Here is a 57,671-nt window from a genome sequence, read left to right as displayed (position 1 = left end):
TATATCATACAGAACATAAAAACAAGCCAGATTTTGTTGAAGTAGTAAAAATTCAAGAATATAAAATGTATAAGTATATTGGATTACCTGCAATGTGGGCAACAATTATAAGCGGTATATTAATGATAATTATTTCACCAAGTATGCTTGATTTAAACGATCCTTGGCTTTATGCAAAACTATTTTTTGCTGCAATATTAGTTGTTTACTCTTTTTCTTTAGAGTATTATAGAAAAAAATTAGAAATGGATTTATATCCAAAAAGCGGGAATTTTTTTAGAGCATATAATGAAGTACCAACAGTATTGTCTTTACTAATTGTTGGGTATGTAATTACAAAGACATTTTCAATGGCATTTACTTTAATAACTTTAGCAGTAGGAGCTTTTATTATTTATAAAGTATTAAAACAAAAACCAAAAGATGCTGCATGAATTTTGAAAAAGTATATATATTAGATACAAATATTCTTCTTGGTGATGCACAGAATATTTTTAAATTAAGTGATAACAATAAAAACTTGGTCGTTTTACCAGAAACAGTTCTAGATGAAATTGATACAAAAAAAAGTGGCTTTGATGAGATAAATTTTCAAGCAAGAGAATTTGCTAGAATATTAGAAAATTCTGATATTCTTGAAGCTAAAAAAGTTAATGATTATAAAATTGTAAGACTAAAAATAGAAGATATTATGAGTGTTACAATTGATATTGTTTCTAAAGATGAATACAAAATTAACTCAAAAAATAGTGCAATAAATATAATAAATGATAGAAAAATATTAGAAATTGCAAAATTTTGTCAAGGCCATTATGATATAGAATGTAGTTTTTTATCATTGGATATAATGGCAAGAACAAGAGCAATCTCACTTGATATTAATACAAGTGCCCTACTTGGTTCAAATGAAGATGATTTTAATTATGAGTTTATTAAAACTATACAAATAGAGTTTGAGCAGTTAGAAAATATTAATAATTCTTCGATTTTAGAATACGATAGTGAGTATAAACCATATAATTTTGCTTATTGTTTTAAAGTAAAAGGTTCAGATCAAGTTTTATTAGCATGCGTGCAAAATGGCAAAATATCAGTTTTAGATGAAACAGAAATAAGAAATCAAACAATTACACCACTAAACAAAGAGCAACTATTCTTTTCAAATGCTATACTAAACCACTACTTTAATGTTTTAATTATTGAAGCAAAAGCAGGAAGTGGTAAAACTCTTTTAGCTTTAAGTGGAGCTTTAAAGTTAGTAAGACAAAAACATTTTCAAAGAATAATATATATTAGAAACTCAATTGAATCATTAGATAAAGGTGAAGATATAGGATATTTACCTGGTCTTGAAGAAAAATTTAGAATTTACAATCATCCATTAATGGATAGTTTAGACTATATTATAAGAAGTGAGCACAAAAGAAAAACATCTAAGAAAAATTATCAAGCAGAAGAGTTAGATGATTCAGAAGTTAGCTCAAGAATAGAACAATTAATACAAAATTATTCAATAGAGACTATGTGGGTAGGAGAGATGAGAGGAAGAACTCTTTCAAGTGCATTTGTAATAATTGATGAAGCCCAAAATATGTCAAATAAAACAATGCAAATGGTTCTTTCAAGAATTGATAATAGTTGTAAAGTTGTAATACTAGGAAGTAATAAACAAATAGATAATTTTTATGTAAATAAACATACAAATGCATTAACTACATTATTAAAATCTACACAAAGCAGAAGTGATTTAGTGAAACCTTTTGCTATTAAACTTGAAAAAGTATTAAGAGGTCCAATTACTGAATGGGCAGAACAAATTTTCAGTTCTGATAATAAATAAATCATTTTAAATTAATTTTAGCAATATTTTGATACCTTTACATATAATATTATGTAAAGGTATGCAAATGAAATTAGTATTTTTAGATAGAGCTACTCTTGGGTTTGATGTAAATTTAGATGAATTTAATCAATTTGGTGAAGTTATAGTATACGATACTACAAAACCAACTGAAACTCTAAACAGAGTAAAAGATGCAGATATTGTTATTACAAATAAAGTAGTAATTGATAAAGAAATTATGGATAATTCAAATCTTAAGTTAATTTGTATTGCAGCAACTGGAATGAATAATGTAGACCTAGAATACGCAAAAGAAAAAGAAATTGAAGTAAAAAATGTTGCTGGGTATTCTACTGATAGTGTAACACAATTAACATTCTCATATGTATTTCATTTTATTCAAAAACTTAATTATTATACTTCATATGTAAATAATGGGCACTGGGAAAAATCAGAAATATTTACACATATTGACAAACCATTCTTCGAATTAAAAAACAAAAATTGGGGTATAATTGGTTTAGGAAATATAGGAAGTAATGTTGCAAAAATTGCAAAATCATTTGGATGTAATGTTAGTTATTATTCAACAAGTGGTAAGAATAGTAATACAACTTATGAACAAAAAGATTTAGAAACATTATTAAAAGAATCAGATATTATATCAGTACATTGTCCACTTAATGATTCAACTGTTAATTTGCTTAATAAAACGAATTTAAATATGCTAAAAGATGGAGCAATCTTGATGAATCTTGGTCGTGGTGGAATAATAAATGAATATGATTTAGCAAATATAATTGATAACAAAGAACTATATTGTGGTATTGATGTAGTAGTAAAAGAACCAATAGAAAGTACTTCTCCTCTACTTAAAGTACAAAATAAAGAGCGACTAGCATTAACACCACATATTGGATGGGGTTCTATTGAAGCAAGAAATAAGTTAGTTAAATTAATAGTTGAAAACATAAAAGAATACGTAAATTAATACATATTCTAATTTGTAATGGAGTTAAAATGAACTATTTACAATATACATCTAAAGAGATGTACTCTTCTACTGAGTTAATAAGAAAAAGTAAAAGTATATTTGAGAAATTAAATAAAAAAGAAATAGAAAAAGCAGTTATATTAAGAGATGGAAAACCAAGTTTTATGCTACTTGATTTTGATACATATGAAAAAATAATGGAAGAGTATATGAGTTTAAAAAACTCATATACTAAAATTAAAAAAGATGAAGCTTCAGAAAGTATTTCTAAAGTAAATAAATTAGTAAAAAAAGAAAAAAATGAAGAAGTAAAAAAAGATGATTTAAGCGAAGCAGATGTTCAAAAAGCATTAGCAGAAATTGAAAAAATATCTTTTGATGATATTAGTACAATAGATGATGAAGAAAATATAAAAATTGATGATGAAAATAGTGATGAAATTTTTATTGAAGAAAGACCAATTGACAAAAATGATAAAGCGCTAAAAGAGTTCTGGGAATAATATGTATGATGTAATTGTAATTGGCTCTGGAGCAGCTGGACTTACAACTGCACTAGAATCAAAAAAACAAGGATATGAAGTATTAGTAATCTCAAAAGATTACCCTACTTTTTCACAAAGTTGCCAAGCTCAAGGTGGAATAAATGCACTTTTAGATGAGTTTAATGATAGTATAGATGAATTTGTTGAGGATACTTTTAAAGCTTCAAGGCAAATTGCTAATAAAAAGCAAATTAGAAAAATTGCAAAACTTTCAAAAGATTCAATAAATTGGTTAAGTAGTTTGGGTGTACCTTTTACCAAAGATTTAAATAATAATATTGCACAAAGAAGATTTGGTGGAACAACTAAAAGAAGAACCTGTTATAGCAGTGATTATACAGGATTGAAAATAATCAATACTTTATATGATAATTGTATAAAAGAAGATATAAAGTTTTTAAATGAAGAGTTTTTACTGGATATTGCTGTTGAAAATGGTGTAGCAAATGCAGTAATAACTCTAAATATAAATAAAATGAAAATCTCTAAATATGAATCTTCAAATATTGTCCTTGCAACAGGGGGATATAGTAATATATTTTGTGAAAATACAACAAACTCATTTTTAACAACAGCAGATGGATTAGCAATTGCATATAAAAATAATGCAAAGTTATCAAATATGGAGTTTGTACAATTTCATCCTACTGCATTAAAAGATACAAATATTTTAATAAGTGAGAGTGCAAGAGCAGAAGGTGGTTATCTTTTAGATAAAAACTATAATAGATTTATTGATGAATTAAAAACAAGAGATGAAATAGCAAGACAAGTATATAAAAAAGTTCTAAAAAAAGAAAATGTATATTTAGATTTGAGGCACTTAGGCAAAGAAAAAATATCTAAGCAATTGCCGCAAGAAAGAACTCTTGCCCTAAGTTTTGCTAATACTGATATTATAAAAGAACCACTTAGTATTACTGTTGCAGCTCATTATACAATGGGTGGAATATTAGTTGATGAAAATATGAAAACAAGTATTGAAAATCTTTATGCAATAGGAGAGTGTGCACAAGCAAGTCTGCATGGAGCAAATAGATTAGGTGGTAACTCTTTATTAGAAGTAATTGCTTTTTCAAGAGAAGTGGTAAACGTATTTAAAAAAGAGTTTATTAAAAGTAATGTAGACATTCAAAAATATAAAAAAAGTTTAGATTTATTATTACATAAAGAGGTAAAAATTGACTTTTATGAAGTAAAAGAAGAACTTAGCAAAATACTATTTGAAAAAGCAGGTGTAATAAAAACAAACAACTCTTTAAAACAGGCATTAGATTATATATTAGTGCAAAAGAATAATCTTCAATATATGGGTATAAAAGATAAAAGTACATATTATAATAGAAATTTAGTAGATTTTTTAGAGTTTAAAAATATACTATTGATTAGTGAATTATTTGTAAGAAGTGCCATAAGTAGAGATGAAAGTAGAGGTAGTCATTATAAAGAAGATTATGCTTTTGAAGATGAAAATTTTAAAAAAGAATCAATAATTCAAAAGGGGTATAATGGGCCTTTTATCTGTTTTAAGGCTTTTTTATGATTGTTAAAGTTAAACGATTTAATAAACATAAAAGTAGTGATCAATATATACAAGAGTTTGAAGTAGAAAATAGTAATGCTTTAAAAGTATTATTTGAAATAAAGCAAAAAATTGATTCTACTTTTGCTTTTAGATCTTCTTGCAAAAGTGCTATTTGTGGATCTTGTGCTATAAGAGTTAATTCTGTTGAAAAACTTGCATGCAAAACACAATTAAATGAAAATGATTTAATTGAACCTTTAAATAATTTCAAGATTATTAAAGATCTTATTATAAATCTTGAAAAAAATGAAACTTTAATTAAAAAATCAAATGCTTTTTTAGAAAAATATAGCAAGAAAATGGTAACAAATGAAGATATAAAACAAATTGATTTGCAAAGCAATTGTATTTCTTGTCAAAGTTGTTATAGTTCTTGTCCTGTAGCTACTGTAAATAAGGAGTTTAAAGGCCCTACTGTGTTAACAAAAGTTTATAGATATTTAGAAGACAAAAAAGAGAATTTAATTAAAAATAAGCTTGAATTAATACAATTAAATGGTATATGGGATTGTACCTTATGTGGTAACTGTACTATTGTTTGTCCTCAAGGGATTGATTCTAAAGATGACATTTTAAAATTAAGAATGAAATCTTTGCAAAATGGATATAGTGATTTAAGTAATAAAAATAGTTTTAATTTTGGTTTTGATGATAATTTTGGCTTTAATCCAAATGGCTTTTAAGAGTGTAAAAACTCTTAAAAGACCTACTCTAAACTACTTTTTATATATTGGTAATTAGATATTTTTGTCCAATCCCTTGCTATTTTCATATACTCTTCTTGAGATTTGAAAACCTCTTTTAAAATTGGTGATTTTGCAGCCATTTTAGCTCTTAACTCATTGTTGGCTTTTTTAAGTGCTTGCATTACATCTTTTGGGAAAGATTTTACTTTTATTTGTGGATACTGTTTTTTCATCTTTTCCCATGCTTTTGCATTTAAATCATAGTTTTTAATATACATATCATATGCTGCTAATTTAAATGCTAATACTAAAACTTTTTGTAATCTTTTTGGCAATTTATTATAAGTTCTTTTATTTACTATAAACTGCATCTCTGAAGCTGGCTCATGCCAACCAGTGTAATAATATTTTGCAACTCTATGAAATCCCATTTTTATATCCATTGATGGCCCTACCCATTCTAAAGCATCAATATTACCTCTTTCTAATGATGTATAAAGCTCACCAGGTGCTACATTTGTAACAAGTACACCTACTTTTGCCATAATCTCACCAGCAAAACCTGGAATTCTCATTTTTAGACCTTTTAAATCAGAGAGTGAATTTATCTGTTTTTTAAACCATCCTCCCATTTGAACACCTGTATTCCCTCCTGGAAAAGATAGAACTTTATGTCTTTTATATGCTTTTTGCATAAGTTCTAGCCCTCCTCCATAGTAAAACCATGCGTACTGCTCAGGTGCAGTCATTCCAAATGGCATAGAAGTAAAAGGTAAAGTATTTATATCCTTACCTTTCCAATAATATGAAGCACTATGACCTATATCATACTGCCCTGCTTTTACCATATCTAATACGTCAAATGGTGCTTTATGTTTATTTGCACTATCAACTCTAATTTTTAACTCTCCATTTGACATTGTTTGAGCAAGGCTAGCAGCCTCTTTTGCAATGTCTATTAAAGGTGAAGCTGTTTTTCCCCATGTAGTTGCCATTTTAAGTCTATATTCTCTTGCATTTGCAGTTGTGGCTATTAATATAAACATTGTTAAAAGTATAAATACTTTTATGATTGATTTTTTCATTTTTCTCCCTTTAATTCAAAATACAATCATGTAAATTTTTCTTTTTATCCCAGCCAACTTTTTTTAACTCAGGTTGATCTAAAAAATTTTTAGTATAACCAACACACAAATATCCAATAAGTTTGTACTCTTTTGATACCTTTAGAATTTTTCGAACTTTTTTTGGTTTTATGATAGATACCCAACCTATTCCAATGCCCATTACTCTAGCAGTTAGCCACATATTATGAATAGCACAAACAACAGAGTATTCGCCACTTCTTTTCATATATGTTTGTCCTAAAACCTCTTTATTACTTTTCTTATAAAATACAGCAATATTAATAGAAGATTCTTTTATTCCCTCAAGTTTCAGTTTTTTATAAAGAGGTCTATTTTCAAATTTTGGAAAACTTTTTAAGTAGTTTCTTTTGAAGTTTTTGTAGATTTTATTTTTTTCATCTTTACTTCTTACTATTTTAAAAGCCCAAGGTTGTGAATACCCCACTGAAGGTGCCTTAAGTGCAGATTCTAATATAATATTTAATTTTTTATTTGATACTTTTTTATCAATAAAATTATTACCTCTTACATCTCTTCTAGAACTAATAATTTTATCTAATATATTCAAATCTTCTTTTGTAAAACTTATCATATTAAGGTTTTAATTTTATAAGTTTATTTAGTAATAAAGCCTCAATAATTTCATCAATACTTTTTTGAGTAGTCGTTTTTAAAACTGAAAACTCTTTTTGTTTAAATTCCTCTTTATAATCATCTTTATTAATAATTATAATATGGTCAATCCAACAATTTGTATCTTCTTTGTATTTTAAAAACTCACAATTAACTATTTGCCCATCATCTAAATCGATATAGGCCCAATAATTTGATTCTTCAATTGATGATATAACTGCTTCAAATCTGCTATTTATATCTACTGGAATAAGTATATTCATGTTCCCCTCGCTTCTTTGTTAGCTTTTGGAATCATATCTAATCTTGTTTTAAAATGGTATATAAAAATTTTATAAATATTGTTTTTTATACCATAATGAAAAAATGTATAAAGACCAAAGGTGCTGTTTAAATTTTCTATTTTTTGCAAGTTCATAAATATTTTTTATATATTGCTCATTAAATAGATCCGTTTTTTTATTTACATATAAAATAGTATTTAAAATAGAATCTTTATATTCATTATGTATCCACTCATTAAAAGGTGAATTGAATCCCTTTTTTGTTCTATTAATAATCTTTTTTGGGATATATTTTGATGCTATTTTTTTTAGTAAATATTTGTTTGTATCTCCTACTTTGATTTTAGATTCAACACTAAAAAGATAATCAACTAATCTATAATCTAAAAATGGAGTTCTAACTTCAAGGGAGTTAGCCATTGAAATTTTATCAACTTTACTCAATAAACTTTGTCCTAACCATACTTTTAAATCTGTATAACTCATCCAATCAACTGGATCTTTTTTTACTCTCTCTTGCTTGAAAGTAGGTACTTTTTTAAATAATCTTTTCTTTTGAATTGAAGTAAAGACTTCTCCAAAGCCATTGTATAAGGTCTGTTTTTTTATAATTCTTCTTAAATATTCACTCTCTTTTGTATTATTTTGAAGTGCTGAAATGATTGTATCTAAAAACTCTGTTTGGTTAGGTTGTAATGTTTTTTCAAACTCATAATATTTTAAGAACTTAGCATAATTATCATATCCTAAAAATATTTCATCACTACCTTCTCCACTCAATACAGTCTTTATTCCTTGGTTTTTTATCTTATTTGTCAATAAATATAAAGGAAAGGCTGCACTATCTGCATGTGGTTCTTCAAGAGCATCTAATACATCTTCAAAAGAATCAATAAACTCTTTTTGACCTATAACTAAGGGGTGATGATTTGAACCTATGTGATCTGCTGTAATTTTTGCATAATCAAGTTCGCTATAGCTTTTATAATCTTCATATCCAACACTAAAAGTATTTATTTTTTTGCCACTAATTTTTGTATAAAGTGCAGATATTAAAGAACTATCAATTCCCCCACTAAGAAGTGAACCAACTTCTACATCTGAAGTTAATCTTTGTTCTATACTACTTATAATTAATTCTTCAATATCTTTTAAAGCTGTTTGCTCATCTTTTATTTTTTTGTAGGTATTTATTTTATAATATTTTTTTATTGTAAGATTTGAGTTTTGAAGTTCCAAATAGCTTGAGGCTTCAAGTTTTTTTATATCTTGATAGAAAGTATTATCTGCTAAACTAACAAAATATTGCATATATTGAGACAGTGCTACTTTATTTAGTTTAGGCGTTTCATCTAGTAGCGTAAGAATTGATTTTATTGAAGATGAGAAAATAAACTTATTATTTTTATAATAGTAAAAAAATGGCTTTTTACCATATCTATCTCTAGCACAAAAGAAACTATCTTTTTTTATATCATAAATACAAAAACTAAACATTCCATTTAAATAGTTTAAAAAATCTTTTTGATATTTTTCATAAAGTCTTATTATAACTTCTGTATCTGATTTTGTTTTACATTTTAGATTATGTTGTTTTATTAATTCTTTATAATTATAAATCTCACCATTAAACACAATTAATATTTCATCAAAAATCATTGGCTGATTTGCTTCATTATCAAGGTCAATTATAGATAATCTTGTATGTGCAAAGTTATTATTGTTTATAGTTTTTATAGCTTGAAAATCAGGGCCTCTATTTTCAATATATTTAATAGCCTGTTTGAAGTTTAAACTATTAAAATTGGTTCCTAAAATTCCACACATTTATAAAACTCCTAAAAAATATCTAATTAAATGAATGTAAAAATATAGTAACAATGAAAAACATATTGTAGAGATTAATACACTAGCAGTTACAGCATGTGGTTTACAGTTATATAAAGCTGCCAAATTAACATTATTTACTGCAAGTGGTACCATAAGTTGCATAAGTATTATTGCTCCAACATAAGCATCTATATTACTATATAATATAAATAAAATTCCAACTGCAGGAAGAATTATATGTTTTACTATACTAAGAGATAATGATAATTTCCAATTCATTGTTTTAATTTTTACTTCTGAAAGATAAATACCAAAAATCATTAATTGAATTACCATTGATGAGTATGCACCCATTTCTAAAACTTTTGAAATATCTTTATGAATAGGAATTGAGAAGTGATTAATTAAAATAGCAAATAGTGCAACCCAAATACCAGGAAGTTTTAAAATAGATTGAATCGATTTTTTTATAGTAAAACTATCTTTTGCAAAGAAATATACACTGAAAATATAAATATATAAAGTGCATGCAAGATTTATTATACTTGTATATGGAACTGATTGTTCTCCAAAAAGTGCAATTCCTAAGGGAACTCCAATATTTCCTGTATTTCCAACTAAAGAAACTGCAATAAAAATAGTTTTATCTTTTGAGTCTGTAAATATTTTTTTTGAAACAATTAAAACTAGTATAAATACAGTAAGAAGTATAACTAGATAAATCAATGGTGACATAATAAACGCATAATCAATAGGAGATCTAGTTAGTCCCCAAAATATAAGCATTGGCTGAAGAAAGTAAAAGGATAAAATTACATAACTTTTATCGTGAATTTTTTCTTGAAAACTTTTTTTTAATATAAAGCCTAATACAATAAAAAAATATACAGGAAGTACAGAAATAAGTGTTTCGATTTATATGCCTTTATGAAATAATAGATTTATTTTATCATAAAGTAGCAAATATATATTTTATGTTTTTATTAGTAATGATTATAAAGCAGGTATTTGTCGTAATATTACGACATAATACCTTTAATCATAAAGAAAATAGAAGCAGATAATAATGCAGCAGCAGGCACTGTAATAACCCATGCAGCAATGATTTTTTTAACGGCATCTCTTTTTACATATTTTACACTTTTTTTAGCTTTAAAGTCTCGTTTCTCAATTCTTACTTGTTCTACTTTTTCTTCAATTACTTTGTATAATTCAACAACTCTGATATAATCAGATTTGCTTTTTTTCTCTTTATTTTCAAGTTCAGTTAATTCTTCTTCATATTTTTCTAATATTTTTTTGTCTTTTTTAAATTTTCTTCTAATATCACTTAACATTTTAGATTCACTTGAATCAAGAAATTCTCTTAGAAACCCTACTCCAAATACTCCCCCAACTGCAATATGAGTTGAAGATACAGGAAGTCCTAATTGACTAGCAAGAATAACTGTAACTGCTGCTGCCATTGCAATAGCATATGCTCTTACTTGATCAAGTTCAGTTATCTCTGAACCCACTGTTTTAATTAATTTTGGTCCATAAAGTGCAAGTCCAATTGCAATACCAACTGCACCAACAAACATAACCCAAAATGGAATTCCAACTTTTGATGCAATTTCAGCATTCATTACTGCATCATTAATAGCCGCAAGTGGTCCAATTGCATTTGCAACATCATTGGCACCATGAGCAAAAGAAAGAAGTGCAGCTGCAAAAATTAAAGGAATAGTAAATAAAGAGTTTATTCCAACTCTTGTGTTTTCTATTTTTTTAGAGGCTTTATTAACAAGAGGTTTAATTAAGAAAAATACAATAATAGCAATAATAAGTCCAAGGCTTAAAGCAGTCATAAAATCAAGTTTTATTATTTTTTTCATGCCTTTTAAAATAATATATGTCCCAAAAGCCCAAGACATAAAAGCTACTAAGTAAGGTACAAATTTATTTGCTGCTGCAATCATATCCTTTTGATACATAATTTTCTTTTTAATAAAATATAGAAAAGCTGCTGCAATAATTCCACCCAAAATTGGAGAGATTATCCAAGAAGAAGCAATTTTAGCCATTGTTCCCCATGAAACAATACTAAATCCAGCTGCAGCAATTCCTGCTCCCATTACTCCCCCTACAATTGAGTGAGTTGTTGAAACAGGTGCTCCAACAGATGTTGCAAAGTTTAACCATAATGCAGCAGATAATAATGCTGCTGTCATCGCCCAAATAAATATATCAGGATTAGAAATTAGTGCTGGATCAATAATTCCTTTTTTTATTGTTTTTACAACTTCTCCACCTGCAATTAATGCTCCAAGTGCTTCAAAAGTTGCGGCAACTACAATTGCCCAAAACATTGTCATTGCTTTAGACCCAACTGCTGGACCTACATTATTTGCAACATCATTTGCCCCAATATTCATAGCCATATAGGCACCAAAAACTGCACCTATAATTAAAAATGAGTTGTTAGGAACATTACCATGTGAAGTGTAACTCCATAAGAAAACAACTACAATAAATAAAAGTCCCAATGATAATTTTGCAAAGCCTGGAAGTGTTTTTTCAGCAGCTTTGTCCATTTTCTTGATTGTTTGAAAATCCAATGTAACCCTTTGTGTAACCATTTTGAAATCTAATTTTTATAAGATTATATTGGATAACTCATTACAAAACCTTTAATTAAGCTTAATCTTTATATAACCAAAATATTTATTATATTTTAATTCTCTATATTATATTCCTAATTTTTTTGTAAATTTATTATTGTAATTTATTAAATGTAACATTATAAAATTTTCTTTTATTTATTTTTAAGAATTTATATATATAATAACTATATAATATAGATAAAAGGAGTAAAAATGTTAACTTTTAAAATATTAACATCAAATGATATTCCAAAAATAGAAAAAATTAGAAGAAAGTTTGATGTTTTTAGAGTAATTGAGACTGAACAAGGTAAGCTTGAAATGGTTGAACTTTTTAATAATGATGGTGTTTTTAGAGGGTTTGGTAGGGATACTAAAGCAGCTTTTAAAAAAGCAAAAAGTGCTTTAGTTAAATTTTATAGAAATAAATAAGTGAAAATTCACTTATTTATTTAGTTACTAGTGTTTTCTTCTGTTTGATGAAGATGATGAGTTAGATCTATTTCTAGAACCTCCTCCAGAATTTCTATTTCTTCCACCATTTCTGTTTGAACTATTTCTGTTTCCACCTCTTGGTCTTCTTCCACCTCTATCATTTCCTCCAGTTCTTGCAATATTAGCAATTAATCTCTCTATATCTTTTTGAGATTTACCAATATTATTATTACCTTTTACAAATGTAGAGTTTGTAAGCATTGATGCAAGTTTAAATGCAATTGTTGAGATATCATACTCTTCTTTTAATGATTCAACAACTTCAAGTGCAGAATCATATACTTTTTGCTCTTTAATTTTTGATACTAATTTATTTGTTTTAATATCTTTTACTGATTTGATATCAGGAATAATTTTTGCTTCTAATTTTCCACCAGTAGCTTTTTGAATTTTTTGAATCATTTTAAATTCATGAGGAGAAACAATTGAAATTGCAGCACCCTCTTTCCCTGCTCTACCAGTTCTTCCAATTCTGTGTACATAACTTTCAGAATCAAATGGCATATGGTAATTAAATACATGTGTTACATCATTTACATCAAGCCCACGTGCAGCAACATCAGTCGCAATTAGAATTTCTAGTTTGTCTTTTTTAAATGCATTAATTACTTCTTCTCTTTGTCTTTGCTCCATATCTCCATGAAGTCCTTTTGCGCTGTATCCTTGAGATACTAGGAAAGTTGATAATCTATCTACTTCCTTTTTTGTGCGACAGAAGATGATTGATTTTTCTGGATTTTTAAAATCATATAATCTTATTAATGCAGCATCTCTTTCATACTCATCAACTACATAATATGATTGTGTAATTTTAGAGTTTGTAACTTCACTTTTTGTAATTGTTACAAATTCTGGTTCTTTTAAAATTGTTCTTGCTAATTGTTTAATAGCATTTGGCATTGTTGCAGAAAATAGAAGTGTTTGTCTTTCTTCTGGCATGAATGTAAATATCTCTTTAATATCATCTAAAAATCCCATATCAAGCATTTCATCTGCTTCATCAAGAATTACATATTTTGGTTTGATATTGATTTTTTTATCTCTTAAAAGATCTAAAAATCTTCCAGGAGTTGCAATTAAAACTGAAGCATTTGCAATGTGTTTTAATTGTCTACTATATGATTGTCCACCATAAACTGTTGCTGTATTTATACCTAAGTTTTTACCAAATTTAAAGATTTCATCAGAAACTTGCATAGCAAGTTCTCTTGTAGGAACAACAACTACTGCTTCTACTTCATTGTTGCATGTCATCATATTTAAAATTGGTAAACCAAATGCTGCTGTTTTCCCTGTACCTGTGTGAGCTTGTCCCACAATATCTTTTCCACTTAAAATTACAGGAATTGCGTCTTGTTGAATTGGACTTGGCTCTGTAAAACCAGCATCATCGATTGATTTTTGTAAATTTTTTTTAAAATTGAACTCTTGAAAAGTCACTTTTTACCTTCGTATATTTGAATTTAAAATACACTGTTATATAACTTTTTGTTCTATTTAAAATTTAATGTTAAAAAATTGGAAGTCAATAATTTAAAATCCATGATACGTAGCTGTCACAGTAAATAGGTATATAAATGTGTATAATAATTGACGCGAGTATAGCTAAATTTATATAAATTTAAGCTTTATAGACTAGAACTTATTCTAGTCTATAAGAAAGGTTAAGTTTAACCTTTATAGTTTTCTAAGTATTTTGTGTCGTAGTTGTTGTTTTTAAAGTCTTCATTATTCATCATTTTCATATGAAATGGAATAGTTGTTTTTATTCCTTCAACTTCAAATTCATTTAAAGCTCTTTTCATAATATTAATAGCTTTTTCTCTATCTCTTCCCCAAACAATTAATTTACCAATCATTGAGTCATAATAAGGAGGAACAACATAATTAGTATAAACGTGAGAATCAACTCTTACATTTCTCCCACCTGGTACCATCCATTGTTTTACTTTTCCTGGACAAGGTAAGAATGATACTGGATCTTCAGCAGTAATTCTACACTCTATTGCATGTCCTTTAAAATTAATACTTTCTTGAGGAGGAACTTTTTCTCCCTCTGCTACTCTAATCATTAATTCAATTAAATCAATTCCAGATACCATTTCAGAAACTGGATGTTCAACTTGAAGTCTTGTATTCATTTCCATAAAATAGAAGTTTTGTTGGTCATCTGCTAAGAATTCAAATGTTCCAGCACCTTCATAATTTAAATATTTTGTAGCTTTTACAGCAACTTCATGAAGTTTATTTCTTGTCTCTTCATTTAACAAAATTGCAGGAGATTCTTCTATTACTTTTTGATGTCTTCTTTGTAAAGAACAATCTCTTTCACCTATGTGAATTGCATTTCCATACGAATCACCAACTACTTGAACTTCAATATGTCTTGGGTTATTGATAAATCTCTCAAGGTACATTGTTCCATCACCAAATGCCGCAAGAGCTTCAGATGAAGCTGCCATAAATAAGTGGTCAAATTCAGATTCGTCGTTGATTAATCTCATTCCTCTACCACCACCACCAGCAGAAGCTTTAGCCATGATTGGATAACCAATCTCTCTAGCAATTTTTCTACCCTCTTCTACAGAGTGAATAGAACCTTCACTTCCTGGAACAACAGGAACACCTGCTTTTACCATTTCGTCTTTTGCTTTTGATTTATCAGCCATTTTGTCCATAACATCAACAGATGGTCCAATAAATTTAATTCCATGTAATCTACAAATTTCTACAAAATCTTGATTTTCAGATAAAAATCCATATCCTGGAAAAATTGCATCGCAACCAGTCATTTCAGCTGCAGTTATAATTGCTGGAATATTTAAGTATGAATCTACTGATTTTGCTCCACCAATACATACAGCTTCATCAGCATGTTTTAAATAAGATGCTTCTTTATCACCTACACTATAAATTGCAACTGATTTTTTCCCCATTTCTCTAATTGTTCTAACAGCTCTTTGAACAATCTCACCTCTATTAGCTATTAAAATTTTTTTAATTTCAGCCATTTTAGCTCTTTCTTATAATTTTTCTATAGCAAACAGTGGCATATCATATTCTACAGGATGTCCATCTTCTACTAAAACTTCTAAAATTTTGCAGTCACACTCTGCTTCTACTTCATTCATGATTTTCATAGCTTCTATAATACATAAAGTTTGACCTTTTTTAACTGTATCTCCAGCTTTTACGAATGCAGCAGTGTTTGGTGATGGTGCAGCATAATATGTTCCTACCATTGGTGAATTAATTGTATCTGCACAAGTTTGATTTCCTTTTTCAGTTGTGCATGAAGTTTCAGTTTGAGCACTTATAACTGGAGTTGCTGGTGCAGCTTGTTGAACTGCTTGTGCAACTGGAGCCATTTCTACAGTTCCGTCAAAACCTTTCCCCATTGATATCTCAAATTCACCCTCTTTAATCTTTAATTTATTAAGCTCGCTCTTGTCAAATACTTTAATAAGTTCTTTTATTTCTTTAAAATCCATTTAACGTACCTTTTTTGTAAAATTTCGCTATAATATAGCTAAAAAATGATTATAAGCTAATTTAAAATGGAGAATAAGTGTTAAATGATAGAAATTTTATAAATATTGCGCATGAGATAGCAAGTGCATCAAAATGCGTATCAAAGCGTGTGGGAGCAGTGATTGTAAAGGATGGAAGAATTTTATCAACGGGATATAATGGAACACCTTCGGGATATGTAAATTGTAGTGAACATTGGAATGATGAATATACAAATGATCATCACGAATGGTCAAAAACTTATGAAATACATGCAGAAATGAATGCAATTATCTGGGCTGCAAGAAAAGGAATCAGTATAGAAAATGCCACTATTTATGTAACTTTAGAGCCATGTGCTGATTGTTCAAAAAATTTAATTGCAAGTGGAATAAAAAGAATAGTTTATGATAGAGCTTATGAACATACAAATTCAAATGTAGTTGCAAAATTTATAAAAGATAATGGGGTAATAATAGAACAGATAAAATGACAAATATAGATAATCACATATTTTATAAACAAGCCTTAAAAGAGTATGGAGTTACAGCAAGGGGAGTTCACTGGAATTCTCAATTCTCACAATATCTAAGATTTGAAGTAATCACAAAATTTGTATACAATATTAAAAACTCTACAATTGCAGATGCTGGCTGTGGTTTTGCAGAGTACCTTAAATTTTTAGATAATAAAGATTTATTACCAAAAGATTATTTAGGTATAGATAGGGAAGATTATATGGTCTCAATCTGTAAAGATAGATTTCCTAACTACACTTTTATGAAATTAAATATAATAGAAAATGAGTTGCCACATAAAGATTTTTATATTTGTAGTGGAGCTATGAATCTTTTAGAAAAAGATGATGTTTTCAAATTTATTACTAAATGCTACTATAGTAGTAATAAAGCTTTTATCTTTAATTTTTTAAAAAATCAAACATTTATTAATATTTCAAAAACACAGATATTACGATTTTGTAGAAAATTAACAAATAATATTGAAATAGATGAGAATTATTTAAACAATGACTTTACAATTTGTCTAAATAGATAAAATATCATAAGATTTTCATATTGATTATGTAAAATAGTTACATAATTAAAGGAGTTTACATGAAAATTGGGTTATTTATACCTTGCTTTATGAATGAACTATATCCAGATGTATGTGTTGCTACATACAAACTTTTAAAAAATCTTAAATTAGATATAGATTATCCTATGAGTCAAACATGTTGTGGTCAACCAATGGCAAATTCAGGGTGTTCAAAAGATATAGAGACTTTAGCAAAGCAATTTGTAGAGACATTTAAAGATTATGATTATATTGTTGCACCAAGCGGATCTTGTGTTGCAATGGTAAAAGATCACTATGGGGTATTTTTTGAAGATGATGATGCTGATTATGTTAAAGTTAAAACTTCAATATATGAAGTTTGTGAATTTTTACATGATGTTGTTAAAATTGATAAACTTGATGTAAGTTTCCCTCATAAAGTAGGACTTCATAATTCATGTCATGGACATAGGATGTTAAAATTAGCAACTCCTAGTGAATTAAATATTCCATATGATTCAAAACTAAAGAATTTATTGTCATTAGTAAAAGATATTGAACTTGTAACACTTAAAAGAGAAGATGAATGCTGTGGTTTTGGTGGAACATTTAGTGTTACAGAAGAAGATATCTCTATTGCAATGGGAAAAGATAGAATAAAAGATCATATTGATTCTCATGCACAATATATAACAGGTGCAGATATGTCATGTTTGATGCATTTAGATGGAATCATCAATAGAAATAATGAAAATATAAAAGTAAAACATATTGTAGAAATTCTTGCAGGAGCTAATAATGAGTAATCCACACCCATTGAACGCAAAAGCATTCGTTGCAAACGATGAGAGAATGCACTGGCATGATAAGGCTTTATGGTTTGTAAGAGAAAAAAGAGATATTACTTCAAAAACAATTCCAGAATGGGAAGAATTAAGAGAATTTGCAAATAGTATAAAAACTCATACAATGGCAAATTTAGACAAGTATCTAGAAGAGTTCGAAAAAAATGCACAAGCAAGAGGGATTAAAATCCACTGGGCAAAAGATGCACAAGAACATAATGAAATTGTTTATAAGATTTTAAAAGATAATGATGCAAAAAAAATTGTAAAATCAAAATCAATGCTAACAGAAGAGTGCCACTTAAATCCTTATTTAATTGAAAAAGGAATAGAAGTAATTGACACAGATTTAGGTGAGAGAATTGTTCAATTAAGACAAGAGCCACCATCTCATGTTGTTTTACCTGCAATTCACCTAAAAAAACAAGATGTTTCTGATACATTTCATGAGCATTTAGGAACACAAGAAGGAAATTATGATCCTACATATTTAACAAGAGCTGCAAGAGCAAGTTTAAGAGAAAAATTCTTAAATGCTGATGCAGGAATAACAGGTGTTAATTTTGCTATTGCAAATACTGGTGGATTTGTTGTTTGTACAAATGAAGGTAATGCAGATATGGGTGCTAATACTCCAAAATTACACATTGCTTGTATGGGAATAGAAAAAATTATTCCTAGATTAGAAGATCTAAGTGTATTTACAAGATTACTTGCAAGAAGTGCAACAGGACAAGCAGTTACTGCATATACTTCGCATTTTCATGGTCCAGTTGTTGATGGACAAATGCATATAGTAATTGTAGATAATAAAAGATCACCATTTTTAAAATCTAAAAAATATCAAAAAGCACTAAATTGTATTAGATGTGGAGCATGTATGAATACTTGTCCTATATTTAGAAGAAGTGGAGGGCACTCTTATGAATATGTTATTCCAGGACCAATTGGTTCTTCATTAGCAACATTTAGAGATCCTAAAAAACACAAAAGTTTATCATTTGCTTGTACATTATGTGGTTCATGCACTAATGTATGTCCTGTAAAAATTGATTTGGACTCTCAACTTTATAATCATAGACAAGATTTAACGCAACAAGGCATAATTGATTCAAAGAAAAAATTTATGCTTAAATCAACTTCATGGTTAATGTCTCATCCTATACTTTTTGATATAGCAGGAAAAGTTGCTAGAAAAGTTGTACCTTTACTACCAAAATCTTTAATATATTCAAAATCAAATGTTTGGGGTAAAAATAGAGACATGCCAGAAATGCCAAAAAATAGTTTTAAAGAACTTTATAAAAAAGGAATTGAAGATGACAAGTAAAGAACAAATATTAGCTTCAATTAGAGAAAATAGGGTAGTTGTAGATACAAAACTTCCTTCATATGATAACTTTGGAATGAAGTTTGAAAATAAATTTGAACATTATAAAAAGATGTTAGAAAGTGTTGGTGGTAATACAATAATTTGTAAAAAAGAACAACTAGATGAGACAATAACAAATCTTTATCCAGATGCAAAAATTATAACTTCAAATGTGGAAGATTTTACAAAAGCTACATTTGATGCAAATGCACAAGATGATATACATAAATTAAAAGATATTGAACTTTGTGTGGTAAAAGGAAATTTTGCAGTGGCTGAAAATGGTGCTGTGTGGGTTAAAAATAAAGATAATAAACACAGAGGTTTGTATTTTATTTCTGAAAATATTGTGATTGTTGTAAAAAAAGATGAAATAGTAAATAATATGCACGAAGCTTATGAAAGAATAAGCTTTGAAGAAGATGATAAATATGGAGTATTTATTAGTGGTCCTTCTAAAACTGCTGATATTGAACAATCATTAGTTATTGGAGCACATGGACCAAAATCTGGTTATGTAATTTTTGTAGATTAGTGATATAATAGGCTTATTAAAGGATTGGTTTGAAAAGAAGTTTTATATTAATAAGTCTATTGTTTTTTTGTTTTTGTAATGCAAATGATAAGATTAAAGAGGTACTTTTACTTCACTCTTATCACAAAGGCTATAAGTGGACAGATGATATTTCAAAAGCAATTGAACATAAGTTTTCAACAAAAAAAAACATTAATTTAACAACAGTTTATATGGATACAAAAAGAGTATCTAGTAAAAGCTATTATGAGAAGTTATATAATTTATACAAAGAAGAGTTCAAACATAGAAAATTTGATGTAATTATTGCAAGTGATAACTCTGCATTGGAATTTTTAGTAGAGTATCAAAAGAGTTTATTTCCAAATACTCCTATTTTATTTTGTGGAATAAACTATTTTGACGAATCCATTTTAAAAAAGAATGGAATGAAAAAGTATGTTAGTGGAGTATTAGAACAAGTAGACTTAAAGAAAAATTTTGAACTAATTTTAAAAATACATCCACATCTTAAGAAATTAATTATAATAAATGATAAGTCAACTACTGGACTTATTATGAAACAAGATTTAGAAAAAATTTTTCCAAAATATAGAAAAAAATTTGAAATTGAATATATTGATGATATGAGAATGAAAGAGATTCAAAAAGTTGTATCAAAAGCACCAAAAGATACAGCTTTGCTTTTTGTTCTTTTATTTAAAGATAAAGCAGGTAAATTTTTTACATATAAACAGAGTTTAGAAAAAATAAAAAAACTTTCGCATGTACCAATTTATGGGCTTTGGGATTTTTATTTAAATTATGGAATGATAGGTGGTTTATTAACTTCAGCTCAAGCCCAAGGTGAAGCTGTTGCAAAAATGGCAATGGAAGTTTTAAATGGCAAAGATATCTCACAAATACCAATATTAAGAAAATCACCAAACAGATATATTTTTGATTATAATGAATTAAAAAAATTTGATATACATATTGAAAAGTATCTTGATAATTATACAGTAGTAAATAAACCTTTTTCTTTTTATAAAAAGTATAAAATTTTAGTAAATATTACAGTAATGACAATGCTTGTATTTATTATATTGATAATATTAATGAAAGCTAATATAAATAGAAGAAAGAAACTACAAACAGCACTTTCAAATAGATTAGAGTTTGATAAAGTATTGCTTGATACAATACCAAACGCAATTTATTATAAAAATGTAGATGGAAAATTTATTGGTTGTAATTTGGCTTTTGCAAATTTAATGGGTTTGAGCAAACAAAGTGTTGTAGGGAAAACTGCATATGATTTTTTTCCTATAGATATTGCTAAAAAAAATATAAAAATAGATGAAAAATTATTAGAAACATTAAAAACAGATACTTCTGAAATGGCTTTACATTTTAGTGATAAAAAAATCAAATATTTTATTTTAAATAAAGCTGTGTATAAAAATATAAATGGAAGAATTGGTGGAATAGTTTGTATTATGGATGATATAACAGAAAGAGTACAGCAAAAACAGTTTTTAATACAACAAAGTAAACTAGCAGAAATGGGTGATATGGTTGCAGCTATTGCACATCAATGGAATGAGCCTTTAGTAGAATTATCAGCACAAGTCCAAGATATACAAACTTCATATTTATTAAATGAATTAAAAGATTGTCAAGTTGAAGAGTTTGTTAAAGACTCAATGGTTCAAATTCAATATATGTCAAGAACCCTAAATGATTTTAGAAACTTTTTAAAACCATCAAATCAAAAAGTTATATTTCCAATAAAAAAAGCATTAGATGAGATTAATGAAATAATTGGCAAACAAGTATTTTACTTAAATATAGATATGCATTTTAATTATTTAAATGAAGAAGATTTAGTTGTATATGGATATGAAAACGAGTTTAAACAAGTATTACTAAATTTGATTAATAATGCAAAAAATAAAATAATGCAAAAAAATAGTGATAAAAGGGGAAATATTATAATTAATATTTCACAAGCAGAAGATTTCAATATAATAGAGATAATAGATGATGGTGGAGAAATAGATGAAAAAATAGTTTCATCTATTTTTGAACCATATTTTACTACAAAAGAAGATGGAACGGGAATAGGGCTTTATATGGCAAAAGTAATTGTAGAAGATAAAATGCATGGCTCAATAAAAGTTAAAAATTTAAATGGTAATGTTGTATTTACCATAAAAGTGCCTTACAAAAAGGAATAAAATGAATATATTACTTTTAGAAGATAATAAAAAACTAAATGAAACAATAAAAAAAAGATTAACTTTAAAAGGTTATAAAGTTGATGCTTTTATTGATGGAGCAAAAGCTTATAGTAATTTAACAGAAGGGTATAGTTGTTTTGTTATAGATATTAATGTTCCAAACATTGATGGAATAAAAATATTAAAAAAAATTAGAGAGTTTTATGATGAGGTTCCAATTATTATAATTAGTGCTTCAATAGAGCTTGAAGTTATTAAACAATCATACGAATTTGGATGTAATGATTATTTGAAAAAGCCATTTTTTATTGATGAACTTGAAATAAAAGTACAAAGATTGTGTAAAATTAGAAATGATCTAATATATTTTGATGAAAATTGTTATTTTGATTATAAAACTTCTGTGGTATTTTTGGGTAATGAAGAGTTAAGACTTACCAAAAAAGAGCGATTGCTAATGAATCTTTTTTTAACAAAAAGAAATCAAGTTTTAACATATGATACTATACAAAACTATGTTTGGGAAGGAAGCTTTGCTTCTTTAGAATCAATAAGAAGTCTTATCAGACGCCTAAGAAAGGTACTTTCTAATAAATATGTTGAAACTGTAGTAGATACAGGCTATATATTTAAAACTACATAAAATTTACATAATAAAGCAAAAATATCATATCATTATCATATCAAATGGTTAAAATTTGAAACAATACATAAAAAGGAGAATGTTATGATGTTGAAAAAGACAACAAAATTGTTAGTTGCTTCGGCTTTAGTTGCGGGACTAAGCTCAGCAGCATTTGCAAAAGATAAAGTATATAAGTGGAAATTGGCTACTACTTGGGGTTCTACTTTATCACCATTTATTGATGCACCAAAAAACATGGCAAAACTTGTTAAAGAGATGTCAAATGGAAGACTTCAAATAAGAGTAGATGCAGCAAATAAACACAAAGCACCATTAGGTATTTTAGATATGGTTAAAGCAGGGCAATATGAGATGGGTCACTCTGCTTCATATTACTGGAAAGGTAAAGATATTAATCTTTTACCATTTACAACAATGCCTTTTGGTATGACAACACCTGAACAATATGCATGGTTTTATTATGGCGGTGGTATGGAATTAATGCAAAAAGCATATAAAAGACATAAAGTATTATCTTTCCCTGGTGGAAACTCTGGTAACCAAATGGGTGGTTGGTTCAGAAAAGAGATTAATTCTGTTGCAGATTTAAAAGGTCTAAAAATGAGAATTCCAGGATTTGCAGGAGAGGTATTAGCAAAACTTGGTGTTACAGTTACAAATATTGCACCAGGTGAACTTTATACATCACTTGAAAGAGGAACAATTGATGCTTTAGAATGGGTAAGCCCATCAATGGATGTAAAAATGGGATTCCATAAAATTGCACCTTATTACTACACAGGTTGGCATGAACCTGCAACTGAGTTACAATTTTTAGTAAATAAAAGAAAATTTGATAGATTACCAAAAGATTTACAAAAAATCTTAGTAACTGCAATGAGAGTTTCTGCATATGATATGTATATTGAAAACTACCATATGAATTCTGAAGCATGGGCAAATATTGAAAAAGATTTCCCAAATGTTAAAATTAAAACATTCCCAAAAAGTGTAATTAAAGCTATGAAAAAAGCTAATAGTGAATTATTAGTTGAAAAAGCTAAACAAAGTCCATTGTTAAAAGAGATTTTAAAATCTCAAGCTGAATATTTGAAAAAAGTCAGAGAGTGGACAAAAATGGCGGATTATAAATATTTACAAGATAACTTATAATAACTCTTATAAATAGACCCATAAATGGGTCTATTTTTGGACAAGGAAAGTTAATAGTTTAATGAGTATTGAGGTGCTTATTGAACTCTTAAGATAAAAAGGATAAATAAATGCTATTAAAACTAGAGAGAGGTTTTGATAAACTAGCAGATTTCATAGGTGGTATAACAGGAATTGTTTTAGTACTTATGATTTTAAATGTATTTTATGATGTTATTATGAGATACGCTTTTAACACAGGTAATATTGCTATGCAAGAGATGGAGTGGCACCTTTTTTCTGTAGTTATATTATTAGGAGTGTCATACACTCTAAAAGAAGATGGGCACGTAAGAGTTGACTTGATTTATGATACATTATCAAGTAGAAAAAAAGCTATGATTAATATGATAGGTGTAGTTACTTTTATTTATCCTATTTCAATGTTAATCGTTTATGGTTCATATGATTTTGTTCATGAAGCATACGCTTTTAATGAAGTTTCTGGTGATCCAGGTGGTTTAACACATAGATGGATTATTAAAGCAATGATTCCAATATCATTTACTCTTTTAATGATTACTTCAATTGGATTTTTTATCAAAAATTTAAATACATATTTAGGTTTGCATGAGTATGAAGATCACTCAATATCTCACCAAGCCCATGAGTATAAAGAAAAAATTGAAGAAAAAGTAAAAGGAAGCAAATAATGATTGGTATTATAATGTTTTTTACAGCATTGTTTATGCTGTTGATTGGATTCCCAGTTGCTTTTACTTTTGGAGCAGTATCAGTTGTATTTGGAATAATTGCTGGAATTGTAGAGATTTATAGTTATGCAGATCCAGATATGAGTTTAACTTCTATAATAGTTCAAGGTTTCTCTGAGGGTATGTTTATGTTTGATTTTATGCCCCATAGAATTTGGTCAATTATGAATAATACAATTCTAATGGCTGTACCTATGTTTATATTTATGGGTATTATTTTACAAAAAACTGGACTTGCAGAGAGACTTTTAGAGTCAATGGGATTTTTATTTGGAGAAGTAAGAGGTGGCGTTGCTATATCAACTGTATTAGTTGGAACTTTACTTGCAGCATCAACGGGTGTTGTAGGAGCATCTGTTGTTGCAATGGGAGTAATATCTTTACCCGTAATGCTTAAATATAAGTACAATACTGAACTTGCAACAGGTACTATTTGTGCATCAGGAACACTTGGACAGATTATTCCTCCTTCAATTGTATTGATAATTTTAGGGGATGTATTTCAAGTTCCAGTTGGTGATTTGTTTAAAGCAGCAGTTTGGCCAGGAATTACTCTAGTTGTTGCATATATTTTATTTATATTAGTTGTTGCTTTTGTAAAAAAAGATATGGCTCCAGCAATTCCAAGTGATCCATCAAGAGGTTCAAAATCAAAACAAGTTATTAAAGCGTTGATTGATATTATTCCATCATTAACTCTTATTATATTAGTTTTAGGTTCAATTTTTGCAGGTATTGCAACACCAACAGAATCAGCAGCAGTTGGATGTTTAGGTGCATTATTATTAAGTATAATGTATAGAACTTTTTCAAATTCAACAGTTAAAGAAGCAGCTTTAGAGTCTGTAAAAATTACATCTATGGTATTTGCTATTTTAATTGGTGCAACTGCTTTTTCTATGGTATTTACATATACAGGTGGAGATGAATTAGTAGAACATTTTATGATGAATTTACCAGGGGATGAAAAATTAGCATTTATATTATTTACAATGTTAGCAATATTTGTTCTTGGATTTTTTATTGATTTTGTTGAGATTTCATACATTATTGTTCCAATATTAGTACCAATTGCAACAAATTTAGATATTAATCCTGTTTGGTTTGCTATACTAATAGCAATGAATTTACAAACATCGTTTTTAACTCCGCCATTTGGATTCTCCCTATTTTACTTAAAAGGGGTTGTTCCTGCAACAGTTAGAACGATACAGATATATAGAGGTGTATTGCCATTTATTGCAATACAAATGATTGTATTAGCTTTATTAGCTTTATACCCAGAAATATTTGGAATACAATCTACAATGTAGTATTAAAAGGAGATAATTATCTCCTTTTATTATAGGATAAAAAATGAATAAAAGAGACTGTTTACAACTTATTGAAAATTTAGTTTTATCACAGTGTGATAAGATGAACTCTTTTATAGATGACCCTCAACAAAGAATATATACCGTACCTAGACTTGAATAGTAGTTTTCCTTCTTTCAACAAAATAAATAACAATTTTTATAAGGATAAACTATGTTACCTCACAAATATCAAGAATTTTATAATGATATAATTAAAAAGATACCAGAAAAGATAATATTTACAGATGATCTACATACTTTAGCATATGGAACAGATGCATCATTTTATAGACTTATTCCAAAAATGGTAATAAGAGCTGAAAATGCACAACAAGTAAAAGATATCTTACAATTAGCATATTCAATGCAATTAAGTGTTACATTTAGAGCAGCAGGAACATCACTTTCAGGACAAGCAATTAGTGATTCAATATTAGTAGTAACATCAAGAAATTGGACAGACTTTAAAGTTGCAGATGATAAAAGCTATGTTTCTTTAGCACCAGCTTTAACAGGAGCACAAGCAAATAATATATTAGCACCATTTGGTAAAAAAATTGGGCCAGATCCAGCTAGTATCAATGCAGCTATGATTGGTGGGATTGCAGCAAATAATGCATCAGGCATGTGTTGTGGAGTTTCTCAAAACTCATATAAAACATTAAAATCAATGAAATTGATTTTCAGTGATGGAACAGAACTTGATACATCAGATGAAAAAAGTAAAGAAGATTTTAGAAAAACACACAAAGAGTTTTTAGAAAATCTAAAATCATATGCTAAAAGTATAAAAGATGATGAAAAAATTTATAATAAAATCAAAGAGAAGTTTAAGATAAAAAATACAACAGGTTATAGTCTTAATGCGCTTATTGATTTTGATGATGAGTTTGAAATATTACAACATCTAATAATAGGAAGTGAAGGAACTTTAGCTTTTATAAAAGAGGTTACTTACTATACAGTTGAAGATTATAAAGATAAAGCAAGTGCATTAGTATATTTTAAAGATGTAAAAGAAGCATGTAATGCTGTTACAAAATTAAAGTTACAAAAACAACACAATGAAATTGTTGTAGATGCTGTTGAACTTATGGATAGAGCTGGATTAGCAAGTATTGAAGATGATCCAAGTATGCCAGAGTACCTAAAAGATTTTGATAAAGAAGTTACTGCATTATTAATTGAAACAAGAGCTAAAAGTGCAGAAGACTTAGATAAACAAATTAAACAAATAGAGCAATCTTTAGAAGAGTTTTCTTTAGTTAGGGATCTATATTTTACAAAAGACGTAAAAGAATATACTCAATATTGGAAAATTAGAAAAGGACTATTTCCTGCTGTTGGTGCAGTTAGAAAAATAGGTACAACTGTTATTATTGAAGATATTGCTTTTCCTATTGAAGATATGGCAGAAGCAACTTTAAAACTACAAGATTTATTTAAAAAACATGGTTATACAGAAGCTTTAATTTTTGGGCATGCTTTAGATGGTAACCTTCATTTTGTATTTACTCAAGATTTTTCAACACAAGAAGAGATTAAAAGATATGATGATTTTATGTATGATGTTACTCAATTAGTGGCAGTTAGTTATCAAGGAAGCTTAAAAGCAGAACATGGAACAGGAAGAAATATGGCTGCTTTTGTTGAACTTGAATGGGGTGAAACTGCTTATAATATGATGAAAAATATCAAAAAACTATTTGATCCAAATGATATTTTAAATCCAGGTGTAATTATAAATGAAGACAAAGAATCACATATTAAAAATCTGAAACCACTTCCAGCTACAAATGATTTAGTTGATAAATGTATTGAGTGTGGTTTTTGTGAGCCAGTTTGTCCTTCAAATGTATTAACTTTAACACCAAGACAAAGAATTGTAATAAATAGAGAAATTTCAAGATTACAAGAGAATAATGATACTAAACAATCTGATAAATTAAAAGATTTATATCAATATGATGGAATAGAAACATGTGCAACATGTAGTTTGTGTTCAACAGCATGTCCTGTTGGAATAGATACAGGAAGTTTGACAAAATATTTAAGACATGAACAAGTTACTCCAACACAAAATAAAGTTGCAAATATAATTACAAACAATTTCAAAGGAACACTAAGTTCGATGAGATTTGGACTTAAAGCTGCAAATTTAACACATTCAATTTTAGGTACATCTATGATGGAAGGATTAACTTCTTCTCTTAGAAAAGTATCAAACAATAAAATTCCAAGATGGAGTGCACATTTACCAAAAGGAATTAGTATCAATACTAAAATTGAACAAAAAGCAAGTAATTTAAAAGTTGTTTATTTCCCTTCATGTTTAAACAGAACAATGGGTTTAAGTAGTGCAAGTAAAGAGGAAAAAGAATTATTTGATATAACTGTTGAATTATTAAATAAAGCAGGTTTTGAGATAATCTTTCCTAAAAAAATTGAGAGTTTATGTTGTGGTATGCCTTTTTCATCAAAAGGTTTTACAAAACAAGCAAAAACAAAATCAGATGAATTAGAAGAAGCATTATTAGAAGCTAGTAATAATGCACAGTATCCTGTTTTATGTGATACAAGTCCATGTGTTAAAAAAATGGTTGAGAGTTTTAAAAGTGAACTTAATGTTTACGAACCAATTGAGTTTGCATTAATGCATTTAGTTGATAAATTAAATATTGAAAAAATCGATGAACCAATTGCTATTCATTCTACATGTTCAACAAGAAAAATGGGATTACATGAAAAATTTGTTGAATTAGGTAATCTTTGTTCTACAAAAGTAATTGTTCCTGAAGATGTGACATGTTGTGGATTTGCTGGTGACAGAGGTTTTAACTATCCAGAGTTAAATCAAAGTGCTTTAAGAAATCTTCCAAATAGTATAAAAGATGCTAAATATGCATTTTCTACTTCAAAAACATGTGAAATTGGTCTTAGTGAATATTCAGGAAAGGATTATAACTCTATTTTTTACTTATTAAATAGATGTAGTAGCGCAAAATAAGAAGTGGTTTTTTCTACTTCTTATAAAATTATCTATGAGTATTTTTTTATAAAAACTGATATTTACTATTTTTTTGGTAAAATATCACTTTTATGAAAAGGGATTAGATTATGAAGAAGCTATTAGGAATACTTTTACTATCTACGACTATAAGTTTTGCTGATTTAGTTGATGCAGTTGCTTTAGTTGTAAACGATGAACCAATCACTCTTTACGATATTGACAAAAGAATGGTTGACTCAAATTTAACTAAAAAACAAGCAGTTGGTGCATTAATTGATGAAATTCTTTACAACCAGTTAATAAAAGAGAAAAATATTACTGTTGATGCACTTGATGTAAATAATTATATGGAAAAGCTTGCAGCTTCAAATGGTATGGATTTATATACTTTTAAATCAGTTGTAAAACAAAAATATAGAAATTATGATGCATATGAGGCACAAATTAAAAAAAGAATTGAAAGAGAAAAATTAATAGGTAAACTTGTAAGAGGGAACTTAAAAATTGCTACAGAAGATGATTTGAAAATTTATTATAATAATAATAAACCTCAGTTTTCAATGGCAAAAGAGATAAAAGTTGTTCAATATGTTTCAAAAGATAAAAAAGCATTAATTGAAACAATGAAAAATCCAATAGCAACAAGTGATGGAGTTTCTCGAACAGAACTTACTTTAAAACAAAAAGATTTAAATTCTCAAATGAGATATCTTTTAAATGGTACAAAAATAAATAGATTTACACCAATTTTCACTGCTAATAACCAATATGTTACTCTATTGATTTCTAAAAAAATTGGAGTTGATATAGTTCCATTTGAAGAAGTAAAAAATAAAATTTTTACTGTAGTAATGCAACAAAGAGAACAAAATTTCTTAAAAGAGTATTTTGAGAAATTAAAATTGACTGCAAATATAAAAGTTGTAAGATAAAAGGAAATAGATGTTTGAAGTTATTATAGGATTAGAAGTACACGTTCAATTAAATACAAAAAGTAAACTATTTTGTTCTTGTGCAACAAGTTTTGGAGAAGCACCTAATACAAATGTTTGTCCAACTTGTTTAGGTTTACCAGGAGCATTACCAGTTTTAAATAAAGAAGCAGTATATAAAGCTATTATGTTAGGAACGGCACTTAAATCGAAAATCAATCAAAAATCAGTTTTTAATAGAAAAAACTATTTTTATCCAGACTTACCAAATGGCTATCAAATCTCTCAATTTGAAGTGCCAGTTGTAGGACTTGGAGAGTTAGTTATAGATTTTGAAGATGGAACAACTAAAAAAATTGGTGTTACAAGAGCACATTTAGAAAACGATGCAGGTAAAAATATTCATGCAGGAGATGTTTCTAATGTAGATTTAAATAGAACAGGAACACCTCTTTTAGAAATTGTTTCAGAGCCAGATATGAGAAGTGCAGAAGAAGCAATCTTATATCTTAAAAAATTACACTCAATTGTGAGATATATTGGTATTAGTGATGCAAATATGCAAGAAGGATCTTTTAGATGTGATGTAAATGTTTCTATTAGACCAAAAGGTGATGAAAAACTTTATACAAGATGTGAAATAAAAAATATGAACTCATTTAAGTTCATTGAAAAAGCAATTCACTATGAAGTTCAAAGACAAATTGAAGCATGGGAAGATGGAGTATATGAACAAGAAGTTGTTCAAGAAACTAGATTATTTGATCCTGAAAAAGGTGAAACTAGATCAATGAGAGGTAAAGAAGATGCCGCTGATTATAGATATTTCCCAGATCCAGATCTATTACCTTTAATTATTTCAGATGAGATGATAGAAAAGTACTCAAAAATTCCAGAATTACCAGATGAGAAAAAACATAGATTTGTAAATGACTTTGGTATAAAAGAGTATGATGCTTCAGTAATTACTGCACATTTAGAAACTGCAAACTTTTTTGATGAGATGATGAAAGAAGGAATTTCTGGTAAAAATGCTGCAATATGGTTAACAGTTGAATTACCAGCAAGATTTAAAGAAGGTGTTAGTATAGAAAACTCACCAGTTGATGCTAAAAAACTTGCAGGTGTAGTAAAAGCTATTGAAGATGGTACTATTTCAGGAAAAGCTGCTAAAGAAGTACTTGATTATCTAATGGAAAAACCAGAAACAAAGATTGATGCAGTTATTGATGAATTAGGTTTAAAACAAGTTTCTGATGATGGAGCTATTTTAGAAATAATAGATGGAATTTTAGCATCAAATCAAGATAAAGTAGAACAATATAAAGCAGGAAAAGAAAAACTATTTGGATTTTTTGTTGGGCAAACAATGAAAGCTTCTAAAGGAAGTGCAAATCCACAAAAAGTAAATGAACTTTTAAAACAAAGACTATCATAAAAATATAAAGTAGGGCAACCTCCTTACTTTATTTTCTTCATAAAATAAAACATACAACTTTAATACAATTTACATATTTGTTATGAATATTTTGATAATATATACAACACTTTATAAAAAGGCATTTTATGGCAAGTATAGCAGTTATTGGTGCAGGTAAATGGGGTCAAGCCCTACATTATGCATTAAGTCAAAAACAAGAGTGCTTAATCACGTCAAGAACAAAAAGAGATATTAATAATTTTGTAGATTTACAAACAGCAATGCAATGTGAATATTTAATTATTGCAATTCCTGCTCAACAAATAAGACAATGGCTAAAAGATAATTTTAAATTTAATAATCAAAAAATATTAGTAGCATCAAAAGGTATTGAAGCAAGCAGTGGTAAATTTTTAAATGAGATTTATGAAGAGTTTATTCCAAGAGATAATTTAGGATTTATAGCTGGACCATCTTTTGCAGCAGAGGTTATAAAAGGTTTACCTTGTGCACTTGTAATTAATAGTTTAAATAAAGAAATATTTACTTCTTTTGAAAACTTTTTCCCAGATTTTATTAAAACATATTATAGTAGTGATGTTATTGGTGCAGAAATATGTGGTGCATATAAAAATGTTTTAGCAATTGCAAGTGGAATATGCGAAGGTTTAAAACTTGGAAATAATGCAAGAGCTTCATTGATTTCACGTGGTTTAGTGGAGATGCAAAGATTTGGTGAACATTTTGGTGCAAAGATGGATACATTTTTAGGTCTTAGTGGTGCAGGGGATCTATTCTTAACAGCAAGTAGTGAATTGAGTCGTAATTTTAGAGTGGGATTAGGTCTTGCTCAAAACAAAAGTTTGGATGATATTTTAAAAGAGTTAGGAGAAGTAGCTGAAGGAGTTAAAACATCATATGCAATTAATTCATTAAGAACAAAACATAATATATATACTCCAATTGCAGCAGAAGTTTATTTGATACTTGAAGGTAAAAATCCACAAGATAGTTTAAAAGATTTATTAAGAACATAAAATGCAAACTATCTCTTTTGCACATCTTTCATTGATGTTATTACCCTTAATTGTGGTAATTTATTTTTATTATAAATATACAAAAGATAAAAAAGAGATAGCTTATGCAACAATAAGAATGGTATTGCAACTTATATTAATAGGTTATGTACTTATTTTTTTATTTAAAACAAAAAATTTATTAGTAGGTATAAGTATTTTATCTTTTATGCTTATTATTTCAACTACAATAACACTAAGAATTACACAATATAAAAATTATAAACACTATTTTATTATATTTATTTCGACTTTTTTATCAGCAATATTACATTTAATTTTGATAATTGAAGTTCTAAGATTAGATTCATTTTATGAACCAAGATATATTATTCCCCTTGCTGGAATGATTTTTGGTAATATTATGAATGTATTGTCTTTATGTATAGAAAGATTTGAAAAAGAGCTGCAAAGAGGTGAAACTTTTAAAGAAGCAAGAAATATAAGTTTTAAAGCTTCAATGATTCCTCAAATAAACACTTTATTAGCTGTTGGGTTAGTCTCTTTGCCTGGTATGATGACTGGGCAAATATTATCAGGAGTTGATCCTTTGATAGCTGTTAGGTATCAAATTATGATTATGGTAATGTGTATTTCAAGTGGAGGTATAACTCTAATAATTTATTATAAATTTAAAGAGTTATTTAATTAACATCTCATCAAGAGTATTTTTGATTTTTTGGATTTGAGAATCATTAATTTTTGCGATATAGTTATCAACATTAATCTTTTCAATAGTAGTAATTTGATCTAGCCTAACTCTTGTAATATCATCAATTAAAAATGTAGTTGGTGTAATATCACATTGATTGCAAAGTGGAGCAACTATAACTGTTTTTAAAACTTCATTCATCTCATTTGGTGATAAAACAACTGCATATATCATCTCCTCACTATTTTCAGAATTAAATGTATAGATATTGTATTGTAATATATTCATAGTTTTTCTTTCTTATCTAAGGCACAAGAGTTACTTTTTTTATATGCTTCTTTCCAGCCATCTCTAATATTATTACTATATGGTTTTAAAAAAATACCATATTCTGTCATATTAAGTTTAAATCCATCAGGGTTATTAAACTCTTTTAAAACTTTAGATGGAATTCTTATTCCTTTTGATGAACCAATTTTTATTATTTTTATTTCCATTAACTTTTCCTAAAAGATAATTATATTGTAATTATTATATTTTGATAATTAGTATTATAATTATAAGTTAATTTAGATTATATTAAGTTTAGACCTTTTTATTAAAGTTACAAAACACCGTAAAATCGGCATTTCTAAGTATAATGAGAACAATTATCATGATTAAGAATTGTTTAATATATAATTAAATATTATTACACAAATTTTTCGGGGAGTACTATATTATGTATAAAAAGGCAACCACATATTTGTTAGTTATTTTACCTTTAATCTTCACTGCTTGTGGTGGAGGCGGAGGCGGAGGCGGAGGTGGAGATTCAAGCGCCTCTTATTCGTCAATTACAGGAAAAGTTATAGATCCAGCAATTGTAGGAGCAAGAGTATCTTTTATTTGTAATGAAAAGACTTACTATTCATCAAAAACAGATAAAGAAGGTAGTTTTATAATAAAAGGAGTTTCATCAAATATAAACCTAAGTAAATGTAAGTTTACAACAACAGGTGGAGATGATGGAGATGACTTTACAGGACTAACTCTAACTAGTGCTTATAGTTTATTTAATAAAAAAAATGGAATTTTAATCACACCTTTTACAACAATGATTACAAATCATAGTGATTTTGATACAAATCCTACTTTTGCTAAGGAAGAAGTATCAAAATTTTTAAATATCGACTCCTCTAAGCTTTTACAAAACCCAATGGAAGATATAAAAACAGCAAAACTAGGTAAAATCTTAACAAAAGTAGCATTAACTAAAAAAGATAATGGTTCAAATAGAGGTTACTTAAATTTAAAAAATGATAATTCAATTACACAAGATAATGTAGATGATTATATTAATATTGATTTAATTCCTTCTTTAAATCAAGACAAACAAGATTTTATTGATATTATTGATGATATAAATAATGTTTCAAATGCAGAAGATATATCTAAATTAGTAGTAATAAAAGCAGTTGAAAAATATTTAAAAGATATTTATAATCAAGACACTTATTCAAGTAGAATAGAAAATAATTTAATACTACTTGCGCAAAAAATAGCAGATGCTAATAAGCTTGAGAACAAGTATAATTCTGTAAATAAAAATCAAATTAGAAAAGCTTTAGTAGATATTGAATTAACTCCTAGTTTTTCAGATGATAAAGGAGAAGTATTAGATTCAGCACTATCTTCAAAATTATCAAGTCCATCGTTTGAAAGTGATATTAATTGGAATAAAATAGATATTAAAAATATCCAAGGGATTATTTTTATAAATAGTAAAACATATCAAATGAAAGTTGGTAATAATAATGATGCCAGAAGATATTATTATGCACACTCAGATATATCAAATTTAGGAAAAGCTTTAAGTTTAATAGAAGATACTCTTTTAGATAGTGTAAATGACCCTATAAATACACAATTAGGAATAGGTTTAGCAAAATATGGTTTTTTTGATGAATCAATTTCATACTTAGAAGATAATTTATATCAAGCAAAAGAGATTCAAGAAGGATTTTATGAACTTGCTAAAACATTAATAGATTTAAAACAAGACGATAAAGCAGCAATTGCCTTATCTAAAGCTTTTAATACATTAAAATTGAGTCTAGTTAATAGTTTAAGTTCTACAAATACAACATTAATGGCAAATATTAATAGATATATGGCAGAGCTTGGATATGAAAATGATAATGGAAATATTACTGGATTTTCAACAATGCTTGATTATTTAGATGAAATAAAATCTAAATTTAATTCAAAATCAAGTGATTTTCAAAAAATCACTTCTTTAATAGATAATATTGCAGTTAATACATATTTTTATAATAATAATTTAGATTTAGCAAAAAAGATATTTCAAAGAAATATAAAATATATAGATGAAATGCCAATGGATAAATTCTCTGTTGTTTATTATTTATATAGAATTGCAATAGAAGGACAAGGTTTAGGATTAGATACATCAAAAGCTGTAAATATTGCAAAAAGTAGTGCTTTTGCTTCAAGACTAGAACCATCAGGTACTTATGGATATTACGCTGTTGCATATGATGGTTTAGCTGGAAACTTAGAAGCTGCAATGGCTGGTTATAATGCATTAAGTAGTAGTAGAAAAGATGATGCATTGAAAAATGGATTAGCAGCAGGACTATTTTTAAATGGCAAAAAAGATGAATTATTTCAATATTATGATTCAGCATACCCTAATAATAAAAAAGACTATTTAATAAAAGAAGCAACATATCAAAAATCAAATGCAATTATGACAGCAGCTATGATGATTCACATATTAGGTGGAGATAATGAGTTAGAAGATTTTTTAGATAGATTACATGCTTTATCTAAAACTTGGACAAAATATTCTGATGCTGATGACAAAAATATTTACGCTTCTTGGGGAAGTTCAGAAACTAGTAAATATGGATATTTATCTATGGCACAGATGTATAAAGAACTAGGTAAAGATACAAAAGCTAAACAGTTAATTACTGAATCAATTCAAAAGGTAAAATTGTTTACTGATTCTGAACAGAAAATTGAGGGATTAATAAATATTATTAATGCCATCAAAGATTTAGGATATGAAGACTCTTTTTCAATAAATGACATTTTAACTGAGATATCAAATGAGGCTTTAGTAAGTAGCTTTGAAGATATAAGTAAAATTATAAATGCTGCAAATATTTTATCTTCAAATGAACAAAAAGAAAATGCATTAAAATTAATACAAAAAGCTCATAGTTTAGTAGAACCTCTAAATAGTGGTAATCTAGATGACATAACAACTAGAGTTGAAAGTTTAGTTGGTAATTATAAAAGTAATAGTAATAATTTTGAAGTATCAATTGCAAATGGATACTTTCAATTAGGAGAAAAAAACAAAGCTGAGGATATTATTAAAGAAGCGTTAGCTTCTTTAAATACACTAGAAGAAACAGTTGATTACTATAAATTAGTAATTAATTTAGTTTCTGCATATGGACATATAAATGATGTAGTTTCTGCAAAAAAATATATTTCTAAAATATTAACAACTAAAGAGAAAGTATCTGCATATGTAGAAGCATCAGAAGCACTTATAAACTATGATGCATTTTTATATAACGATATTGCAAGTGTAGATTCTGATGGAGATGGTAGACCTGATTTCTTTAATTTTGGTACTACAGAAGAACAAATTAATAATTCAACTCTTGAATTAGATGATGATATAGATGGTGATGGTATCTTAGATACAGTAGATACATTACCATATGATGGAGTATAATATGAAAATAAAGTTAAGTTTATTAACTGCATTAACTCTTTCTTTAGTGAATGCTGAAGAGTTATCTGTTATTACAGTTGATGCTAATCAAGATACAACAAGTACAAGTATTTCATCTAGTAAAATAGATAAAACAAATATACAAAATTCTGTTTTAGGAAATGGTTTTATCAGTTCAGTATTGGACACAAACCCAAATATTGAAGTAACGGATACTTCAAACAACTCTAAAACAGCAGGAGAAATTGCTCCTGGTAAAATATCAATAAATGAAGCTGCTTATTATCAAAATAATTTTTCAATAGATGGTATATCCAATAGTTCTTTACTTGATCCAAATTTATCAAATGCTTTTGATGCTTATGATGTTCCTGGAAATGAAAATGAAATATTTTTAGATTTAGATTTAGTAGAGAGTATTGATGTATATGATTCTAATATATCTGCAGAATATGGTAGTTTTACAGGAGGTGTGATTGATGCAAAAACTATAAGGCCAGGAGCAGAGCCATCTTTTAAAGCATCTTATGGATATACAAGTGATAGTTTAACTAATTTTCATGTAGATAATGAAGAATCTTTTGAAAGAGCATCTTCTGATAATAATCAACCAAAATTTAAAAAAAGTTTTTATAATTTTTATGCGACTACTCCATTAGATGATTATAATGGTGCAATAATTTCATATAGCAGAAAAGAATCAACTATCCCTGGAGCATATTTTGGCGGTTTTAAAAATAAACAAAGATTAAATCAAAGTCTTTTTGGAAAATTTAGTCACTACTTTGAAGATGATGCAATTTTAGATATTTCTGCTACATATTCACCTTATAAATCAACGCATTTTAGTGAATATGTAAAAGATTCAGATACAGAGATTAAAGGAGGAGGATTTAATTTAAAAGCAAATTATGAAAAAAATTATAATTTTTGGAATTTAAGAACAAATTTAGCCTTTAAATATAGTGAAAATACAAAAGAATCTTTAAACTATAATAAAAGATGGCTAAATATGGGAACTACAAATTGGGGTAAAGATGGTAACACTCATTCTGTTGAAGGTGGAACAGGTAATATTGAAAAAATCCAAAAAGGGCTTGAATATAATCTAAAACTTCAATCTGATAGTTTTGATACAGCAGCTATATCTCATAAATTAAAAACAGGTATTAATTTATCTTATAACAAAGGAACATACAATAGATTTGATAATACTCTTTATTATACAGATGCAAAAAATGATGTTTTTGTTGATTGTAATGGTAGTAACTCAGATTGTATTCAAAATGAACAGTATTTTACAGAAAGAAGAGTTTATCAAGCTGAAAAGGCAACTGCAGATATGATTGCTTCGGCAATATATTTAGAAGATAATTTAAGATATAAAATATTTGAGTTTACACCAGGAATTAGATTAGATTATAATGACTATTTAAAAAACAAAGATATTGCATATAGATTAAATGGAAGTGTTAAGCCTTTTAATGATAATTCATTAGTTCTTTATGGAGGATTTAATAGATATTATGGGAAATCATTTTTAGGTTATAAATTAAGACAAGCAAGAGCTCCATATTTTGATGAATATAGAAGTACTGTAGCTAATGTTGTGCAAGATTGGGGAACAAGTGCAGATAAAGATAATAATAAATATACTTTTGAAGACTTAGATACACCATATACAGATGAAAAATCAATAGGAATTAGAAAAGATTTATTTGGAACAAGAATAAATTTAAAATATGTAAATAGAGAAGCAAAAAGTAAATTTGCGAAGAAAAAAGGTGACTATAAAGTTTTCACAATGCCAAATGGTGTAACAAAAGCTTACTATAGACCAACATATTTTACAAATGATGGTTACTCTGAGTCAGATATTGTAACTTTAAGTATTGCTCCTACCGAACCTATTAAATTCGACTCTTTTAATTTGGGATATAGCCTTTCTACTTCTTGGAGAAAAACAAAGTCAAATATTGATGACTATGATGATATTTTAGATAGTGATGACAGTGATAGGGATATTAATAAAATTTATTATAATGGTAAATTCTATGATATGGATAATATTCCAAATGAATCTACTCCGAAAAACATAAATTTACATTTAGATTTTGCATTTAAACCAGTTAATATATTTGGAATACCAACAAAGATAAATCTAAATAATGTATTTAGATATAAATTAGCTTATTCAATGATTGGACAAACTGGTTCTGAAGATGTAGAAATTTATAAAGAAAAGACTCCAGATGGAAGAGAGAAAGAGTATGAAGTCCCAGTATATGAAAAAGTAGATTTTAAAAATAGTTTATTAGTAGATTTAAAATTAATGATGAATTTCAAATTAGCCAAAAAACACAATATTCTTTTTAGTACAGAAGTAACAAACTTATTTGATAAAGTACAAAATGTTAATAATTCTATAAAAAACTATGTAACTGGTAGACAAATTTGGTTTAATATCGCTTACAAGTTTTAAGGATTAGTAGCAATGATTGAAAATATAATTGAATGTAAAAATTTAACACATTATTATGGAAAAAGAAAAATTTTTGAAGATTTTTCTTTTTCTATTCCAAAAGGCAAGATTGTTGGACTTTTAGGTAAAAATGGAGTTGGAAAATCAACAACAATAAATATATTAATGGGGTTTTTGGAACCAACATCAGGAGAATGTTTAGTTTACAATGAAAACTCACATGAATTAACTCCAAAAACAAAGCAGAGAATAGGGCTTTTACATGAAGGTCATGTTCAATATGATTTTATGACTATTGAACAAATTGAAAAATTTTATTCAAAATTCTATCCAAATAGATGGAAAAAAGAGTTATATTATGAACTTGTTTCAAAATTATCAGTTCCAAAAAATCAGATAATAAGAAAAATGTCATGTGGTCAACGTTCACAAGTAGTTCTTGGACTTATTTTTGCACAAGATGCTGATTTATTAATTTTAGATGATTACTCATTAGGATTAGATGTTGGATATAGAAGTTTATTCTTAGAGTATTTAAAAGAGTATGTAATTAAAAATAATAAAACTGTTCTCATGACTACTCATATTATGCAAAACTTAGAGAATGTTTTAGATGATATTATTATTTTAGATAGAACTCAGCCTTTACTTCAAAGCTCTTTAAAAGAGTTTGAATCTACATTTAAAAAATACAAAATAAAAAAATTAAATGCTCACAAAATTGATTTAAATTCTATAATTGTAAATTTTGAAAGTTTTAATGATTACTCATATATTTATAGTTTTAATGACTTAGTTTTTATAAAAGAGTATATGAAAAATCAAAATTTATTATATGAAGATATTGAAGAGATATCTATGAATTTAGAAGAATCTTTTATGGGTTATACAGGAAGATATTAATGTTTAATATGATTATTTATAAAGAGTACCTAAAAACAATTAAAATTATATCTATATTTTTAATTTTAATTGCATGTTGTTTATTTAATACTTACTTTTCAATTCAAGACTCACTTGTTCAATATAGTTCTACAAATGCAATTTTGATGATTACTCAAATGGGAGTCTTTGATTATAGTAACTTAGAATATGTATGCATGCTTTTTGCAATATTTCTAGCAACGGCTCAATTTTATCCAGAAGTTACAAATGGAAGAATTAGACTATTCTTGCATTTACCAATGAGTCAAAATTTACTTATTTCTGCATTAGTATCTGTTGGAGGAATATTTTTAGTATTAATTTTTTCTATAATAACAGTTATTTATTTTTTTATGATTACTTCATCTTTTCCTACAGAAGTATTTTATGCAGTATTTTCAAGAGTATTACCATCTTTTATTGCATCATTACTTTGTTATTTCACTACAATGATAGTATTTTTAGAACCAAAAGGAATTAGAAAAATTACGTATATATTAGTTTCTTATTTGATAATTGATAAATATATAGCTTTATCAAAATTAGGTTATTTTGTTAGTACAAATTTAAATGTTTTTGTAATTACTGTTCTTATTGTTTATATCATTATTGTTTTTGATGTTTTTACTTCTTATACAAAAGGATATATAAAATGAGAAATTTAAGAATATATTTAATTATTATAGTTTCAGCACTTACTTTTAGTCTTTATTTACCTAAAATTGTAAAAGATTTTTTAGCTACACCTTCTTCTGTACAAAATATTTATTATTCTCCTGTTACAAAAGATTTTATAAAAGTAAATGTAGATAAAAAAAATAAAAAAATAAAATATACAAACTTTGATGAATCTGTTGAATATACTTTAGATGAGTATAAGAAAAAAAGACCATTCACATTTTATTATGATTTAGTTAAAACAAAAAATTTTCCTGAAGGGTTTTCTCAGTTTCAAAGAAATGTAAATTTAATAAGAAGTCAAAAATCACACATAAAGGTTAATCCAGGAATTATTAATACAAAATTAGTTAATTTATATCCACTTCTTGAATCAAATCCTAAATATAGTTCTTTAACATTGCCTGATGAATTATTTACTTTAAACAAAAACTCAATTACTTTTATAAATACAATTTCAAATGAAGAAAATAAAGAAAAAACTACATTTATAACTAATAGATTAAAAGAAATAGGTGCAAAGTTTCCTTTAAAAGAAGCATTTGGAACACCTTCAACTGCTAAGCCATTTGATGAGGGGTACTTTTTATTAGATAGCAATAATTTTCTATTTCATATGAAACAAATAAATAATAAAATCATGTTAAAAAAAGTAGATACAAAAGGTGTAAAAACTAAATTTTTATTAGTAAAAGAGAATTATCATAAACAATTTTATGGATTATTAGTTTCGCAAAGTAAAGATGTCTATTTATTAACTTATAATAATTATAAATTAATAAAACTTCCAGTTAAAGATTTTGATTATAATTCAAAATCATTAATGCTAAGTTCTACTCCATATAATAAAATCATTACTTTAAAATCTTATGATTTCGAATCAAATGAAAAAGTAATTGAAAAAATAGTAATGGATTTGAATTACAATACAATAAAATCAAAAGAGTTAAAATATAAAATTGATAATGGAGAGTTATATGAAAATATTAGTTCTTTATTATTACCTTTTAAATTAAGATTTAAAAAAACAGAAAATGGAATATATACATTGAAGTTTTATGATATAAGTAAAATATCATATATCTTATATTTTATAATAGCAATATTACTTCTTGTTTATTATATCTATACTAAACAATCATTAAAAAATAAAATCTATCCATTAGTCTTAATTTCAATAGGTGGTGTTTATACTATTTTAGCACTTTTTTTATTTAACAAATTAAATATTGAAAAAGGAAAAAAATGAGAATATTAACAAACATACTTATATTAGTTTTCTGTTTTAGTTTTACAAATGCAAAACTTTTACCAGAGGATAAAAGTTATGTGCATGGTGAACTAAAGAATGGATTTAAATATACAATAAAAAAGAATAGTAAACCTAAGAAAAAAGCATATATACAACTAGTTGTAAAAGCTGGTTCTTTAGAAGAGGATGATGATCAAAAAGGTCTTGCTCATTTTGTTGAGCATATGGCTTTTAATGGAACAAAACACTTTGAAGGTAATAAAATTATTAAATTCTTAGAATCAATTGGTGTTGGTTTCGGTGCAGATATAAATGCAAGTACAACTACAACAAGAACTCTTTATAAAATGGATCTTCCTTTAAAAAATGATAATCTAGAAAAAGCTATGTTGATTTTTTCAGATTGGGCAGGTGCAATTAGTTTTGATCAAAAAGAACTAGACAAAGAAAGAGGTGTAATTTTAGAAGAAGCAAGAGTAAGAAATAATCTTAATTTTAGACTTTATCAACAAATGAAAGGTACTATTTACAAAAATAGTAAATATAGAACAAGAACACCAATAGGGGATTTAGATATTGTCAAAAACACTTCTTTAAAAAGAGTTAAAGATTTTTATGATGATTGGTATAGACCAGAATTAATGCATTTAGTTGTTACAGGTGATATTGATATTAAAAATATAGAAAATTTAATTAAAAAGAATTTTTCTTATTTAAAAAATAAATCAAAAAGAAAACCTGCAAATAGAGCTGTTAAAAAAATAGATGAAATAACGGCTATGGTTTTAAAAGATAAAGAGTTAATAAAACCAGGTATTAGTATTAATTATTACCACGATAGAGATAAGATAAAAACAGATAAAGATTATAAACAATTGGTATTAAGGGTATTAGCAGCAAATCTATTTAATATAAAAGCAAGTGAACAAATATTAAAAGTTAATCCAGTAATAAAAAATACAAATTTAAATTCACGAGATTTTGTATCAAATCTAAGAACATTTTCTTTTAGCACAACATATTTAAATAAAAAAGATAAATATACAGCATTGGATGAATTAACATCTTTAATTTATAGTATAAAACATAATGGATTTGATAAAAATGAGTTTAAAAGAATTGTTAAAGAATTAAAAACTGCTAATAATGAAAGTCTAAAATATATAAAAAGTAAATCATCAAAATCATATGCAAATAAAATTGTATCATCAGTATTAAATGATGAAATTCTTATAGATCAAGAGTATGCAATTAAATTAGTAGATAAAATATTAAGTAATGTGACACTAAATGAGGTAAATAATAAATATAAACAGATATTGGATACAAAAAGTATAATCCTTAGCTATAAAACACCTTTAGATATAAAAGTTGATAAAAAGAAAATTATAGATACTTTTATTAGATCTCAAAAACATATTAAAAAAGCTAAAAAAGAAGAAGAGCTACCAGAAGTTATTGATACAAGTTATTTAAAGCCTGTAAAAATAAAAAATGAAAAGCATAATAAAAAATATGACTTCTATGAATTTACTCTTGAAAATGGAATAAAAGTAGTTTATAAATATAGTGATGATAAAAAAAATAAAGTATTTTTAAATGCAATTTCAAGGGGTGGATTCTCTTTATATAAAACAAAAGATTTAGTAAATGCCAAATATGCAACAAGTGTAATATCTTCATCTGGTTTAGATAAATATAATATCTTGCAAGTAAATAAAATATATAACTCTAAAATAATTAGTGTTAACCCAAAAATCAATAGATATAATGAAAGTTTACAAGGGGCTACAACTATTGATGATTTTAATTTATTAATGCAAAGAGTATATTTAATGAGTAAAAAATATAGATTCGATAATAATATCTTTGAAAATATTAAAAATACAGAAAAAAGAAAAATAAAAGATCAAGAATCTATTCCTTCTAATAAATTTAATAAAGAGTTAAAATCTTTTTATTTTAACCATAATAAAAGATTCGAAAGAACATCTGTTGAAGATATAAATTCATTAAATAAAGAGGATATGCTTAGAATTTATAAAGATAGATATTCTGATTTTAATAATTTTACATTTTTAATTGTTGGAGATATAAGTAAAGAAAAAGTAGAAAAATATTCAAAATTATATTTAGGTAACTTGCCAACACTAAAAAGAGAAGAAAGCTATAAATATAGAGGAATAAAACCTCTATCAGGAAAACAAGAATTTATAAGAGATTATAATAATAGGAATTTATCTAAAATTAAAATGATATACAAAATTGATACTTCTTACTCTTTAGAAAATTCTGTATATTTAACTGCTTTAAAAGAAGTTTTAAAGATTAAACTTAGAGAAAAAATAAGAGAAGAAAAATCAGGTGTTTATAGAATAAATGTTCAAACTAGTTTTATTAGAGAACCATATGTAAAATCAGGAATTCAAATTAATTTTAGTTGTGATCCAAAAAGAAAAGAAGAACTTGTAAGTTCTGTTAGAGAGGTAATAAGTGATATTAAGAAGAATGGTGTTTCAAAAGTATATATACAAGCATTTAGAAAAAAAGCACTTTTATCTTTAGAATCGTCTAAAAATAATCCAGCTTTTTGGTTACAACAATTGAAAAAAGTATATTACTATGGAGATAATATAAATGATATTGATAAATATAAAGATCTTTATACGAATATAAATAGTTCAATTATAAAACAAGAAGCAAATAAATATTTTGATGCAAAAGATGTTTTATACACAGAATTAAATCCAAAACATAAAAATAAATAGGAAAAATAATTTGAACAAAATATATTTTCTTTTATCTTTTATTTTTATTATTATATTACACTATTTTGTATTGACTTTTTTCTATGAAAAAAAACAAGAGCAAGTTAATAAACCTCATTTTAATAAAGTGAGTGTTCAACTTGCAATGCTTCAAGTTCCACAAAAAGTAAAAAAACAAGAAGTGAAGAAAAAAGAGATAAAAAAAGAAGAAAAGAAAAAAGTATTTAAAAAACCGTTAACAAAAGAAGCAAAAAGAGAATATGTAAAAAAAGAGATAAAAGCACCTAAAAAAGTAAAAAAAGTAGAGAAAAAAGTTAAAGAAAAACCTGTAAAAAAAGTTGAAAGAAAGCAAGTTAAAAAAGTTGTAGAAAAAGAAGCAAAAAAAATAGAAAAAAAAGCTTCTGTATCAAAAAAGAAACAGGTTCAATCTTTAGAGAAATTTAAAAAATCTAAAAAAACTTATCTTACTAGATTAAGAGCAGAAATTGATAGTAATAAAAAATATCCAATATTATCAAAAAGATTTAAAGAACAAGGAACTGCAACTGTTTATTTTAGAGTATTAAAAACAGGTGAGTTTGTTGATATTAAATTATTTAGATCAAGTGGAAAAAAAAGGTTAGATAAAGCAGCAATAAAAGCAGTAGAAAAGACAAAACACTTTGAACCATTTCCTAAAGAGATTTATAAAGCATTTTTGGACATTAAAGTTCCAATAAAATTTCAAATAAAATAAATTAAAGGTAAAAAATGAAACATTCATTAATTGAGTATATACATCTTGGAGGATATGTAATGTATATCCTAGTTTTTTTAAATATCATTGGACTTTCAATTCTATTATGGAAATTTATTCAAATTAGTATTGAAAATAAAAAAGCTCAAAAAGTTATAACTCAAATAATAACTTCAGTACATAAAGAGCACTCTTCTTCAAATTTAAAAGATCTTGAGGATGCAGTATTTAATAGAGCATCAAAACATCTTTTAAGTTGTGAAACAGGTATGAATACAATAAAAATTATTGCGACAATTGCACCTATATTAGGCCTTCTAGGAACTGTAATTGGTGTATTGCAATCATTTGAAACAATTGCTGCAGCAGGTTTTTCTCAAGGTGCAAATACTTTTGCTTCAGGTATTTCTCTTGCTTTAATTACAACTGTTGGTGGATTAATTGTTGCATTACCTCATTATATTGGGTTTAACTATTTATCTGGTTCTTTAACTAAATTAGAAACAAAATATGAATCTATTATTATTAATAGGATAACTCGTGAAAAGATTAGTTAAAAAAAGAGAATTGATTTCAATGGACTTAACTCCATTAATTGATGTTGTATTTTTATTATTAATCTTTTTTATTGTTGCAAGTGAGTTTAAAAAAAATGAAACGATTTTAAATTTAACACTTCCTAATTCTACATCAACTCAAAAGGTAGTAAAGAAAAAAGAGATTATGATAGAAATTTCTGATAATGAAGTTGCATATAATGGTGAAAAAATATCTTTTTCTTTATTAAAAGATAATTTATCAAAGATGAAAAAAGATACACCAATAAATGTAAAAATAGATAAAGAAGTAAAGTATAAAAGAGTAATTGAACTTCTTGATATCTTAAATAAATTAAATCTAAATAATTTGCTTTTAATTACAAAGGAGAATAAATGAAAAAGTTAAGTTTAGCGATTTTTTTACTTACACTTTTATCAACAAATATTTTTGCAAAAAAACAAAAATATATATCAATAAATGAAAAACCTAAATATACTCAGAATTTTAAGCATTTTGATTATGTAAATGTAAATGCAAAAAAAGGTGGTATTTTTAAAGGTGCTATTTCAGGAACATTTGATTCATTTAACCCATTTATTTTAAAAGGTAATAATGTTGCTGGAATAGTAATGATATATGATTCATTAATGACTCCAAGTTTGGATGAAAGCTCTGTTTATTACCCTTTAATAGCAAAAGAAATAGAAGTATCAAAAAACAATGATTGGGTAAAGTTTTATATAAATAAAAATGCAAAATTTCAAGATGGGAAAAGTGTAACTGCCCAAGATGTGAAATTTTCATATGATATTTTAATAAGTAAAGGTGCTCCTTGGTATAAAAAATATTATAGTGATGTTAAAAATGCTGAAGTAATAGATAAATATACGATAAAGTTCAATTTTAAAAATAGTAAAAATAAAGAATTACCTGTAATTTTATCTCAGCTTATGGTTTTGCCTAAACATTTTTGGAAGAATAAAGATTTTTCCAATTCAAATACCGTAGTTCCTATAGGATCTGGACCATATAAAGTTGATGATTATAAATATGGAAAATATGTAACTTATAAACTTGATGAAAACTATTGGGCAAAAGATTTAAATGTAAATGTAGGACAATATAACTTTGGAGAAATAAGATATGATTACTATAAAGATAGAAATGTAATATTAGAATCTTTTAAAGCAGGTGAATTTGATTATATAATGGAAAATAGTGCAAAAAACTGGGCGACATTATACACTGGAAAAAATTTTGATAATCATAAAATTATAAAAGATGAGATAAAACATGAAAATGTAAAAGGAATGCAAGGCTTTGTTTTTAATATAAGAAAAGATATTTTTAAAAATAAAGAGGTAAGAAAGGCTTTAAATCTTGCATTTGATTTTGAATGGACAAATAAAAATCTTTTTTATAATCAATATAAAAGAATTAACTCTTATTTTGAAAATAGTGAACTTGCTGCAAGAGGATTGCCAACAGAAGGCGAACTTAAAATTTTAAATCAATTTAAAGGTCAAGTTCCTGATGAGGTTTTTGGTAAAGCTTATGAAGCTAATAAAACAAAAGGAGATGGAAATATAAGAAATGAGTTAAGAAAAGCATTAAAAATCTTATATTCTCAAGGTTGGAAAATTAAAGATGGAGTACTTAGAAAAGATGGTAAAAAATTTGAGTTTGAAATTCTTCTTGGATCATCTTCTTTAGAAAAAGTAATTCATCCATTTATTAATAACTTAAAAAAGATTGGAGTTATTGCAAAGATTAGAATTGTTGATCAAATAACATATATTAATAAAGTAAGAAACTTTGATTATGACATGATTGCTAATGTATTTAGAGTCTCTTCTTCTCCTGGAAATGAACAAAGAAGTTTTTGGGGAAGTGCTGCTTCTAAGATAAAAGGTAGCAGAAATATGATAGGAGTTAATTCTAAAGTAGTAGACAAGATAATTGATTATATTGTTACTGCAAAATCAAGAACAGATTTAATTTCAGCTGTTAGAGCTTTAGATAGAGTTTTAACATATAACTATTATGTTATTTCAAATTTTTATACGCCATATTATAGAGTTGCTTATTGGAATAAATTTAACAAGCCAAAAATTACACCAAAATATTCACTTGGACTATTTACATGGTGGATAAAAGATGAGTTTTTAAATGACTAGCTATATATTTAGAAGACTATTGCTTATAATCCCAACCTTAATTGGGATTATGACAATAAATTTTTTTATAGTACAAACAAGTCCAGGAGGACCTGTTGAAAGAATGCTTCTTAAAATTGAAGGTCAGAAAGATACAACTTTAGGAAGAATAACAGGAGATAATCAATCAGATGTAATGGATACAACTTCTGTAAATGATGAAAAGTCAATATATAAAGGTTCAAATGGTTTATCTCCTGAATTAGTAGAAGATATTAAAAAACTTTATGGATTTGATAAACCAATTTTAGAAAGATATCTTTTAATGATGAAAAATTATATTACCTTTGATTTTGGAGAGAGTTTTTTTAAAAATGCAACTGTAATTGAACTTATTAAAGAAAAATTGCCAGTTTCTATATCTTTAGGACTCTGGTCTACATTGATAATATATTTTATATCTATACCATTAGGAATAAAAAAGGCTTTAAATCATGGAACAAAATTTGATGTTTACTCATCAACTGTAATAATTATAGGTAGTGCAATACCTGGATTTTTATTTGCAATTTTACTTGTGATTTTATTTGCTGGAGGAAACTATTTTGATATATTTCCTTTAAGAGGCCTTTTTAGCGATAATTTTGATGAGTTAAGTTTATGGCAACAAATAAAAGACTATTTTTGGCACTTAACTTTGCCAATTACAGCAATGGTAATTGGAGGGTTTGCAACTCTTACAATGCTTACAAAAAACTCTTTTTTAGATGAAATTTCAAAACAATATGTGGTTACTGCAAGAGCAAAAGGTTTAGAAGAAAATAAAATATTATATAAACATATATTTAGAAATGCCATGCTTATTATAATATCTGGTTTTCCTGCTGCATTTATAGGAATGTTTTTTACAGGTTCCTTACTAATAGAAGTTATCTTTTCTTTAGATGGAATAGGGTTATTAGGTTTTGAAGCAACGTTATATAGAGATTATCCTGTAATGTTTGCCACACTATATATTTTTACACTTATGGGATTAGTTATATCTTTAGTTTCAGATATTTTATATACATGGGTGGATCCTAGAATTAATTTTGAGAGGGTTTGATTTGAGCAAAACAATTAAACAAAAAAGATTAGCAGTTTTTAAGTCAAATAAAAGAGGTTACTACTCTTTGATTATCTTTTCATTTTTATTTATAATAACACTGTTTTCAGAGTTTATTGCAAATGATAAACCTCTTTTAATTTCGTATAAAAATGAGTTTTATACACCAGTTTTTAAAGTCTATACTGAAAAACAGTTTGGTGGTTTTTTTGAAACAGAAGCTGATTATAAAGATAAGTTTGTTCAAGATTTAATAAATAAAGATGGCTATATTATTTGGCCACTAATTAGATATTCATATGATACTATTAAAACTAATTCAACTACCTCTTTCCCTTCTTCTCCAAGTAGTGAGAATTTATTAGGAACTGATGATCAAGGAAGAGATGTTTTAGCAAGAGTTATGTACGGATTTAGGATTTCCATACTTTTTGGATTGACTTTGACAATACTTTCTTCAATTATTGGAGTTATTATAGGCGCATTACAAGGTTATTATGGTGGTAAAGTTGATTTATTAGGTCAAAGATTTATTGAAATTTGGTCTGGCTTACCAACTCTATTTTTATTAATCATTTTAGCAAATTATATTCAGCCCACATTTTGGTGGTTACTAGGGTTACTTTTACTTTTTTCATGGACAGCTTTAGTAGGATTAGTAAGAGCTGAGTTCTTAAGAGCAAGAAATTTTGAGTATGTAAAAGCAGCAAAAGCACTAGGTCAAAGTGATAAACTTATAATATTTAAACATATTTTACCAAATGCCGTTATTGCAACAATAACTTTTATGCCTTTTATTTTAAGTGGAAGTATTACAACTTTAACTTCATTAGATTTTTTAGGCTTTGGTTTACCAGCAGGGAGTCCAAGTTTGGGTGAATTATTGGCACAAGGAAAAGATAATTTACAAGCACCTTGGCTAGGAATAACTGCATTTGTTGTGTTATCTTTACTTTTAACATTATTGATTTTTATAGGTGAAGCATTTAGAGATGCTATGGATCCACGAATAGCTGAGAAATAAAGAGTAATTATGAGTAAAATATTAGAAATACAAGATTTAAATATAAATATATCTTCAAAAAATATTGTAAAAAATTTAGATATGCATATAAAACAGGGACAAACTGTTGCATTAGTAGGTGAGAGTGGAAGTGGAAAATCAATTACTGCACACTCAATTTTGAAACTTTTACCAAGTGAAATTACTTTTAGTAGTGATTCTAAAATATTGTTTGAAAATAAAGATATTTTACAATTTACAAAAAAAGATTTATTATCTTTAAGAGGTAGTAAAATTTCGATGATTTTTCAAGAACCAATGAGTGCTTTAAATCCTTTACATAAAGTTAATAAACAAATTTCTGAGATTATTGAAATACATAAAGTAGTTTCAAAAAAACAGTTAAATAAAGAAGTTTTAGAACTTCTTGAAAAAGTAGAGTTAAATAAATATTTAGATGTAGAAAAAATAGCAAATTCATATCCCCATGAATTAAGTGGAGGACAAAGACAAAGAGTAATGATAGCTATGGCAATTGCTAATAATCCAAAACTATTAATTGCTGATGAGCCTACAACTGCACTAGATGTAACAACTCAATATCAAATATTAAATTTATTAAAAAAGTTACAAGATGAGTATAAAATGTCTATACTTTTAATTACACATGATTTATCTGTAGTAAAAAAATATGCAGATTATATATATGTAATTAATCAAGGTAAGATAGTTGAACACAATATAAATAGTGAAATATTTTCTAATCCAAAAGATAGCTATACTAAACTTCTTTTATCAAGTGATATAGAAGTAGAGAATAAAAATAAAAATAATAATGAAAAGATAATAGAAATATCAAATGTAGATGTTAATTTCCCTATTTTTAAAGGAATTTTCAAAAGAGTTGCAAGAAATTTTAAAGCAGTAAATGCTGTTAGTTTAAAGGTCTTTAAACAAGATACTTTTGGAATAATAGGAGAGAGTGGAAGTGGTAAATCTACCTTAGCTCAAGCAATAATTAAATTAATTGATTATACAGGCGATATTACTTTTTTAGATACTAATTTATCAAAATTAACAAAAAAACAGTTACAAAAAATAAGAAAAGATATTCAAATTGTATTTCAAGACCCTTTTAATAGTTTAAATCCAAGAATGACAATTTTTTCTATTATTAGTGAAGGTTTAGATATTCATACAACTTTATCAAAACAACAAAAAGAAAAAGAGGTTATGAATATATTAAAAGAAGTTGAGCTACCAGTTGATTCAATTCACAGATATCCACATGAGTTTAGTGGCGGACAAAGACAAAGAATTGCTGTAGCAAGAGCACTTATTTTAAAGCCAAAATTATTGATTTTAGATGAACCAACTTCAGCACTTGATAGACAAGTGCAGTTTTCATTAATTAGTCTATTGTCAAAGCTACAAAAAAAGTATAATTTAACATATATTTTTATCTCTCATGATTTAAAATTAATTGAAAAAATATGTAATAAAGTTGCTGTGATGAAAAAAGGAAAAATAGTTGAAACAAACTACACTGATGAATTATTTTTAAATCCACAAGATGAATATACAAAGATTCTTATAAAAGCATCAGCAAATAACTAAAGATACCTAAAATACAAGAAGAGGTATCTTTAAATCTAACTTTTTACTTTTTATATAAAGTAGATATTTTTTACTATTTAAAGAAGATTTTATTAGTTTAAAATCTTCTATATTATTTCTTAATATATCAATATAAGAGGTGTTAAAAAACTCTTTTGAAAGATTGTCTTTTTCTACTCTTTTTTTACTCTCTACTCTAATTAATCTATTATCATTACTTAAAAGATATGTAATATTATTATAAAATGGATTGTGGTAACTATTTTTTGTTATTAATCTTATTATTTGTTTATTTTTAGAATTGTTTTCTATTGATATTGATGAAGCTTGAAAAAAGTCTTTATAAAATATATGTTTTAAATCTTCTGTTTTATAAAATTTATTTATATTTTTTTCAAATTTATTATTTGAAATTTTTGTATTATTAAAAAAATCATATAAAAATATACTTATAATAAAAAAAATTGATATAGATATAATTAGCTCAAATAATGAGAATGCTTTTTTCATTTTATTTTTACCTCATATATATTTTTGTTTTTTGAATTTAATTTATAACTTGTTTTAAATACTTCAATTTCTATATTTATACTATTGTCAAAATTAAACTCTTTTTTCTCTTCTAAAACTCTTTTTTTTGTAATATGTAGGTTTTTTAGCTCTTTTCTTAATGAATTATTTGTGTTTTTATAAATATCTGTAAGATAAAAACTTTCATCACTTTTTATATCATTTGTACTTTTTATAGCAAGATTTATATAGTTATTTCTTTTATTTATTTGTTTCAGTTTTTCAATAATAGATATATTATTACTTTTTAAACTTATAAATGAGTATAAAACAACACTCAAAAGTGTGATTGAGATAATAACTTCTATTAATGAAAAAGCTTTTTTCATTTGATACCTATTCTTATGGCTTCTGCAACGGATGTTTTTCCTTCAGTTATCATATCTTTTAATTGTTTATCTAAAGGAATCATATTATTTTCTATTGCTTTTTGCATCAATATATTATCATCTACATCTGATTTTAGGTACTCTTTTATATCATCATTTAAAGTAAATAGTTCTGCAATTGCAACTCTTCCTTGATATCCTGTGTGGTTACAATTGTTACATCCTACAGCTTTATAAATAGTTGTATTTTTATTTATATCAAATGCTTTATAAGATTGTAAAGAAGTATCAATTTCTTTACAAGTACAAAGCTTTCTAACTAATCTTTGTGCAAGTACTGCAAGTAAAGAAGATGAAATTAAAAACTTTTCTACACCCATATCTATTAGTCTTGTTATTGCAGCTGGGGCTCTATTTGTATGAAGTGTTGAAAATAGTAAATGTCCTGTAAGTGCAGCTTGAATTGACATTTTTGCACTAGCACTATCTCTAATCTCTCCTAACATAATAATATCTGGATCTTGTCTTAAAATAGATCGAAGTCCAGTTTCAAAAGTAAGTCCCACTTTTGAATTTACTTGTATTTGAGATATGTCATTTGATTTGTATTCAACTGGATCTTCAATTGTAATAATATTCTTTTCATTACTTACAATTTGTCTTAATAATGAGTGTAGAGTAGTTGATTTACCACTTCCTGTAGGACCTGTAACCAAAATCATTCCATATGCATTTCTAGCTAAATTTTCAAGGTTATTAGTTAGTTCAGCATTAAATCCTAAATCTTTCAATGCAACAATATTCTCACTTTGCATTAAGATTCTCATTACTACTCTTTCTCCATAAAATGTTGGTAGAATTGAGACTCTTATATCTAGATTTTCTTTTGCAAGTTTTATTTGAGTTCTACCATCTTGAGGAACTCTTTTTTCTGAAATATCTAGATTTGAAATTACTTTTATTCTTGAAATAACAAGTGCCATAATATTTTTATCAAGTTCTAAATGTTTTGTCAAAACTCCATCTATTCTGTATCTTACTTCTGCTTTATATTCATGCATTTCAATATGAATATCACTTGCATTTTTTTTGATTGCTTGGTAAAAAAGTGAATTTACAAATTTAATAATTGGTGCAGAATCTTGTGTTGTTAAGATATCACTTCCAACTTTCAAAAACTCACTAACATTAAACTCTTCATCTATAAATGAAGAGTTCTCTTGCTCTTGTTGAACTTTTGTCATCTCTTTATCTGTTCTATGCTCTAAAAACTTGTTATACAATGTTTCATATGAAACATTATCTAGATAAATAATCTCATAATTCAAATGGAATTTAGATAAATAATCAAATGAAATATCAAAGTATTGTTTATTTAATGCAATAACTTCTTTATTCTTATATTTTGTAAAAAGAGCATGATTTTTAAATGCATTTTCATACTCTTTATTTTCAATAACTTCAAGATCTGTATTGTGTATTTGTTCTAGTTGCATCTTATATTCCTAAATACTCATTAAATCTTTGTTGGGCTTTATTCTCTTTTTGTTTATTTGTTTCAATACTACTATTGAAACTATTTGCATCTTCTATTTTTTCTTCTTTTTGATTAGTTTTGTTTTGTTCTATTTTTTTCTTTTTCAATCTTTTTAAGGCATCTTTTAAATATCTATCTTCTAAAAGTTTTAGTTCTGATAGCTTACTTCTAATGTATGTAATATCTTTAGATTTAGGAATTAAATATGGTGTAACAATAATAACTAAGTTATTCTTTTTTGTTTGAGTAACATTATTATTAAAAAGTTGACCAACAAGAGGAATATCTCCTAATAAAGGAACTTTTTGATTTGTTTTAGCCTCTTTATTTTGAATTAAACCACCAATAATTACACTCTCACCATTATTTACAATAGCTGTTGTTTTAACCTCTTTTTTATTTGTATCTGGGTTACCACCTGCACCTTTATTTGATGTTGTATTTACATCTTCTAATATTGTATTTATATCTAAAGTAACTTTTGTATCATTTGATATTCTAGGCTTTACTTTTAGTGTTAGACCAATATCTTCTCTTGTAAAACTATCTTTTGAAGTTCCACCATCAGATAAGCTTGATGCTGTTCTAATTGAGATAGTTTCTCCCACATAAATAGAGCTCTCTTTATTATTAACTGCAAGAATTGATGGTTCTGAAACAACATCAACTGCACCATTTTCTTTTAGAAGATTTAAAGAAGCTCCTAAAGCAAGTGCAGAAGATAAATCTTTTATTTCTAATCCTAAATCACTTACACTATTTAAAGATGGAACTGAACCTCTATTTAAACTAGTAGAAAAAGAGCTAAGCCCTTTATCTCCAGATGACCACCCAAATATTCCATATTTAAAACCAATCTCATTTACTAGGTTATCATTAACTTCAATAATTCTTGCATGTACATAAACTTGTGCTTTTTCTTTATCAAGTTTTGATATTAGAGATTTTAGACCATCAATCTCACTTTTCATTCCCATTAAGATAATTGAATTTGTCTCTTCATCTACTGTAACAGCAGGTTTATCTGCAATATTTATATATCTTTTTTTAGAGATAATTGAATCTAAGATTTTGATTACATTTGTAGATTCTACATTTTTCAGATATATAACATCAACAATTTTTTTAGCTAAAGAGTCTTTTATATCAATCTGTTTTATATGAGATTTTAGAAAATCTATATTTGTTTTTTGACCAATTAACATTAAAGAATTATTCTCTTTTGTTTCAATAACTGTTACTTTATTTTTCTCAATTCTTTGATTAAATAGTGATTTCGCAATATTTTCAATATTTTCTTTAGCATCACTTGCTTTGATGTTTTTTAACTTAACTACTTCAGCTACTTTTTTTGCATCTTTTGTCATTAAATTAACTATTTTTTGAACAGTTTGAACATTTTGCTTAAAATCTGTTGCAACTAATACATTTGAGTTTTTTTCAGTTACAAGTTTTCCATTTTTTGACATAATATGTCTTACTCTTGATGATATATAATCAACATTTGAGTTATCAACTTTTATAATTTTTGTAACCATTAAAGATGAACTATTTTTTAGTGATGTTTTAATCACAGGTACATTTTGTCTAGCTGCATCGTTTAATTTTACTACTCTTAGAATATCATTATTTTCAATAAGTGAATAGCCTTTTTCTTCTAGTACATATGTTACTAAATTTAGTAACTCACTCTCTTTTACTTTTTTTGTTGCAATAAAATCAACTTTACCATCAAGTTTCCCTGTGTATAAAATATTTTTATTTAAAGCTTTTGATGTAAGCTGAATAAGCTCTTTTATTGTAAGATTTTTAAAATTCAAATCAATATAATTTTCTTTTGCTAAAAGACTATATTGTAAGCAAACCACCAGTAAAATTGTCTTAATTAATTTCATACTCTAACTCCATTTTTTTGTTTTTTCTTAATATTTTTAGTTTTAAATATTGTAAGTTTTTTATATTATTATAGATTTTAAAAGCATCGTTATATGATTTTAGATTATTATTATTTACTGCTTTTAAAATATCACCTTCTTTTAATCCTAATTGAGAAAATATTGAGTTATTATTTATTTTTGTGATTAAAAAACCTATGATTTTATTATCTTTTTTTAGTTGTTCAATTGCTATGTTTTGCCAAATTTTTTCTATATTTTTACTATAAAAGTTAATATCTTTTTTTGAAACTTCTTTTATATTATTTTCTGTTTGATTGTTTAAAATTGGTAAGTTTTGAAGTTCATTTTTTATAAATAGACTAAAATTTTCACCATTTTTATTAAATATTACATAGTTTTTTGAGATTTCTATTAGTTTAAAGTTTTTATAAGACTCATTTTTTGATAAAACAATACTTCTATTTGCACTTTTATCAAAAAACAGAATATATCCTTGATTATTTGCTTTTACATATGTTGCTTTTAATACAAAGTTGTTTTTTAAACTACTATTTGCAATAACATTTGTATTTGTATTTGATTGTTTTGTATAGAATCCATCAAAATTTAGATATTCCAAAGAGTTATTCAAAGCAATATTTTGTTTAATAGATTTTGCAGGAAGTAGCAAAAATAGAATAAAACAAAATAAGTAGCTAATACTTAAGGTATAAATAAAAGGATTTAAAATTTTTAGTAATTTATTAAAATTTATATTCATATTTGTATCCTTTATTTATCTTTTTGAAAAATGGTTTTAAACTTTTTGGAATCTGTTTGCTATTTAATGTAACTAGCTTTTTATTTAAATCAATATTTCCATATATAAAACTGTTTTTTATGTGAATTTCTACTTTTATATTATTAAATGAAAAAATATTTTGAGATAGTTCAATTTTTGAGATATTAATACCTGAAATAATTGGTAAGTCTTTGTTTAATTTGACATTATTGATATCAATAACTGAATTAAATAGTAAAGATGAGAATTTGATTTTTTCTATATTTGCGCTATTTATATTTTCATAAAATAGTTTTGCATTTTCAATTGTAAAGTTTGTATAGTTATCTTTAC

52 protein-coding genes (1 of these 52 running past the window's edge) are annotated in these 57,671 nt (G+C 26.4%); 35 read left to right on the top strand and 17 right to left on the bottom strand.

The window, feature by feature from the left end; all coding sequences use genetic code 11:
• The 6 genes from hemJ to CRU93_RS06675 form a co-directional block, all read left to right on the top strand.
• Positions 1-434: the 3' portion of a protoporphyrinogen oxidase HemJ gene (gene hemJ / locus CRU93_RS06700; protein ID WP_129103415.1), read on the top strand. 100 nt of this gene lie to the left of the window's left edge; the window shows 434 of its 534 coding nt (coding positions 101-534); its start codon lies beyond the left edge, outside the window; the stop codon is at positions 432-434.
• Positions 431-1,840: a PhoH family protein gene (locus tag CRU93_RS06695; RefSeq protein ID WP_129103414.1), complete on the top strand. Its 1,410-nt coding sequence runs from the start codon at positions 431-433 to the stop codon at positions 1,838-1,840. Before hemJ ends, CRU93_RS06695 begins: the two co-directional genes overlap by 4 nt.
• Positions 1,841-1,907: 67 nt before the next feature.
• Entirely contained in the window at positions 1,908-2,834 is a 927-nt protein-coding gene (locus CRU93_RS06690) for a D-2-hydroxyacid dehydrogenase (protein WP_129103413.1), read from the top strand.
• A 29-nt stretch (positions 2,835-2,863) separates the two neighbouring features.
• Complete coding sequence (locus tag CRU93_RS06685) at positions 2,864-3,340, top strand: hypothetical protein (RefSeq protein WP_129103412.1); 477 nt, start codon at positions 2,864-2,866, stop codon at positions 3,338-3,340.
• 1 nt (position 3,341) lies between these two features.
• On the top strand, positions 3,342-4,925 hold the full coding sequence (locus CRU93_RS06680) for an FAD-dependent oxidoreductase (RefSeq protein ID WP_129103411.1): 1,584 nt from the start codon (positions 3,342-3,344) through the stop codon (positions 4,923-4,925).
• The gene (locus CRU93_RS06675) at positions 4,922-5,650 is read left to right on the top strand and encodes a succinate dehydrogenase/fumarate reductase iron-sulfur subunit (protein ID WP_129103410.1); all 729 of its coding nucleotides are present in this window, start codon (positions 4,922-4,924) and stop codon (positions 5,648-5,650) included. Before CRU93_RS06680 ends, CRU93_RS06675 begins: the two co-directional genes overlap by 4 nt.
• A gap of 23 nt (positions 5,651-5,673) precedes the next feature.
• On the opposite strand, the gene CRU93_RS06670 is transcribed toward CRU93_RS06675, so the two are convergent.
• From CRU93_RS06670 to CRU93_RS06645, 6 genes are all read right to left on the bottom strand, one after another.
• On the bottom strand, positions 5,674-6,738 hold the full coding sequence (locus CRU93_RS06670; protein ID WP_129103409.1) for a TRAP transporter substrate-binding protein: 1,065 nt from the start codon (positions 6,736-6,738) through the stop codon (positions 5,674-5,676).
• A gap of 10 nt (positions 6,739-6,748) precedes the next feature.
• Positions 6,749-7,372 carry a 5,6-dimethylbenzimidazole synthase gene (bluB, locus tag CRU93_RS06665; protein ID WP_129103408.1) on the bottom strand — a complete coding sequence of 208 codons (624 nt, stop codon included), beginning with the start codon at positions 7,370-7,372 and terminating at the stop codon, positions 6,749-6,751.
• Between the two features lies 1 nt (position 7,373).
• The gene (locus CRU93_RS06660; protein WP_129103407.1) at positions 7,374-7,676 is read right to left on the bottom strand and encodes a hypothetical protein; all 303 of its coding nucleotides are present in this window, start codon (positions 7,674-7,676) and stop codon (positions 7,374-7,376) included.
• A 69-nt stretch (positions 7,677-7,745) separates the two neighbouring features.
• A complete protein-coding gene (gene asnB, locus CRU93_RS06655; RefSeq protein WP_129103406.1) occupies positions 7,746-9,524 on the bottom strand; it encodes an asparagine synthase (glutamine-hydrolyzing) in 1,779 nt (592 codons plus the stop codon).
• On the bottom strand, positions 9,525-10,430 hold the full coding sequence (locus CRU93_RS06650) for an AEC family transporter (RefSeq protein WP_258238853.1): 906 nt from the start codon (positions 10,428-10,430) through the stop codon (positions 9,525-9,527).
• A gap of 116 nt (positions 10,431-10,546) precedes the next feature.
• Positions 10,547-12,148 (bottom strand): inorganic phosphate transporter, encoded by a 1,602-nt coding sequence (locus CRU93_RS06645; RefSeq protein WP_129103404.1) that lies wholly within the window; start codon positions 12,146-12,148, stop codon positions 10,547-10,549.
• A 237-nt stretch (positions 12,149-12,385) separates the two neighbouring features.
• Between CRU93_RS06645 and CRU93_RS06640 the strand changes: the two genes are divergently transcribed.
• The gene (locus CRU93_RS06640) at positions 12,386-12,604 is read left to right on the top strand and encodes a hypothetical protein (protein WP_129103403.1); all 219 of its coding nucleotides are present in this window, start codon (positions 12,386-12,388) and stop codon (positions 12,602-12,604) included.
• A 27-nt stretch (positions 12,605-12,631) separates the two neighbouring features.
• On the opposite strand, the gene CRU93_RS06635 is transcribed toward CRU93_RS06640, so the two are convergent.
• The 3 genes from CRU93_RS06635 to accB form a co-directional block, all read right to left on the bottom strand.
• A complete protein-coding gene (locus tag CRU93_RS06635) occupies positions 12,632-14,107 on the bottom strand; it encodes a DEAD/DEAH box helicase (RefSeq protein WP_129103402.1) in 1,476 nt (491 codons plus the stop codon).
• A gap of 230 nt (positions 14,108-14,337) precedes the next feature.
• Positions 14,338-15,678, bottom strand: coding sequence for an acetyl-CoA carboxylase biotin carboxylase subunit (locus tag CRU93_RS06630; protein WP_129103401.1), 1,341 nt, complete (start codon positions 15,676-15,678; stop codon positions 14,338-14,340).
• Between the two features lie 12 nt (positions 15,679-15,690).
• Positions 15,691-16,158: an acetyl-CoA carboxylase biotin carboxyl carrier protein gene (accB, locus tag CRU93_RS06625; protein ID WP_129103400.1), complete on the bottom strand. Its 468-nt coding sequence runs from the start codon at positions 16,156-16,158 to the stop codon at positions 15,691-15,693.
• A 77-nt stretch (positions 16,159-16,235) separates the two neighbouring features.
• Here accB and CRU93_RS06620 point away from each other — a divergent pair, with 77 nt between their 5' ends.
• From CRU93_RS06620 to CRU93_RS06550, 15 genes are all read left to right on the top strand, one after another.
• Complete coding sequence (locus CRU93_RS06620) at positions 16,236-16,670, top strand: deaminase (RefSeq protein WP_129103399.1); 435 nt, start codon at positions 16,236-16,238, stop codon at positions 16,668-16,670.
• The gene (locus tag CRU93_RS06615; RefSeq protein ID WP_129103398.1) at positions 16,667-17,233 is read left to right on the top strand and encodes a class I SAM-dependent methyltransferase; all 567 of its coding nucleotides are present in this window, start codon (positions 16,667-16,669) and stop codon (positions 17,231-17,233) included. Before CRU93_RS06620 ends, CRU93_RS06615 begins: the two co-directional genes overlap by 4 nt.
• A 59-nt stretch (positions 17,234-17,292) precedes the next feature.
• The gene (locus CRU93_RS06610) at positions 17,293-18,042 is read left to right on the top strand and encodes a (Fe-S)-binding protein (RefSeq protein WP_129103397.1); all 750 of its coding nucleotides are present in this window, start codon (positions 17,293-17,295) and stop codon (positions 18,040-18,042) included.
• Positions 18,035-19,411: a lactate utilization protein B gene (locus CRU93_RS06605; protein WP_129103396.1), complete on the top strand. Its 1,377-nt coding sequence runs from the start codon at positions 18,035-18,037 to the stop codon at positions 19,409-19,411. Before CRU93_RS06610 ends, CRU93_RS06605 begins: the two co-directional genes overlap by 8 nt.
• Positions 19,401-19,988 carry an LUD domain-containing protein gene (locus CRU93_RS06600; protein ID WP_129103395.1) on the top strand — a complete coding sequence of 196 codons (588 nt, stop codon included), beginning with the start codon at positions 19,401-19,403 and terminating at the stop codon, positions 19,986-19,988. The genes CRU93_RS06605 and CRU93_RS06600 overlap by 11 nt, the downstream gene beginning before the upstream one ends.
• A gap of 29 nt (positions 19,989-20,017) precedes the next feature.
• On the top strand, positions 20,018-22,207 hold the full coding sequence (locus CRU93_RS06595; RefSeq protein WP_129103394.1) for an ABC transporter substrate binding protein: 2,190 nt from the start codon (positions 20,018-20,020) through the stop codon (positions 22,205-22,207).
• A 1-nt stretch (position 22,208) separates the two neighbouring features.
• Entirely contained in the window at positions 22,209-22,853 is a 645-nt protein-coding gene (locus CRU93_RS06590; RefSeq protein WP_129103393.1) for a response regulator transcription factor, read from the top strand.
• Between the two features lie 87 nt (positions 22,854-22,940).
• Positions 22,941-24,008 carry a TRAP transporter substrate-binding protein gene (locus tag CRU93_RS06585; RefSeq protein WP_129103433.1) on the top strand — a complete coding sequence of 356 codons (1,068 nt, stop codon included), beginning with the start codon at positions 22,941-22,943 and terminating at the stop codon, positions 24,006-24,008.
• Positions 24,009-24,118: 110 nt separating this feature from the next.
• Positions 24,119-24,700 (top strand): TRAP transporter small permease subunit, encoded by a 582-nt coding sequence (locus CRU93_RS06580; RefSeq protein ID WP_129103392.1) that lies wholly within the window; start codon positions 24,119-24,121, stop codon positions 24,698-24,700.
• Entirely contained in the window at positions 24,700-26,073 is a 1,374-nt protein-coding gene (locus CRU93_RS06575; protein ID WP_129103391.1) for a TRAP transporter large permease subunit, read from the top strand. The genes CRU93_RS06580 and CRU93_RS06575 overlap by 1 nt, the downstream gene beginning before the upstream one ends.
• Positions 26,074-26,287: 214 nt before the next feature.
• Complete coding sequence (locus CRU93_RS06570) at positions 26,288-29,122, top strand: FAD-binding and (Fe-S)-binding domain-containing protein (protein WP_129103390.1); 2,835 nt, start codon at positions 26,288-26,290, stop codon at positions 29,120-29,122.
• A gap of 110 nt (positions 29,123-29,232) precedes the next feature.
• Positions 29,233-30,057 (top strand): peptidylprolyl isomerase, encoded by an 825-nt coding sequence (locus tag CRU93_RS06565; protein ID WP_129103389.1) that lies wholly within the window; start codon positions 29,233-29,235, stop codon positions 30,055-30,057.
• 10 nt (positions 30,058-30,067) lie between these two features.
• Complete coding sequence (gene gatB, locus CRU93_RS06560; protein ID WP_129103388.1) at positions 30,068-31,495, top strand: Asp-tRNA(Asn)/Glu-tRNA(Gln) amidotransferase subunit GatB; 1,428 nt, start codon at positions 30,068-30,070, stop codon at positions 31,493-31,495.
• A 128-nt stretch (positions 31,496-31,623) separates the two neighbouring features.
• Entirely contained in the window at positions 31,624-32,514 is an 891-nt protein-coding gene (locus tag CRU93_RS06555) for an NAD(P)H-dependent glycerol-3-phosphate dehydrogenase (RefSeq protein WP_129103387.1), read from the top strand.
• A 1-nt stretch (position 32,515) separates the two neighbouring features.
• Positions 32,516-33,205, top strand: a complete 690-nt coding sequence (locus CRU93_RS06550; RefSeq protein WP_129103386.1) for an ABC transporter permease — start codon at positions 32,516-32,518, stop codon at positions 33,203-33,205.
• Here CRU93_RS06550 and CRU93_RS06545 read toward each other — a convergent pair.
• Positions 33,194-33,493 carry a type II toxin-antitoxin system PemK/MazF family toxin gene (locus tag CRU93_RS06545; protein WP_129103385.1) on the bottom strand — a complete coding sequence of 100 codons (300 nt, stop codon included), beginning with the start codon at positions 33,491-33,493 and terminating at the stop codon, positions 33,194-33,196. The genes CRU93_RS06550 and CRU93_RS06545 overlap by 12 nt on opposite strands.
• Entirely contained in the window at positions 33,490-33,702 is a 213-nt protein-coding gene (locus CRU93_RS06540; protein ID WP_129103384.1) for an AbrB/MazE/SpoVT family DNA-binding domain-containing protein, read from the bottom strand. Before CRU93_RS06540 ends, CRU93_RS06545 begins: the two co-directional genes overlap by 4 nt.
• A 224-nt stretch (positions 33,703-33,926) precedes the next feature.
• On the opposite strand from CRU93_RS06540, the gene CRU93_RS06535 reads away from it, so the two are divergent.
• Genes CRU93_RS06535 through CRU93_RS06475 form a run of 13 tightly spaced genes read left to right on the top strand, consistent with a single transcriptional unit; the run spans position 33,927 to position 52,223 of the window.
• Entirely contained in the window at positions 33,927-36,962 is a 3,036-nt protein-coding gene (locus CRU93_RS06535; RefSeq protein WP_129103383.1) for a carboxypeptidase regulatory-like domain-containing protein, read from the top strand.
• Position 36,963: 1 nt separating this feature from the next.
• On the top strand, positions 36,964-39,444 hold the full coding sequence (locus tag CRU93_RS06530; RefSeq protein ID WP_164967639.1) for a TonB-dependent receptor plug domain-containing protein: 2,481 nt from the start codon (positions 36,964-36,966) through the stop codon (positions 39,442-39,444).
• 12 nt (positions 39,445-39,456) lie between these two features.
• Positions 39,457-40,347, top strand: a complete 891-nt coding sequence (locus CRU93_RS06525; protein ID WP_258238852.1) for an ATP-binding cassette domain-containing protein — start codon at positions 39,457-39,459, stop codon at positions 40,345-40,347.
• Positions 40,347-41,024 (top strand): hypothetical protein, encoded by a 678-nt coding sequence (locus CRU93_RS06520; RefSeq protein WP_129103381.1) that lies wholly within the window; start codon positions 40,347-40,349, stop codon positions 41,022-41,024. Before CRU93_RS06525 ends, CRU93_RS06520 begins: the two co-directional genes overlap by 1 nt.
• Positions 41,021-42,295 carry a DUF4857 domain-containing protein gene (locus CRU93_RS06515; RefSeq protein ID WP_129103380.1) on the top strand — a complete coding sequence of 425 codons (1,275 nt, stop codon included), beginning with the start codon at positions 41,021-41,023 and terminating at the stop codon, positions 42,293-42,295. The genes CRU93_RS06520 and CRU93_RS06515 overlap by 4 nt, the downstream gene beginning before the upstream one ends.
• Positions 42,292-45,066 carry a pitrilysin family protein gene (locus tag CRU93_RS06510; RefSeq protein WP_129103379.1) on the top strand — a complete coding sequence of 925 codons (2,775 nt, stop codon included), beginning with the start codon at positions 42,292-42,294 and terminating at the stop codon, positions 45,064-45,066. Before CRU93_RS06515 ends, CRU93_RS06510 begins: the two co-directional genes overlap by 4 nt.
• Positions 45,067-45,076: 10 nt before the next feature.
• Positions 45,077-45,802, top strand: a complete 726-nt coding sequence (locus CRU93_RS06505) for an energy transducer TonB (RefSeq protein ID WP_129103378.1) — start codon at positions 45,077-45,079, stop codon at positions 45,800-45,802.
• 14 nt (positions 45,803-45,816) lie between these two features.
• Positions 45,817-46,359 carry a MotA/TolQ/ExbB proton channel family protein gene (locus tag CRU93_RS06500; RefSeq protein WP_129103377.1) on the top strand — a complete coding sequence of 181 codons (543 nt, stop codon included), beginning with the start codon at positions 45,817-45,819 and terminating at the stop codon, positions 46,357-46,359.
• Positions 46,343-46,738: a biopolymer transporter ExbD gene (locus tag CRU93_RS06495; protein ID WP_258238851.1), complete on the top strand. Its 396-nt coding sequence runs from the start codon at positions 46,343-46,345 to the stop codon at positions 46,736-46,738. The genes CRU93_RS06500 and CRU93_RS06495 overlap by 17 nt, the downstream gene beginning before the upstream one ends.
• Positions 46,735-48,519: an extracellular solute-binding protein gene (locus CRU93_RS06490; RefSeq protein ID WP_129103376.1), complete on the top strand. Its 1,785-nt coding sequence runs from the start codon at positions 46,735-46,737 to the stop codon at positions 48,517-48,519. The genes CRU93_RS06495 and CRU93_RS06490 overlap by 4 nt, the downstream gene beginning before the upstream one ends.
• A complete protein-coding gene (locus tag CRU93_RS06485; protein WP_129103375.1) occupies positions 48,512-49,603 on the top strand; it encodes a microcin C ABC transporter permease YejB in 1,092 nt (363 codons plus the stop codon). Before CRU93_RS06490 ends, CRU93_RS06485 begins: the two co-directional genes overlap by 8 nt.
• A 1-nt stretch (position 49,604) precedes the next feature.
• A complete protein-coding gene (locus CRU93_RS06480) occupies positions 49,605-50,627 on the top strand; it encodes an ABC transporter permease (RefSeq protein ID WP_258238850.1) in 1,023 nt (340 codons plus the stop codon).
• A 9-nt stretch (positions 50,628-50,636) separates the two neighbouring features.
• Positions 50,637-52,223 (top strand): ABC transporter ATP-binding protein, encoded by a 1,587-nt coding sequence (locus CRU93_RS06475; protein WP_129103373.1) that lies wholly within the window; start codon positions 50,637-50,639, stop codon positions 52,221-52,223.
• 6 nt (positions 52,224-52,229) lie between these two features.
• Here the strand turns inward: CRU93_RS06475 and CRU93_RS06470 are convergent, their stop codons facing one another.
• The 6 genes from CRU93_RS06470 to CRU93_RS14140 all read right to left on the bottom strand — a co-directional run.
• Positions 52,230-52,733 (bottom strand): hypothetical protein, encoded by a 504-nt coding sequence (locus CRU93_RS06470; protein WP_129103372.1) that lies wholly within the window; start codon positions 52,731-52,733, stop codon positions 52,230-52,232.
• Positions 52,730-53,122, bottom strand: a complete 393-nt coding sequence (locus CRU93_RS06465) for a prepilin-type N-terminal cleavage/methylation domain-containing protein (protein ID WP_129103371.1) — start codon at positions 53,120-53,122, stop codon at positions 52,730-52,732. The genes CRU93_RS06470 and CRU93_RS06465 overlap by 4 nt, the downstream gene beginning before the upstream one ends.
• Positions 53,119-54,618 carry a GspE/PulE family protein gene (locus CRU93_RS06460; RefSeq protein WP_129103370.1) on the bottom strand — a complete coding sequence of 500 codons (1,500 nt, stop codon included), beginning with the start codon at positions 54,616-54,618 and terminating at the stop codon, positions 53,119-53,121. The genes CRU93_RS06465 and CRU93_RS06460 overlap by 4 nt, the downstream gene beginning before the upstream one ends.
• Position 54,619: 1 nt before the next feature.
• Positions 54,620-56,554: a secretin N-terminal domain-containing protein gene (locus CRU93_RS06455; RefSeq protein ID WP_129103369.1), complete on the bottom strand. Its 1,935-nt coding sequence runs from the start codon at positions 56,552-56,554 to the stop codon at positions 54,620-54,622.
• Positions 56,541-57,317, bottom strand: coding sequence for a hypothetical protein (locus tag CRU93_RS06450; RefSeq protein WP_129103368.1), 777 nt, complete (start codon positions 57,315-57,317; stop codon positions 56,541-56,543). Before CRU93_RS06450 ends, CRU93_RS06455 begins: the two co-directional genes overlap by 14 nt.
• A partial coding sequence (locus CRU93_RS14140) for a hypothetical protein (RefSeq protein WP_164967638.1) occupies positions 57,301-57,671 on the bottom strand: 371 nt, incomplete at its 5' end. The genes CRU93_RS14140 and CRU93_RS06450, both read right to left, overlap by 17 nt.

Origin of the sequence: Arcobacter sp. CECT 8985, from assembly GCF_004116495.1 — a bacterium.
Taxonomy (GTDB): domain Bacteria; phylum Campylobacterota; class Campylobacteria; order Campylobacterales; family Arcobacteraceae; genus Malaciobacter.
Note: the sequence above shows the minus strand (reverse complement) of the source record. Positions and strands in the feature narration are given on the sequence as shown.

Excerpts from the sequence above, each read along its gene's own strand:
- CRU93_RS06555 (WP_129103387.1), top strand. The coding sequence starts at position 31,624 with ATGGCAAGTATAGCAGTTATTGGTGCAGGTAAATGGGGTCAAGCCCTA.
- CRU93_RS06525 (WP_258238852.1), top strand. The coding sequence starts at position 39,457 with ATGATTGAAAATATAATTGAATGTAAAAATTTAACACATTATTATGGA.
- CRU93_RS06450 (WP_129103368.1), bottom strand. The coding sequence starts at position 57,317 with ATGAATATAAATTTTAATAAATTACTAAAAATTTTAAATCCTTTTATT.
- CRU93_RS06530 (WP_164967639.1), top strand. The coding sequence starts at position 36,964 with ATGAAAATAAAGTTAAGTTTATTAACTGCATTAACTCTTTCTTTAGTG.
- CRU93_RS06475 (WP_129103373.1), top strand. The coding sequence starts at position 50,637 with ATGAGTAAAATATTAGAAATACAAGATTTAAATATAAATATATCTTCA.
- CRU93_RS06535 (WP_129103383.1), top strand. The coding sequence starts at position 33,927 with ATGTATAAAAAGGCAACCACATATTTGTTAGTTATTTTACCTTTAATC.
- CRU93_RS06640 (WP_129103403.1), top strand. The coding sequence starts at position 12,386 with ATGTTAACTTTTAAAATATTAACATCAAATGATATTCCAAAAATAGAA.
- CRU93_RS06465 (WP_129103371.1), bottom strand. The coding sequence starts at position 53,122 with ATGAAAAAAGCTTTTTCATTAATAGAAGTTATTATCTCAATCACACTT.
- CRU93_RS06455 (WP_129103369.1), bottom strand. The coding sequence starts at position 56,554 with ATGAAATTAATTAAGACAATTTTACTGGTGGTTTGCTTACAATATAGT.
- CRU93_RS06590 (WP_129103393.1), top strand. The coding sequence starts at position 22,209 with ATGAATATATTACTTTTAGAAGATAATAAAAAACTAAATGAAACAATA.
- CRU93_RS06460 (WP_129103370.1), bottom strand. The coding sequence starts at position 54,618 with ATGCAACTAGAACAAATACACAATACAGATCTTGAAGTTATTGAAAAT.
- CRU93_RS06615 (WP_129103398.1), top strand. The coding sequence starts at position 16,667 with ATGACAAATATAGATAATCACATATTTTATAAACAAGCCTTAAAAGAG.
- CRU93_RS06470 (WP_129103372.1), bottom strand. The coding sequence starts at position 52,733 with ATGAAAAAAGCATTCTCATTATTTGAGCTAATTATATCTATATCAATT.
- CRU93_RS06545 (WP_129103385.1), bottom strand. The coding sequence starts at position 33,493 with ATGAATATATTACAATACAATATCTATACATTTAATTCTGAAAATAGT.
- CRU93_RS06645 (WP_129103404.1), bottom strand. The coding sequence starts at position 12,148 with ATGGTTACACAAAGGGTTACATTGGATTTTCAAACAATCAAGAAAATG.
- CRU93_RS06685 (WP_129103412.1), top strand. The coding sequence starts at position 2,864 with ATGAACTATTTACAATATACATCTAAAGAGATGTACTCTTCTACTGAG.
- CRU93_RS06550 (WP_129103386.1), top strand. The coding sequence starts at position 32,516 with ATGCAAACTATCTCTTTTGCACATCTTTCATTGATGTTATTACCCTTA.
- bluB (WP_129103408.1), bottom strand. The coding sequence starts at position 7,372 with ATGATAAGTTTTACAAAAGAAGATTTGAATATATTAGATAAAATTATT.
- gatB (WP_129103388.1), top strand. The coding sequence starts at position 30,068 with ATGTTTGAAGTTATTATAGGATTAGAAGTACACGTTCAATTAAATACA.
- CRU93_RS06540 (WP_129103384.1), bottom strand. The coding sequence starts at position 33,702 with ATGGAAATAAAAATAATAAAAATTGGTTCATCAAAAGGAATAAGAATT.
- accB (WP_129103400.1), bottom strand. The coding sequence starts at position 16,158 with ATGGATTTTAAAGAAATAAAAGAACTTATTAAAGTATTTGACAAGAGC.
- CRU93_RS06570 (WP_129103390.1), top strand. The coding sequence starts at position 26,288 with ATGTTACCTCACAAATATCAAGAATTTTATAATGATATAATTAAAAAG.
- CRU93_RS06600 (WP_129103395.1), top strand. The coding sequence starts at position 19,401 with ATGACAAGTAAAGAACAAATATTAGCTTCAATTAGAGAAAATAGGGTA.
- CRU93_RS06490 (WP_129103376.1), top strand. The coding sequence starts at position 46,735 with ATGAAAAAGTTAAGTTTAGCGATTTTTTTACTTACACTTTTATCAACA.
- CRU93_RS06605 (WP_129103396.1), top strand. The coding sequence starts at position 18,035 with ATGAGTAATCCACACCCATTGAACGCAAAAGCATTCGTTGCAAACGAT.
- CRU93_RS06515 (WP_129103380.1), top strand. The coding sequence starts at position 41,021 with ATGAGAAATTTAAGAATATATTTAATTATTATAGTTTCAGCACTTACT.
- CRU93_RS06690 (WP_129103413.1), top strand. The coding sequence starts at position 1,908 with ATGAAATTAGTATTTTTAGATAGAGCTACTCTTGGGTTTGATGTAAAT.
- CRU93_RS06580 (WP_129103392.1), top strand. The coding sequence starts at position 24,119 with ATGCTATTAAAACTAGAGAGAGGTTTTGATAAACTAGCAGATTTCATA.
- CRU93_RS06585 (WP_129103433.1), top strand. The coding sequence starts at position 22,941 with ATGTTGAAAAAGACAACAAAATTGTTAGTTGCTTCGGCTTTAGTTGCG.
- CRU93_RS06630 (WP_129103401.1), bottom strand. The coding sequence starts at position 15,678 with ATGGCTGAAATTAAAAAAATTTTAATAGCTAATAGAGGTGAGATTGTT.
- CRU93_RS06500 (WP_129103377.1), top strand. The coding sequence starts at position 45,817 with ATGAAACATTCATTAATTGAGTATATACATCTTGGAGGATATGTAATG.
- CRU93_RS06520 (WP_129103381.1), top strand. The coding sequence starts at position 40,347 with ATGTTTAATATGATTATTTATAAAGAGTACCTAAAAACAATTAAAATT.
- CRU93_RS06660 (WP_129103407.1), bottom strand. The coding sequence starts at position 7,676 with ATGAATATACTTATTCCAGTAGATATAAATAGCAGATTTGAAGCAGTT.
- CRU93_RS06565 (WP_129103389.1), top strand. The coding sequence starts at position 29,233 with ATGAAGAAGCTATTAGGAATACTTTTACTATCTACGACTATAAGTTTT.
- CRU93_RS06610 (WP_129103397.1), top strand. The coding sequence starts at position 17,293 with ATGAAAATTGGGTTATTTATACCTTGCTTTATGAATGAACTATATCCA.
- CRU93_RS06680 (WP_129103411.1), top strand. The coding sequence starts at position 3,342 with ATGTATGATGTAATTGTAATTGGCTCTGGAGCAGCTGGACTTACAACT.
- CRU93_RS06575 (WP_129103391.1), top strand. The coding sequence starts at position 24,700 with ATGATTGGTATTATAATGTTTTTTACAGCATTGTTTATGCTGTTGATT.
- CRU93_RS06510 (WP_129103379.1), top strand. The coding sequence starts at position 42,292 with ATGAGAATATTAACAAACATACTTATATTAGTTTTCTGTTTTAGTTTT.
- CRU93_RS06485 (WP_129103375.1), top strand. The coding sequence starts at position 48,512 with ATGACTAGCTATATATTTAGAAGACTATTGCTTATAATCCCAACCTTA.
- CRU93_RS06675 (WP_129103410.1), top strand. The coding sequence starts at position 4,922 with ATGATTGTTAAAGTTAAACGATTTAATAAACATAAAAGTAGTGATCAA.
- asnB (WP_129103406.1), bottom strand. The coding sequence starts at position 9,524 with ATGTGTGGAATTTTAGGAACCAATTTTAATAGTTTAAACTTCAAACAG.
- CRU93_RS06695 (WP_129103414.1), top strand. The coding sequence starts at position 431 with ATGAATTTTGAAAAAGTATATATATTAGATACAAATATTCTTCTTGGT.
- CRU93_RS06670 (WP_129103409.1), bottom strand. The coding sequence starts at position 6,738 with ATGAAAAAATCAATCATAAAAGTATTTATACTTTTAACAATGTTTATA.